This window comes from Shinella sp. WSC3-e, from assembly GCF_945994535.1.
Taxonomy (GTDB): Bacteria; Pseudomonadota; Alphaproteobacteria; order Rhizobiales; family Rhizobiaceae; genus Shinella; species Shinella yambaruensis.
Map to the genome: position 1 here is coordinate 171,207 of NZ_OZ000532.1, position 51,294 is coordinate 222,500.

A 51,294-nucleotide genomic window follows, 5' to 3' on the forward strand; every position below is an offset into this window, starting at 1 on the left:
CCTCGGCTAGGGCGGCGTGCCGACAAGCGGGCCCGTCGGGCCTCCGGAGTGCGAGCGGGTGGACCGGCACCCACATTGGGAGGATACCATGAAATCCATGTGCCTGGCGGCCGCTCTGGCCGCCTTGATGGGAAGTGCTGCCGCAGCCGAGACGATCGGCGTCTCGATGCAGAGTTTCGACAACAACTTCCAGACCCTCTTGCGCGAGGGGATCGGCGCGCGGGCCGCCGAGATCAATGGCGTCAATGTCCAGATCGAGGACGCCCAGACCGACATTTCCAAGCAGCTCAACCAGGTGAACAACTTCATCGCCGCAGGGGTGGACGCGATCATCATGACGCTGACGGACACCTCCGCCGCCCCCGGCATCAGCGAGGCCGCCGAAAAAGCCGGCATCCCGCTCGTCTATCTCAATCTCGAGCCCGACAATGTCGGCGCGCTACCGCAAAAGCAGGCCTATGTCGGATCCAAGGAGACCGATTCCGGCGAACTTGGCGCAGAGGCCGCCTGTTCCCTGCTGAAGGAAAAGGGCAAGGCGAGCGATGCGCAGGTCTACATCCTGATGGGCGACCTTGCCCACCAGGCCTCGCGCGACCGTACCTCCTCGTTCAAGGACGCGCTGGCCGCCAGCGACTGCAAGGGTGTCACCATCGCTGACGAACAGTCCGGCGCCTGGACGCGCACCAATGCCATGGACCTGACGACCAACTGGATCACCGCCGGTCGGCCCATCGATGTGGTTTTCGCCAACAATGACGAAATGGCGATCGGCGCGATCCAGGCCCTCAAGGCAGCGGGCGTCTCCATGGACGACGTGATCGTCATCGGCATCGACGCGACGCAGGACGGTCTTGCCGCCATGGCGGCGGGCGACCTCGACGCGACCGTGTTCCAGAATGCCAAGGGCCAGTCGGCAAGCGCGGTGGATACCGCGGTGGCGCTGGTGCGCGGCGAGGCGATCGAAAAGCAGGTCTGGGTGCCCTTCGAGCTCGTCACGCCGAAAAACATGGCCGACTACGCCAGCCGGAACTGATCCTCCCCGACCGGCGCCCCGCGCCGGTCCCTTTCCACGGAGACCAGCATGGACGATATCGTCATCATCGGGGCGGGCGAGGCCGGCACCCGCGCAGCCTTCGCCACCCGCGAAACCGGCTTTTCCGGCACCGTCACGCTGATCGGCACGGAGCCGCACCTGCCCTATGAGCGTCCGCCGCTCTCCAAGCCACTGGACGGAGCCGTGCAGATGAAGGCGATCTGCACGGCCGGGGCGCTGGAAGCCGCCGGCATTGCCTATCACCAGGGCCTCGCCGCCATCCGCATCGACGCCGCCCGCCGCAGCATAGCCCTCAGCGACGGCCGGATATTGTCCTATGGCAAACTCCTGCTTGCCACCGGCGCCCAGCCCCGCCGGCTGGCATGCCCCGGCGCCGAGCGCGCGCTCGACTTCCGCACCTATCGCGATGCCGAGACCCTCTTTTCCCGCGCCGAAACCGGCGGGCCTGTCGCCATCATCGGCGGCGGGCTGATCGGCATGGAGCTTGCCGCGGTACTGCGAGGCAAGGGCATTGCCGTCAGCATCATCGAGGCAGCATCCAGGCCGCTCGGACGGGCGGTTCCGCCACGCTTTACCGAAAGGCTGCATGCCCGGCACCGGGAGGAGGGCGTGCATTTTCATCTCGGTCTCGGCATTGCCGAAATCACCCCCGATGCCGTCATGCTTGCCGATGGCAGCCGCGTTCCCGCCGGCACCGTCATCTCGGCCATCGGCGTTCTGCCCGACATCTCGCTTGCCGAGAGGGCGGGGCTCGCAACGGCGAACGGCATCCTCACCGACAGCTTCCTGCGCACGAGCGACCCGCATATCTTCGCCGCCGGCGATTGTGCCGCCGTTTCCCAACCGGGCGGCGGCGCCATGCGGTTCGAGAGCTGGCGCAATGCGCGCAGCCAGGCCGAGACGGCCGCGCGGAACATGACCGGCGCCCACGAGGCCTTTGCCGCCACGCCCTGGTTCTGGTCCGATCAATACGATCTCGGCCTGCAGGTGGCAGGCCTGCCCCAACCGGGGCACCAGAGCATCCTGCGACCGGTTGCCGGGGGCGAACTGGAATTCTACCTTGCGGACGGTCGCCTCGTGGCGGCAGCCGGCCTCGGCGCCGGCAACGCGGTGGCGAGGGACATCAAGCTGGCCGAGATGCTGATTGCCGCCGGCATCCGTCCCGATCTCCCGGCGCTTGCCGATCCGGCCGTCAACCTCAAGGCGTTTCTCAAGAGCGCCCGGGCCGCCTGATGCAGATGCTGCTCGTCTTCCAGTCGCTCTGGGCCATGGAGCGCCGCCATACGGATGGCCATGAGCGCAGCCTTGCGGAAAACATCGCGATGATCGCAAGGGCAGGGTTCGACGGTGTCAGCGCGCACTATACCAACCGCGCCGATGTCACCCGCCTTAACGAAACACTAAGCGGCACCGGCCTGAAGATCGAAGGCGTCTGCTTCCCCCGCAGCGTAGACGACCTGCGCCTGCCGCTGGAGCTGGCCACCGAATTCCCGGTCAGCCATATCAACCTGCAACCCGATGTCCGCCCGCGCCGGATCGAGGATTGCCTGCCGCTTCTCGACGGATGGATGGAGCTTGCCGAAAAGGCAGGCGTTCCCGTCTATATCGAGACGCATCGCGACCGGATGACCACGGACCTCTACTTCACGCTCGATCTCCTCGACCGGCGGCCCGACCTGCCGCTTCTCGCCGACCTCTCGCATTTCCTGGTCGGCCGGGAGTTCGCCTTTCCGGTCTCGCAGGAGAACCATGCGCTGATCCGGCGCATCCTCAACAATGCCCAGGCCTTCCACGGCCGTGTCGCCTCGCGCGAGCAGGTGCAGATCGAAATCTCCTTCCCGCATCACCGCCCCTGGGTCGATCTCTTCCGCGCGTGGTGGGACTACGGCTTCCGCGACTGGCGCTCCCGCGCAGCCGAGAACGCCACGCTGGTCTTCACCTGCGAGTTGGGGCCAAAACCCTATGCGATCACCGGTCGGGACGGCAACGACACGACGGACCGGTGGGAGGAGGCGCTTCAGCTCCGCGGGATGGCGCTCGATCTCTGGGCTGCCAGTGCCGCGCCCGCTCGGGATGGTTAACGAACGCTTACCTACTGGTCCACCGAAAGGAGCAGTGCCGCAGGGGACTTGGCGAAGAGGAGGGAAAGTGGGAGATCCTGGCCGAGCGTGAAAGTATCTCCATCGAGAACGGAGCGCAGGACGCGGCCAACCAGGCGAGAGGGGAGGGCAGCGGCCATCTCGCGTAGGGCTGTATCCTGCAACAGCAGAGTGCCGGGCGTCACCTTTCCAAAGGTGAGCCGGGGAACGGCGACGATCGCGAAGGCCTGCTGCGTGCCGCGCAGGAAGGCAAGCGCGCCACCGTCGCCGCCGGAAACGGCGAGGGGCTGGTAGGGACCCGAGAAGGGGAGGGGGCTCATCCGTCTTGCCGTCAGCACGGTCGCCGTGAGCCATTGCTTGTAGAGGGGAAACGTCGCGCCGGTGGGTTCGGGCCTTTCGGGGATCGCCATTCCGGCGACATCCAGCATCGCCCGGTTGTCGGGATCGACGAGGGAGAAATCGCAGCGCTCGCTGCCCTGGTAGAGATCGGGAATCCCTGGCGCCGTCAGCTTGATCATCGCCTGGCTGAGGGCATTCATCCGGCCGGCATCGATGAAGGGAGCAAGTGTCGCGTCGAAATCCCGCAGGAAGGCATCGTGCTGCATCAAACCATCGACGAAATCACCGACCATCCGTTCGTATTCGGCATCGGGTTCTGTCCAGCTCGTGGCGCGTTTCGCCTCGCGCAGGGCCTTGGTGGCGTAGAGCCTCATCCGCTCCCCCAGCATCCCCAGTGCGGCGGGGTCGTCAGAAGCACCGGACGGCCAGATGCCGGCGAGCGACTGGTAGATGAGCCATTCCACCTCCGGTTCCGGCACGCTTCGCCCACCGGACGCATGGCGCAGGGATGCATTGAGCCCGCCCCACCGCCGTGTCGCGGCAATCCAGGCATCCGGCGCCTCGGTCAGCGTGTAGAGCCGGGCGCGGGCGTCCTCGCCCCGTTTCGTATCATGGGTCGAGCTTGCCGACAGGCCGTTCGGCATGGCCTCCGCCCGGTTCGCCATGAAGGCATCGAATGCCGGCACGCCGCCGGCTGCGGTGCCGGGGTCGCCGCCGACCTCGTTGAGGGCGATAACGGCATTTTCCCGGTAGAACAGGGTGTCCTCCACCGCCTTTGCCATGATCGGGCCGCTGAGCTGCTGGAAGCGCCGCCGGAATTCGGCGCGGGGTCCTGCTTCGGCGGGAACCGGATCGTCGATCAGAAGCGCGGCCACGAAATCGATCGCAGGACGAAGCGCGGCCTTCTGCGCGGCTTCGATAGCATTCTTGCGTACCGCATGCACCAAGGCGCGGTCGCCTTCGGGCACGACGGTCTCCGTCGTATAGGTACGGTAGACGGGGAGCGCGATGATGAAGACACGGATCGCCTCCGCCAGGATCGCGTGGTCGAAACCCAGCCCGCCCGCATCGGCGATCGTCTTCGCAAGCCTTGCGACGCCCGCCACTTCGCCCGCGAAATTCTCCGTCAGCATCTGCCGTTTGGCGCTCCGCCTCTCCTCGGAGTAGGCGTGCTGCCGGTCCGGCGGTTTCAACGCGGCGAAAGCCTGTTGCAAGCGCTTCTGCCCCCGTTCGTCGACAAGGGCATCCGCCAGCGCCCCGATGAATTCGTAGCCGGTCGTGCCCTGGACGGGCCAATCCGCCGGGAAGGGCTCGTTCCTCTCAAGAATCTTTTCGGTGGCGATATAGGGGGCGGAGCCGACGGCGGCCCGCAGAAGCCCAAGATAGCCAAGAGGATCGGCAAGCCCGTCGATATGGTCGATCCTGAGCCCGTCCACGATCCCCTCGCGCACGAGGTCGATGATCAGGCGGTGGCTGTCTTCGAAAACGCGGGCATCCTCCACGCGCAGGCCCACCAGGCCGGCGATCTCGAAGAATCGGCGATAGGTCAGGTGCCGGCCGGCGGTCTTCCAGTCGGTCAGCTGCCAGGGCTGGGCATCGTGGATTGTACGAAGCCGGGCGGGATCCCGCGATATCGCCTCCAATCCTTCGGTGATCGCCTCCCGATTGCCCGGGACAGCAAGCACGCCGGACAGACGGTGCAGGTTCTCCGCCTCATCCCCGGGATGGAGGACGGCACCGGCCGCACGCAGATCCGCAAGGGCCGGCGGCCCCGCATCGGCCAGGACCAGCGGATAGCTGCGCGGATGAAGTGGATAGAAGGTCTCGTGATAGCGAAGCGCCAGCAACCCGTCGCGCGGGTCGAGCGCGAGGCTCATCGCCCCGCTTGCCAGCTCCGCGTCAAAACCATCGCCGAGGAAGGGAAGCGTCAGGCGCTCGGACCAGTCGATATCGAAGTACCGGGCGAAGGGGCTTTCCGCGCCCCATGTCACGACATTCCGCCACCAAGGATTTTCCAGATTGGCGGCCATGTGGTTGGGCACGATGTCGAGGATGAGCCCCATGCCGCGGGCACGGAGATCGACAGACAGGCGCCGCAAGCCATCGAGCCCGCCAAGGCCGGGGTCGATTTCGTTTGCATCGGTGATGTCGTAGCCGTGGGTCGATCCACCGACCGCGGTCATGACGGGAGAGGCATAGAGATGGCTTATGCCGAGCGCCTCGAGATAGGGCACAAGCTTGCATGCCCGGGCAAAATCCATGCCGTTGCGGAACTGGAGGCGATAGGTCGAGCGGATCGGGATCAAGGCACTGCCTCGCTGGCCGGCGGCACGAAGAGGTCAAGTCCGGCGGCGCTTGAAATCCGATTGTGAAACTACCCCGGCCAGCCGGTTCTGCCGGTCGAGCACGGCGAGGCGGCGCAGATGCAGCGACTGCATGTTGGCCAGCACGCCCTCCGGCTCCTCATCCTCGAAACAATAGGTGATGTTGGTCGTCATGACGTCGCCGACCTTCGTCGTTTCCGCATTGAGCCCCGGCGCGACGGCCCGCAGGATGATGTCGCGATCGGTGAGGGTGCCGACGAGGCCGCTTGCGTCGGCCACGGGCAGGAAGGCTATATCCCATTCCGCCATCAGGCTTGCGGCGTATTGAAGGGTCTCTTCGGGCCGGACGAGATGGACATTGCGGGTCATGATGTCGCCGATGGGCATGGGGACCTCTTGCTGAGCGCTTTCGCTAGGAACCGGCGAGCGCGACTTTGGTTCCAATGGGCGCGCTCGCGGCGTGATCGACGGTGACGACAATCGCCGGGCCGGCCGCGGTTTCCGCCGCAAGTTCGAAGATCGCATCTCCCCCGGCCGCCGGCCAGGCCTTGCGTTCCCCGGTCAGGTTTGCCCGCAGGCAAAGAGTGGCGGCAGGAAAACGCCAGTCGATGGCAAGAACGCCGTCCTCGGCGGGCAGGATATGCGGGGTGGCCTCTGCCGAGAGCAGCGGCGCGACATGCGTCTGCCGAAGCCGGATCAGCGCGCGCACGAAGTCGATGCGCCGCCGGCCACCGGGCGAGGTCGCGCGGGACCAGTCGAGCTTCGAGCGCTGCAGGGTCTCCTCGGCATTCGGATCGGGAAGGTCTTCCACGGTCTGGCCCGCCGCCAGCCCGCCGAACTTCTCCGCCTCCTTCTTGCGCCCCTGCCGCACGGCCCGGGCCAGGTCGCCGGTAAAATCGGCGAAGAAGAGGAAGGGCCGATCCTCGCCATACTCCTCTCCCATGAAGAGCAGGGGCACCGGCGGAGCGAGCAGCAGCAACGCCGTCATGACGTCGAGCAGCGCCGGATCGGCAAGCCGCGCGAGCCGGTCCCCGAAGGCCCGGTTGCCGACCTGGTCATGGTTCTGCAGGAAGTTGACATTGACCTGCGGCGGCAGGCGATCCTGCGGCGCCGGCCCCACCCGGTCCCGGCTGCGATCCGCATGCACGAACCCCTTGGCCGCCGCCTCGCGCAGGAGTGCATAGGTGTCCTGCGCAAAGGGCGCGTAGTGCCCCTGCCGCTCCCCGGTCGCGACGACATGCAGGGCATGGTGGAACTCGTCGTTCCAGCCGGCCGTGTAGTGGCGCACCACGCCATCGTCGCGGTTCAGAAGGCTCTTGCGGCTCAACTGGTCCTCGACGACGAGGTGGACCTGCCGATCCGGGACGGCCTGCCGGATCGTTTCCGCCATTTCGATGAGGACGTGCCGCTCGCTTTCGTCATGGATCTCCTCGGTCGCATCGAGGCGCAGGCCATCGAACCGGTAGCCGACGATCCAGTGCAACGCGTTGTCGATGAAATAGCGGCGCACCGCCTCGCGCTCGAAGGCGAGCGCCGCGCCCCAGGGCGTATGGCGTTCGGGATGGAAGAAGGGCGGGGCTATGCGCGGCAGGACGTTCCCGACCGGACCGAAATGATTGTAGACGACATCGAGCAGGACCATGATCCCATGGCCATGCGCGGCATCGATCAGCGCCTTCAGGTCGTCGGGCGTGCCATAGGCATTGTGCGGCGCATAGTGCAGCACGCCGTCATAACCCCAGCCGCGCTGCCCGGCGAAATGCGCGACGGGCATGATCTCGATGGCGGTTATGCCGACATCGCGCAGGTGCGGAAGCCGCTCGATGGCGGCACGGAAGGTGCCTTCCGGCGTGAAGGCGCCGACATGCAATTCGTAGAGAACCGCCTCCTCCCATGGGCGCCCCTTCCAGCCGGAATGCTGCCAGGCATAGCCGGCATGGTCGATAAGAACGGAGGGGCCTTCGACATCCTTCTCCTGCGCATGCGTGGCGGGATCGGGGATCACGAGGCCATCGGAAAGCCGGAAGGAATAGCTGTCGCCCGGACGCGCAAGGTCCGTCTCGACCGCGTACCAGCCGTCGCCGGCCGGGCGCATGGCGATCTCGTTGCGTCCGACAAGCAGCGTGACCCCGTCTTCGGCGGGTGCCCAGAGGCGGAATTGCACCCGCCCGTCCTCAAGGAGGGCCGGCCCCCAGCATCTCGGCGTCAACGATGCCTGCGTCATGCGGATCCTCTTGCTGAATGCGGGGAAGGGAACCGGGCAGCGGTGAAAATGTTCCGGAACAAATCCCGTCTTTTCGCGTTGCACCATCGCTCTCCTCGCACCGGACCGGCGCTCTCCGTTCCTCCCGGCGAAACCCGTCGCGGGCCACGATGAGAACTGGCGGCGGCGGCACGGGATTTTCGGCCCGTCTGCCTGTTGCTTCAGGGGAGCACCTGCTCGACCGAAGGGGACGCATCGCATGAGCTATTCATTTTCCGAACTCGACTTCATGAAGCCGGAGCTCGGCGCCGAATTCACCGGCGAGGGCACGCATTTCGCCGTCTTTTCCGCCCATGCCGAGCAGATGGAACTCTGCCTGTTCTCCGACGACGGCAAGGAGGAGACCGACCGGCTGCCGCTGCCCAAGCGCGAGGGCGACATCTGGTCCGGCTATATCGCCGGCCTGAAGCCCGGCACCGTCTACGGCTACCGGGCGCAAGGCCCCTACGACCCGAAGAACGGCCACCGTTTCAATCCCAACAAGCTGCTCCTCGATCCCTATGCCAAGGAAATCGTCGGCGAGATCGCCTGGGACGACGCCCTCTACGGCTACAGCATCGGCGATCCGGCCGGCGACCTCTCCTTCGACGAGCGGGACAGCGCACCCTTCATGGTCAAGGGCGTGGTGCAGGATCCGGACTTCGACTGGGCGGGCGATGCCGCCATCCGCCGGCCATGGACCGAAACGATCATCTACGAGGCGCATGTGCGCGGCATGACGATGAGCCATCCCGGCGTACCGGAAGAGCTGCGCGGCACCTTCATGGGCATGGCGAGCGATCCGATCATCGAGCATCTCGTCGATCTCGGCATTTCCGCCATAGAACTCCTGCCGATCCAGTATTTTCCCGACGACCGCTATCTCGTGGAAAAGGGGCTGCGCAACTATTGGGGCTACCAGACGCTCGGTTTCTTCGCGCCGCAGCCGCGCTTCCTCTCCGGCCGTGCCATCACCGAGTTCAAGACCATGGTCAAACGCTTCCATGCCGCCGGCATCGAGGTCATCATGGACGTCGTCTACAACCATACGGCCGAAGGCTCCGAACGTGGCCCGACCCTGAGCTTCCGCGGGCTCGACAATCTCAGCTATTACCGGCTGTCGCCGGGCGACCTGCGCCATACCTATGATACGACCGGCACCGGCAACACACTCAACATCGCCCATCCCATGGTGCTGCGCATGGTGCTCGACAGCCTGCGCTACTGGGTCGGCGTCATGCATGTCGACGGCTTCCGCTTCGACCTTGCCAGCACCCTCGGGCGCACGCGGCACATCGAGTTCGACCGCGAAGGCACGTTCTTCGATGCGATCCGGCAGGACCCGATCCTTTCCGGCGTGAAGCTGATCGCCGAGCCCTGGGACGTCGGCGACGGCGGCTACCAGGTCGGCGGCTTCCCGCACCCCTTCCGCGAATGGAACGACAAGTACCGCGACGACGTGCGCCGCTTCTGGAAGGGCGATGGCGGCCTCGTTTCGGGGCTTGCGACACGGCTCACCGGCTCGGCACCGCAGTTCAACCATTCCGATCGCGGCGCCACCTCGTCGGTCAACCTGATCAGCGCCCATGACGGCTTTACGCTCATGGACACCGTCTCCTATGACGGCAAGCACAACGAGGCGAACGGCGAGGACAACCGCGACGGCCATTCCGACAACCATTCGCACAATATGGGTGTCGAAGGCCCGACGGAGGACCCGGCCATCCGCTCGGCACGCGATCGCCGCCGGCGCAACATGATCGCGACCCTGCTGCTCAGCCAGGGCGTGCCGATGCTGCTCGGCGGCGACGAACTCGGCAACAGCCAGAACGGCAACAACAATGCCTATTGCCAGGACAACGAGACGGGCTGGACCGACTGGGACGGCCTCGATGATCCGTTCCTCAACTTCTGCAAGGGCGCCATCGCCTTCCGCAAGCGCCATCCGGCGCTCCGGCAGGAACGGTTCCTGACGGGCGAGGCAGGCGAGGACGGCACCGTCGAGATCGCCTGGTACGGACCCGACGGCGCCCTCATGACCGACGCCGCCTGGAAGGACGGAAATCTGCGCACCCTCGGCCTCTTTCTCGCCAAGCCGGCCAACGGGGAAGGGGTGGACCAGCTCTTCATGGTCTTCAACGCGGGCGGGGACTGCACGGTGACGCTGCCCGCAGCGAACGGCATCACGGCATGGAAACGGGTGCTCGACACGGGATCTGACGACGATGCCTTTGCCGAACATCCCGCCGACGGCTCCGTCATGGTCTCCGGCGCGAGCATTGCCGCCTTCGAACCGGCAGGCTGACCATCGACCATGGCACCGGAAAACCTCAAGGAAACCGGCCTCGTCTATGTCAGCGACAGCGAGCCCGGCATCCGGCGCCAGCGGTCCGGCCGCGGTTTCTGCTATCGCCTGCCCGACGGGGCGCTGCTGCGCGATGCGGATATGAAGGCGCGCATTGCCGCGCTCGGCCTGCCGCCGGCCTATGAGAATGTCTGGATCTGCATGGAGGCCAACGGCCATCTGCAGGCCACCGGCTATGACGCGCGCGGGCGCAAGCAGTATCGCTACCATCCCGACTGGCAGGCACTGAAGAGCGGCGACAAGTTCGACCAGCTCATCGCCTTCGGCCGCGCGCTGCCGAAACTGCGGCGCGCGGTCCGGCGCGACCTTGAAGGCGCGCCCGGCGCGGTCGATACGATGCTGGCCGCAATCACGGTACTGCTCGACGAAGCGCAGCTTCGTGTCGGCAACCGGGCCTATGCGGTGGAGAACAAGACCTATGGCGCGACGACGCTCCTGAAACGTCATGTCTCGCTTGCGGAGGGACGCATCGCGCTACGGTTCACCGCCAAAGGCGGCAAGCGCGTGCGCCGGACGCTGAAACATCCCCGCCTCCAGCGCCTGCTCGAGGACTGTGCCGACCTGCCGGGCCGCCAGCTCTTCGTCTGGAAGGACGAGGGCGATCTGGTGCGGCCGATCGATTCCGGGCGGCTCAACACCTATCTCGCCGAGATTTCCGGCATCGCCATTTCGGCGAAGACCTTTCGCACCTGGGCCGGCAGCCTCACCGCCTTCACCCATGCCCGCCACGCGATCGAAGAGGGCGGCCGCCCGACGATCAAGGGCATGGCCGAGGCGACGGCCGAAGCCCTGCACAATACGCCGGCCATCGCCCGGTCGAGCTACATCCACCCGGATATCATCGCACTCGCCGAAACACCGGAAGCCCTCGGCCTTGCCCTGAAATGCCCCGTGCTCGACATTTCAGGATTGCGGGTGGAGGAGGAACGCCTGCTGCGCTTTCTCGAAAACCGGAAAAGGGCGCAGCAGGGTTAGGGTCGCCGCATCAATGGCTAAGGGCAAGCGCCTTGCCGTCTTTCCGCGGCGGGCGGCGGATCGCGTCGACGGCCCTGCGGGTGGCGTCGTCGATATCGTTGGAATTGCGTTTCGTCTTCAGATGCTCCGGCAGGGCGACCCGCTCCAGTTCGGCGCGCTCGCGTGCCGCCTGTTCCCAATGCTCGCGATCCTTGCCGTGCGGGCGGCCTTCCGCCTCCCATAGGCCATAGGCACGCTTGCTGATCCATTCCTGGCGTTCGTCGTTCACGATGATGTCCCTTCGGTAGTGGCAGCGGTCTATGCCGCCGTCCATGAATTCACGCGGAAACCGGCTTCCTTCGCCGCTTCGATGAAGGCGCGGCGCGCGAAGGCCGGGTCGTCGTCGTTTGTCAGCCCCTGCTCGCAGACGCTTCTGGCTATCAGCGCTGCAGGTCCGTCTTCGATCGGCCAATGGTTCTTCAGGCACAGCAGGGCGTCCCGCGTGCTCTGAACGCGAAGAACCTGCTTGTCGCCCTCCAGCACGACCGCTTCGTCCCATAGCCGGTCGGTTGCAAAGATGGTCATTGCGACCCCTCCATTGCGGGTCTTTCGGCGGGAATATCGACAAGGCTGACGATGCCGACGACCCGCCGGTCGTCATTCACCACCACGAGGCGCCGCACGCCGAGTTCGCGCATGCGGGCCGCCACCGCGGTCGTGTCGTCGCTCTCGTTACACACTTCAGGCGACACGGTCATGAATTCGGCAATTGCCATGGAGGTGGAATGCCCCCGGCCGAGGACCGACACGACGATATCGCGATCCGTGATGATGCCGACGATGGCGCCGACGCCCGGCACCTCGACCGGAAGGGCGCCGACCTCGGTTTCCAGCATCAGCCGTGCGGCCGATTGTGCGGTATCATTGGGAGAGACGGTCACGATCTGGGCGGACATCACGTCCTTCACACGCATCTTCGTCGCCCCTTCATAACCGCCCATTGATGAGGCTGCGGCCGTTCGGCGCGGCGGGGACGACCACCTCGTCGTGGTCCGGTCGGTTGAGCGGCAAATCGACCTGCTGCGGCACGATCACCTGCGGCTCCCAGGAATTGCGGCGTTTGCGGGTGTTCCGGAGGTCCGCATCGGGGGTAACGGCGGGTTTGCGGGCTAGCGGCTTCTTCTTCTGGCGCACGTCGGACTCCTGCGAACGGTTTTGTCTTTTCAACAAACGCAAGCGCCCGCGCTTGGTTCCCGAAAAACCCCGGAACCGACGTGCCTTCCGAGCATTATTGCCGAGCCGGACCGGTATCACGCGGAGAAAGTTGCCCATGCTGTTTGCAGGAAAGATCGCCCTCGTCACCGGCGCTGGGTCCGGGATCGGCAAGGCGACGGCCCTGGCATTCGCGCGCCATGGCGCCAGTGTCGGTGTCTTGAGCCGCAACCCGGACGAGGTGGAAGCGGTCGCCACCGAGATCCGCCGGCAGGGCGGCGAGGCCCTGGCGCTTGCAGCGGATGTGGCGGACGAGGCGTCGATGCGCGCTGCCGTGGAGCAGCTCTCCACGGCGTTCGGCGGCCTCCACATCGTCGTCGCCAATGCGGGGATCAACGGCGTCTGGGCGCCGATCGACGACCTGACGCCTGCCGAATGGGACGAGACGATCGCCACCAACCTACGCGGCACCTATCTCACGCTGCATCTCACCGTCCCCCTGCTCAAGCGGGCAGGGGAGGGCGCGATCGTCGTCGTCTCCTCGATCAACGGCACGCGCACCTTCTCGACGGCGGGCGCGACCGCCTATGCGGCCACCAAGGCGGCGCAGGTCGCCATGGTGCAGCAATTGGCACTGGAGCTCGGCAAGGCGCGCATCCGCATCAACGCCGTCTGCCCCGGCGCCATCGAGACGCGCATCGACGACAACACCGAGCGGCGCGGGGCGGGCGAGGCCGGCATCCCCGTTATCTGGCCGCAGGGCGATATACCGGTCTCGCAGGGCAAGCCCGGGACCGCCGACGAGGTTGCCGACGCGATCCTCTTCCTCGCCTCCTCCAAGGCGCGGCACATCACGGGTATCCCGCTGTGGATCGACGGCGGACAGGGTCTGTTGCGCTAGGGTGCGGGTGCCGGGATATGGCGCCTGCCCGTCGTTTGACGCGGCGGGGCCGCGCCCTATCTCCTCTCGCGGTTCCGCCGTCGTGAGAGGTGCGGATCGAGACGGGCAGCATGGGCAGCGGCTTTTCCCGGTGACGCCAGATAAGGCGCGTAGCCGGCCGCGGGGCATTTGAAAGAGGCAGTGAATGGGGCTGGGTGAGGGTCTGAACGACGCGGTGGACAGCCGCTATCCATTTCTAAGCGGTGGCGGCGATGCCGCCCTGTTGATTGGTGCTTTCGATTGGTCCCGAACACCGGTCGGCCCCTTGGACGGATGGCCGCAGAGCCTCAAGACGACGGTAGGCTTTCTGTTGCGCTCGCCGGTGCCGATCGTCCTGCTCTGGGGGGAAGACGGCATCATGATCTACAACGATGCCTATTCCGTCTTTGCCGGCGAGCGGCATCCGGCCCTGTTCGGCAGCAAGGTCCGCGAGGGATGGCCGGAGGTCGCCGATTTCAACGACAATGTCATGAAGGTCGGTCTAGCCGGCGGAACGCTCGCCTACAAGGACCAGGAGCTGACGCTCTACCGGCGCCGGGGCGAGCCGGAACAGGTCTGGATGAACCTCGACTACTCGCCGGTGCTCGGCGAGGATGGCCACCCGGCCGGGGTCATCGCCATCGTGGTCGAGACCACCGCCAAGGTGAAGGCCGAGGAGCGGCTGAAGACGGAGCGCGAGCGGCTTCGCCTGATGTTCGAGCAGGCACCCGGCTTCGTGGCGACGCTCTCCGGCCCGGACCATGTCTTCGAGATCGCCAACAATGCCTATCTCCAGCTCGTCGACCGCCGGGACATCCTGGGCAAGCCGATCCGGGAGGCGCTGCCCGAGGTCGTCGAGCAGGGCTTCGTCGATCTGCTCGATCGTGTCCTTTCGACCCGCCGCCCCTATTTCGGCAGGGGCGCGCGCGTCCTCCTGCGGCGCGGGCATGACGAGGCGCCGGTCGAGCGCTACCTCGATTTCATCTACCAGCCGGTTTTCGACGACAGCGGCAAGGCGACCGGCGTGCTCGTCCAGGGCCACGACGTCACCGAACAGCGGGCGGCCGAGGAGGCGCTACGGGAAAGCGAAGCCCGCTTCCGGCTCGCGGCGGACAATGCGCCCGTCATGCTCTGGATGGGCGACCAGAACGGCAGGTGCCTCTACCTGAACGCAGCGAAACGCGCCTTCTGGGGGGTGGCGCCGGAGGACGTCGCCAGCTTCGACTGGAACGACACGGTGCATCCCGACGACCGGCAGGCACTGGCCGCGACCGTCGGCGAGGCCATGCGCCGGCAGGTGCCGTTCACCGCCGAGGCACGCTATCGCCGCAAGCTCGGGTGCTACCGGCTGCTGCGCACGCAGGCGCAGCCGCGCTTCGGCGCGGGCGGCGAGTTCCTCGGCATGATCGGCGTCAATGTCGACGTCACGGAGGAGCGGGCGGAGGAGATCCGGCGCAACGCCCTGATCGAACTCACCGACCGTTTCAGCCAGCTCACCGACCCCGCCGACATCGCCTTCGCCGCGGCCGAGACGCTGGCGAAGGCGCACAATGTCAGCCGCGCGGGATATGGTACCATCGACCTCGTTGCCGAGACGATCACCATCGAGCGCGACTGGAACGCCCCGGGCGTCAAGACGATCGCCGGCGTGCTCAATTTCCGCGAATACGGCACCTATATCGACGACCTGAAGCGCGGCGAGACCGTCGTGGTGGCGGATGCCGAACAGGACCCCCGGACGAAGGCGACCGCCGAGGCGCTGAAGGCGATCAAGGCGCGGGCGTTCATCAACATGCCGGTGACGGAGGCTTCGGGCCTCGTCGCACTGCTCTACCTCAACCATGCCGAGGTGCGCGAATGGTCGGAAAGCGAGCTCGACTTCGTGCGCGACGTCGCGGCCCGCACCCGCATCGCCGTGGAGCGGCGGCGTGTCGAGCAGAAGCTGGAGCAGCTCGCCAACTCGCTCGAACGTCAGGTCAGCGAGCGCACGGCGGAGGTCAACCGTCTCTGGCGCAATGCCCGCGACCTGCTGGTGGTGACCGGCGAGGACGGCACGATCCGCTCGGTCAACCCGGCCTGGACTGCGGTGCTGGGCTTTCCGGCGCGCGAGAGCATCGGCCGGCGCCTCGGCTCCTTCGTCTGGCCGGAGGATGCGGCCACCTTCCTTGCTGCCAGCCGGCGCGCCGGCGTCCCGGACCTCGACGTGCGCTTGCGCCATCTCGACGGCTCGGTGCGCTGGATCTCCTGGCGCATCTTCGCCGAGGAGGGCCTGACCTTCGCCTACGGCCGGGACGTCACCGCCGAACGGGAACAGGCCCGCGCGCTCGCGGAGGCGGAGGACCAGCTTCGCCAGGCCCAGAAGATGGAATCGATCGGCCAGCTGACGGGCGGCGTCGCCCACGACTTCAACAACCTCCTGCAGGTCATCTCGGGCAATCTCCAGCTGCTCGGCAAGGACGTGGCCGGCAACGCCCGCGCGGAGCAGCGCGTCGCCAATGCCATTGCCGGCGTCAGCCGCGGCTCCAAGCTCGCCAACCAGCTTCTCGCCTTCGGCCGCCGCCAGGCGCTGGAACCGAAGGTCATCAACATCGGCCGCTTCGTCATGGCGCTGGAGGACCTGTTGCATCGCACGATCGGCGAAGCGATCGAGATCGAGACCATCCGCTCCGGCGGCCTGTGGAACACCTTCGTCGACCCCTCGCAGATCGAGAACGCCATCCTCAACCTCGCGATCAATGCCCGTGACGCCATGAACGGCATCGGCAAGCTGACGATCGAGGTGGGCAACGCGCATATCGACGACGCCTATGTCCGCCATCATCCGGATATCAAGACCGGCCAATATGTCGTCATCGCCGTCACCGATACCGGCGAGGGCATGTCGGCGGACGTGCTGGGGCGCGCCTTCGAGCCCTTCTTCTCCACCAAGCCCGCCGGCAGGGGCAGCGGCCTCGGCCTTTCCATGGTCTATGGGTTCGTCAAGCAGTCGGGCGGGCATGTGAAGATCTACAGCGAACCGGGGGAGGGCACGACGGTGCGCATCTATCTGCCCCGCTCGCTGGAAGAGGAGGACCGTCTCGCCGAGGTCGATTTCGGCCCGGTCACCGGCGGCACGGAGACGATCCTGGTGGCCGAGGACGACGACGAGGTGCGTGCAACGGTCGTCGAGATGCTGGGCGACCTCGGTTATTCGGTGCTGAAGGCGCGCGACGCGGCAAGCGCACTGTCGGTCATCGAAAGCGGCGTGCCCATCGACCTGCTTTTCACCGATGTCGTCATGCCAGGCCCGCTGCGCAGCCCCGACCTTGCCCGCAAGGCCCGCGAGCGCCTGCCGAACCTCGCGGTGCTCTTCACGTCCGGCTATACCGAAAATTCCATTGTTCACGAGGGCCGGCTCGACGCCGGCGTCGATCTCCTCTCCAAGCCCTACAGCCGGGAGGCGCTGGCCCGAAAGATCCGTGCCAGCCTCGCAGGCCGCCGACCGCCTTCATCGCAGGCCGACACGCCCGCGAACGGCGGGATGGTCGCGGCGCCGGAAACAAAGCGGCTGGCGATCCTGCTGGTCGAGGACGATTTCCTGATCCGGCTCAATGCGGTCGATCTCGTGCAGGAACTCGGCCATGAGGTTGTGGAGGCGGCGACGGCGGAACAGGCGTTGCCCCTGCTGAAGGAACGGCGCTTCGACGTCCTCCTGACCGATATCGGCCTGCCCGCCATGTCGGGGGCGGACCTTGCCATCCATGCCCGCGCGGAAGACGCGGAGATCGGCGTCGTCTTCGCCACCGGCCACGACCGCCTGCCCGCCATTCCCGGCGAACGGGCGGCCGTGCTGCTGCTGAAGCCCTATGACAGCCGCGAGATCGCCGCGGCGCTGGCGGCGGCGACCGCCTGAGACGTTTTCCTCGATGCGCACGCGTCGAGGGAACATTGCATGGCCTTGCGGGTTTGGCGGGGAGATTCCCAACGAGGAGGCCATTCCATGCCTGCAAAATCGAAAGCACAGCAGAAAGCTGCCGGGGCCGCGCTCGCAGCCAAGCGCGGCGACATCAAGAAGAACGAACTGAAGGGCGCATCGCGCAGCATGGAGAAATCCATGTCCGAGAGCGAGTTGAAGGAGCTGGCATCGACGAAGCGCAAGGGCAAGCCCGAGCACGCTTCGAAATCCGCCTGACGCTTTGAACCGGGAGGAGCCGATGCGTGTTCTGATCGTCGAGGATGAATTCCTGATCGCCAAACTTCTGGAAAATGTGGTGGAGGACGATGGCTACGAGGCCATCGGCCCGGTTTCGACCGTCGAGCAGGCTCTCGCCTATGCTCCGCGCGCCGACATCGCGCTGGTGGACCTCAGCCTTTCCGACGGAAACAGCGGCCAGCTTCTGGCGCGCCGGCTGATCGACCGTTTCGGTATCGACGTGATTTTCGTGACGGGTGATCCGGGCTCGGTGCAACAGGGGTTCGACGGCGCGCTTGCGGTGGTCAACAAACCGTTCCGCGACGAGGAGATCACCGGCGCGCTGGCCATGGCGCTGGACAAGCGCAGCCGGTCGATCGCCCGCCGCGCAGCCCCCTGACGGCAGCGGCCGGCCAGAGCAACTCCGGCGAAACCCGGGATTGCTCTGGAAACCAGTTTCTGCCGCACTATCCCGGCTGGGAATGCCCTAGAGAACGAAGATGTCCGCGGATGTAAGGCGCAGGCCCGGATCCAGCGTTGCGATCTGCTGGCGCGCGGCATCGCCCGAACCGTCCGCCTCATAATAGAGGGCGCCGGTCTTGTTGTCGTAGATCACCCTGTCGCTGGCATCGACGGCCGCATTGCCGATGCCGATCGTCTTGAACAGCGCCGAGCCGGCCGGCCTCGCCGAGGCCTGCAAAGATATCGTTGTCCAGGCCGATCATATCGGCCCCGCGCTTGAAATCGGTGATCACGTCACGGTTCGCCGCCGTCGGCGCATGGCGGAAGATGAAGGTGTCGTTGCCCGCGCCGCCGCCAAGACGGTCGGCCCCTCCGCCGCCGAAGAGCACGTCGCCACCGGCACCGCCGAGGAGCCGGTCCTTGCCGGCCCCGCCTTCGATGACATCATTACCGGCGCCGCCATTGATGACGTCGTTGCCGCCGAGGCCGCGCAGCGTGTTGGCGGCGCCGTTGCCGGTGATGACATTGGCCGAGCCGTTACCCGTCCCGTCAAGGGCGGCCGTGCCGGTCAGCGTCAGCTTCTCGTGATAGCGGCCGAGCGTATGGGAGATCGAGGACAGGACGAGATCGACACCGTCGTCGGAATACTCCCATTCGAATGTGTCGCCCGCGCCGAAAACATAGGTATCGTTGCCGCCGCTGGTGCAGCGGTAGATATCCGCGCCCGCGCCGCCGTCATAGAAATCATTGCCGGTGCCGCCGTTCAGCACATCGTTACCGTTGCCGCCAAAAAGCCTGTCATTGCCGGAATAGCCGAAGAGATAGTCGTTGCCATTGCCGCCGTAGAGCCTGTCCGCCTTGTCGCCGGCTTCGGTCGCGTAATAGCCGCCGCCGTCGATATAATCGTCGCCGTCGCCACCATAGATGACGTCCGCGCCGTTGCCGCCATCGACATTGTCGTCGCCGCCGGCGCAGTACAGCACGTCATTGTCGTCGCCACCGTCCATCTCGTCATTGCCGGCACTGCCGTAGAGCCTGTCATTGCCGGCATCGCCGAACAGCGCATTGCGGATGGTTTCGAAAATCGTGTCGTTCTGCAGGCCCGCCCAGAGCACGTCGTTGCCGTCGCCGCCGCGCAGGGTGTCCCCGCCGCTGCCGCCGACCAGAAGATCGTTGCCCGTGCCCCCTTCCAGCCTGTCGTTGCCGGCCTGGCCGTAGATACGGTCGTCGCCGGCATCGCTGTAGAGCACGTCGCTCGCGCCGTTCTGGCTGGTCTGCCAGTTCGGTTCGTCGGCGCCGCAATCGCCATAGATCACGTCGTTTCCGTCACCACCATAGATTGTGTCACCCTCCGTGTGGTCATCGCCGTTGTTGTAGATATCGCCGAAGATGATGTCGTCACCGCCGAAACCGCGCAGCGCTCCCTTGGTGTTGGCGGAATCGTAATCCCCGTAATTGTCGTAGGTGCCGTCGCTCAGCAGCAGGGCCGTGCCCCAGAGGATGTCGTTGCCGTCGGTGCCGTTGTTGTTGCCGTTTGGATCGCGTGCCATGTTTCCCTCGTTTGCCGTGGCGGCCCGCGCCGCCGTTTCCGGCGCTTCCGGCCGCGAACCATCGGTTTCGCGGCAGAAGACACCGACCGTCCCATCGCCGCCCGGGTCAGCCGGGCTTCGACAGGATCGCGAGCCTACACCGCTGCCGGACGCGGTGGCTTGGGGAGGGAATCAGGGGTTTGGGATACTGCTGCCCGTCAATTCGAGAGGAAATGCTGGCGGATATCGGACGGCGTCGCCTGGAAGCGGCGGCGGAAAAGCTGGTTGAACCAGGAGATGTCACCGAAGCCGGCCATCAGGGCGATGGCGGCGATCGTATGATGTTTCAGGCCGGGATCGCGCAGCAGCCCGTGCACATGATCGAGCCGCTCGGCGGTCACATGGTCTGTGAAGCTGGTGCCTTCCTCGTAGAACAGCGCGCGCACGTAAGGCACGCTGATGCCGTGGCGCTTTGCGAGCCATTCGAGGGAGAGACGCGGATCGCTAAGATGCGCGGCGATATCGGCCTTGAGCGCCTGCCGCCGCGCCGCGCGCGCACCGTTCCCGCGCGCCTGGTGGGCGGCGTCGCGCTTTGCGCCCAGCATCAGCACGGCAAGGTCGACGAGATGGGCGGCAAAGACCGTCTGGTCCTCCTCGGTGATATCGGCATCGCTGTCGAGCAGCGAGGCGGCATAGCTGTTCAAGAGATGGGCCGCCGGGTCGCGCAGCGACCGCGTCTTCAGCAGGCTGTCTGAAGACGCGATGCGATCGATGACCAGGGCGCGCGGAATGGCGATGCTGAGACAGGAGCTCTTCTCGGCGACCATGGTCACCGTCTTGCGGTCGCGCCGCATCACGTTGACGTCGCCCGGCCGGATGAAAAGGTCCTCGCCGCGGGCATCGTGCACGCCGTTGCCGCCGGCAATGCTGAGATAGAGCAGGGCGTCCTCGTCGGACGGGGTGAGCAGCGTGACGGGCGTCGTGTCGGCGGCCGCGATATGCACGCCGCCGACCCCGCGCAGCCGCATGTCGATATCGACCGGCATCTCACCGAGAAAATCGATCGTGGTGCGGACGTGGCCGTTGTAGACCGCTTCGACCAACTCCTTGCGCAGGCATTCGGCAGTCTCTCGCGTGGAAAACTGGACGACGGTCATCAGGCCCCCGGCAATCGTTGATCGTTCGACCCGAAGCGCAGACTATGTCGCTGGAGGCCACAGGATCAAGACGTGCCGATGCACGCGCCTATTCGCGCGGCAGTAGAACGGCAAACTAGTAATCGACCAGCCGCATCTCCGCCTCCGGCGTGCCGAAGCGCGGCTGGACGCCGAGAAGGGGCGCGACGCGCTGGATGATCGCCTTGATCATCGGCGCCGCGGTGGACGCCGCGGTTCGCCCGCCATTCTCTCCCGTCCGGGGTGCATCGATGATGGAAAGGACGATGTATCGCGGCTTGTCCATCGGAAACGCGGCGACGAAGGCGTTGAAATTGATATCCTTGGCGTAGCGCCCGTTGATAACCTTGTCGGCCGTCCCGGTCTTTCCGCCGACATGGAAGCCGTCGACCTGCGCGTTGCGGCCCGATCCCCTCTGCCCATTCCAGTCATAGAGGAAGCGCATGTCCGCGCTCGTCGTTGCCTTGAGGACGCGGGTCGCGAGCGCCTGCGCCTCGTCCTTGGTACGAGGAAGGAAGGTCGGCGGGATGAGGTAGCCGCCGTTCACCAGCGCGGCGGCCGCGACGGCGGTCTGCAGGGGCGTGGTGGCGACCCCGTGGCCGAAGGAGATCGTGACGGAATTGATCTTCTTCCATGTCCGCGGCTGGGTGGGCGTCGCGACGCCCGGCATTTCCGTCGCCAGTTTCGACAACAGGCCGAGCCGGGTAAGGAACTGCTGGTGGCCGTCGATGCCAACCATGTCGGCCACCGCGGCGGTGCCGATATTGGAGGAATACTGGAACACTTCCGGTATGGAGAGCGGGCGGTTCTTGCCCCTGAAATCCCGGATGGTGAAGCCGCCCATGCGGATGGGACGGGAGGCATCGACGACGGAGTTCAGCGTGATCTTGCCCGCATCGAGCCCCATCGCCAGGGTGAAGCTCTTGAAGGTCGAGCCCATCTCGAAGGTCGCGTTGCTGATGCGGTTGAACCAGCCTTTCTCATAGTCCTTGTCGACGCTTCCATCCGCCAGGGTGCGGGACGGGGCATTCGGGTCATAGTCGGGCACCGAGGCCATGGCCAGCACCTCGCCGGTCTCCACGTCGAGGATGACGGCGCCGGCCGCTTCCGCCTCGTAGTCGGTCATCGCCTTGGCGACGACATTGCGCACGATGTTCTGGACGCGAAGGTCGATCGACAGCCGGACCGGTGCAAGGCGGGCATCGTCGGTCAGCCCGGCGGCCCGGAGGTCCGCCAGCCCCTGCTGGTCGAGATAGCGCTCCATGCCCGCAAGGCCCTGGTTGTCGACATTGACATGGCCGACAATATGCGCGGCGGTGGCGCCGCCCGGATAGAACCGCCGCTTTTCCGGCCGGAAGCCGATGCCCGGAAGCCCGAGCGCCAGGATCTCGGCCTGCTGCCTGGGCGTCAGCTGCCGCCGCAGCCACTGGAAGGCGCTGGGGGAGCGCAGCTTTCTGTGCGTATCGCCCCAGTCGAGGTTGGGAATGACGAGGGCGAGCTTTTCGACCACTTCGTCTGCATCGACGATGCGGCGGGGATCGGCATAGAGCGAGACCATGTGGAGGTCCGTCGCCAGCAGCTCGCCATTGCGGTCCATGATGTTGGGGCGTGAGGCGATCGCATGGCCATTGCCGCCGATCGACGCGGAAAGGACAGGCTCGGAAAGGCCGTATTGCAGAAGGCGCCCGCCGATCAGCAGATAGACCGCCGAAAAGATCGCGATCATGATCGCCACCCGCTGCCGCGCCTGCTTCCGGCGGCGCGCATTGGTGCCGACGAATGCCTCGCCCCTGGCGTTCAGGCCCCGGTCGAGGACGAAATGCGCGCGGCTCTTCAGCCGGATGACGAACGAGATCATTCCACAGCAATCCAGGCCGTGTCGCCGCAACGAAGGGCGGATCCCCGCGCGCTGACGGGAGGGAGCCTGCATGCAGACGGCCGGGAAACCAAGGAAAGACTGGGCAGGCACCGGCACGCGATTAAATTTGCATTAATATACATTTAAAGTCGTGCCGGCCGTCTTAACGGTTCATTAGGCGGGCATCCGCCGGAGAAAATGGAAAAGCTGTGCGAATGCGCTGGAAAAAACAGCACAAACCGCACGCGCCATGTAAACTCGCCGGCATGGATTCGCGCGCACGCCCACCTGTTCCCGTCCTCCTGCCGCCCACGCATCTGCCCGGCTGGGCGCTGCCGCGCGGCCGGACGCCGGATGAGCTCGACGCCGCCTTCGCCGCCGGCATCGCCCTGAAAACCCTGGACGACCTCGTTCGCGCCGAGCCCGTCTGGGCCGGCTGCTGGCGCGCGCGCCAGGCGCTTGCCTGTGCCGTCGCCGCCGTCCGGCTGGCGGGCAGGGGAGAGGACGAGGCGGCCCTGCGCGATGCGGCCCTGCTGACGGCACCGGGCGACGATCCAGGCCCGGCCGGAAAGCTCTTCCTCGCTTTCGGCAAGCTCGCCGGCCGCAAGGGCGCCATCACCTCGAAATTTGTCGCCGAGCTTGCCGATCTCTTCGGCCTTGCCTGGGACGCCCGGCTCGGCGCGGCCGTCGATCATGCCGACGCGATCCTCCAGTCGGGTCGCCCGGCGCCCTTCGCTGCGGCCGAGCTCGTGGCCGCCATCCATGCCGAGCGGCCGGACGCCGAAGCGCTCGCCTGGGCGCTCGGCGATGCGATGATCGCGGAAAAGCTCAAATGGCAGCACGCCGTGCCGCTGCTGATGGCCGAACGCCATGGCCCGGCCTTCCGCACGCTCGGGGGCAGGGGGCGTGTGCGCCCCGGCGAGCCGGGCTTCGAGCGCGCCGTCTGCCTCGCGCTGGCCGAGGGTGCCGCGGCGGCGCTGCGCTCGGCCGGCGAGGTCGCGCGTCGTGCCGAACAGCTTCTTGCCGCCGCACCGAAGGTGCGCACCAAGGGGGCCGGCGCCGTCATCCGCAAGCTGCTCGACGAGGACGCCATCTCGGCCTCCGCACGCAGCACCAACCTCTCCCGCTGGGCCAGCACGCGGCTGTTTGAGCGGCTGGAAGGGTTCGGTGCCGTGCGTGAGCTGTCGGGCCGCACCACCTTCCGGATCTTCGGGCTGTGACGATGACCGGATCGACCGCTCCCAGGACACCGCGCGCCGGCAAGGCGAAGACGGAGAAGGAAATCCTCTTCGATCGCGAGCTGGAGGATTTGCCGCCGGACCTGCGCTGGCGGGAATGGATGCTGCGCGTCGAGGCCGTCATCTTCGCTTCCGCCGAACCGGTCACACGCGAGACGCTGTCCCGCATCGTCGGCAAGGATTGCAGCATCGACCTCCTCATCGACGATCTCAAGGAAGACCTGCACGGGCGCCCCTACGAGATCGTCGCCGTCGCCGGCGGCTGGCAGCACCGAACGCGCCCACGCTACACCGATGCGATCCGCGCGTCCTCCACGCCCACGCGCGGGGGCGGGGCGCTGCTTTCGGAATTCGAGGCGATGGTGCTGATGGCGGTGGGCTATTTCCAGCCGGTCACGCGGGGCGAACTGTCGAAGATCTTCGGCAAGGAGGTCAGCCGCGACACGATCGGCGCCCTGCGCAATATCGGCTTCATCGGTTCAGGGCCGCGCAGCCCGACGCCGGGCGCGCCCTATACCTATGTGACGACCAAACAGTTCCTCTCCGCCTTCGGCATGGAGACGCTGCGCGACCTGCCGGATATCGAGGCGCTGGAAGATGCCGGACTGCTGAGCCGCAAGGAAATGGTCGATGAAACCCTTCCGGCCCCGGCGGATGACGGGGAAGGATGACCGGGCCGGACATCACCGCCCATCCCTGAGGGCGTCCTCACGATCGCTTTTCGGTCGGCTTTATCCCGGCCGGAATGGGGCAGACATAGGGTTTGCCGTCCTTCTTCTCCAGCCATTCCCGCTTCGCTTCGGCAAGCAGGGCCGGGTTGGTCATCAACGACAGACCGGTGGCGGCCAGCGTCTTTGCGGCATGCGCCATCGCCTTGTGCGCGGCCGGGCTCTTGCCCTGCGCCACCACCTGCCAGGTGTGCGGGTTGGTGCCGATCGCCCAGGCGGGCGTCCAGCACTGCGCGGTCGGCGTCACCCAGCTGACATCGCCGACATCGGTCGAGCCGGCGCGGAAATGCGACTCCCCTTCGAAGGCGCGCAGGCCGAGATGCAGCGGGGTGGTTCCATCGACCTTCGCATTGGAAAAGACATCGTCCCTGATCCGGTAGAGCCGCAGGCTGCTGTCGACCGCCTCCTGCGTGAAGGTGTCCTGGATGGCCTTGGCGAAGGCGATATCCCCCTCGTCGAAGGCGACCGGGCCAAGCGCCACCATGGTCTCGTGCATCGCCGTCTCGAGCGCGATATTGGGCAGGAGGTTGGTCGAGGCCGTGTCGAAGACGATCTCCACCTCCGTCTCCGTCATCATCGCCGCGCCGCGTGCCACCTTCTCCACGCGCGCGGCGAGCGCCAGCGCCTGCGACATTTCCGGGGCACGGATGAGATAGAGCACCTCCGCCCGCGCCTGCACGACATTCGCGGCCTTCCCGCCGGTATCGGTGATCGCATAATGCACCCGGCAATCCTGCGGCATGTGCTCGCGCAGGAAGTTGACGCCGACATTCATCAGTTCCACCGCATCGAGCGCCGAGCGGCCGAGATGGGCGGCGTTGGAGGCATGGGCGGCAAGGCCCTTGAATCGGTAGAAATATTCGAGCACGGCAAGATTGTTGGTCGAGCGCACGCCGTTGAAGGGGGCCGGATGCCAAGTCAGCGCCGTGTCGACATCGTCGAACAGGCCGGCCCGCACCATGAAGGTCTTTCCGGAGCCGCCCTCTTCGCCAGGGCAGCCATAATAGCGGACGGTGCCCGGCAGGCCCTCTGCCTTCAGGTGACGGGCGAGCGCGACCGCCGCAAGCAGCGAACCGACGCCGAGCAGGTTGTGGCCGCAGCCATGCCCGCTTTCACCGGCGGCCATCGGAGCGGCTTCGGCAATGCCCGAAACCTGGCTCATTCCTGCCAGCGCATCGAACTCCCCGAGGAAGGCGATGACCGGGCCGCCGCTGCCGCATTCGCCGATGAAGGCCGTGTCCATCTCCGCCACGCCGCGCCGCACCGCAAAGCCGTTCTCCTCCAGCGCCTTCGCCAGGACCTCCGACGATCGCCGCTCCTCGAACTTCAGCTCGGCGAAACCCCAGATGGCGTCGCTGAGCGTGGTGAAATCCGGCGCCATCGCCTCGATCGCCGCGGCGATCGATTGTACCTCTTCATGGTTCATGGCCTGTCCTCGCAGTGTATCCGCCCGTTTCGGGCGCAGAAAAGTGTCCGGCGGGCGAGCCGCCGGATCCGGTTTCGATGGAATGGAAGTCCCGCGCCGGGGGCCGCCTCCGGCGCGGGACGGCAGGGCTCAATCGTCGACCGAGACTTCCCAGAGCCGGGCGTTCGACTGCCAGACCGGCTGTCCCTTCAGCTTCCTGGTGGCGCCCCAGACGTCGACCATGTCGTAAAGGAAGATGCCGGGCATTTCCTTCAGCATCAGTTCGTGGAACTCGTCGAAGATCGCCTGGCGCTTGGCCGGATCCGCCTCGACATGGGCCGCCTTCATCAGCTCGATCGCCTTCGGATCGTCCCACATCAGCGAGGCGTTCTTGTCCTTGTCGCCGACATAGAAGGCGTACATCAGCGCCGGATCGAGACGCGGGGCGACGGACTGCGAGATCACCTGGTAATTGCCGGAGCGGCGGCGATCGACCTGGGTCGCATAGTCCAGCACCTCGATCTGGATGTTGAGGCCGACCTGCTGCATCATGGCCTGCGCCATCACGGCCGCCGGGAAGCTCGGCACATTGCCGCGCTTGTTGGCGATGATGGTGATCGGCTCGCCATTGTAGCCGGCTTCCGCCAGTTCCTTCCTGGCGGCTTCCAGATCATAGGGCAGGCGCTTCTTCTGCGTTTCGCTGAAATAGACCGAATCCTGCGAGACCATCGAGCCGTTCGCCTCGCCCGTGCCGTTGGAGGCGGCCGCGGCAAGCTCGTCGAGATCGAGCGCCATCGCCATGGCGCGGCGCACGCCGGGCTTGCTGAGGACCGGATCGCGCGTCTGGATGTAGAAGAGGTTCTTGCCGTTGTTGCGCGAGACGATGAGCTGCGTCTTGTCGCTCTCCTTGAATTCGGGGATCAGGTCGGGCGAGATTTCCGCCGTGTCGAGCACGCCGGATTCCAGGCCCGCCTTCACGGTCGAGGCATCGGGAATGACCATGAACTTGACGCCGTCGGCAAGCGGCCGCTTGGAGCCGACCATGCCGTCCGGCTTGCCGTCGTTTGCCGGGGAGACATAGTCCGCAAAGCGGGTGAGATGGATGTATTCGCCCTTCTTCCACGCGTCCCACTGGAAGGGGCCGGTGCCGATCGGCTTGTCGAAGGCACCGTCCGCAGAAACGCTCTCCGGCGAGATCATGCCGGTATAGCCGCATTCCGGACGGGACATCAGGCCGAGGAAGACGGCGGACGGGTTTTCGAGCGTGATCTCGACCGTCTCTGCATCGAGCGCTTTGACGCCGGCCACCGGCGCCGCGCCGCCCTCCGTGAAATCCTTCACGCAGGTCCATTTCGTTTCGGGGTTCAGGTAACGCGTCCAGTTCCACACCACGTCGTCCGCCGTCAGCGGCTTGCCGTTGTGGAACGTCACGTCCGTGCGCAGCGTGAACGTATAGGTGAGCCCGTCGGCCGAGGTCTCGAAGCTCCTGGCGAGAAGCGGCTTCACCTCGCCGCTGTTGTTGTAGCCGACGAGGCCTTCGACGATGTGCAGGATCACGCCGTCCGTATTGCCGTCGCGGTTGACGCCGGGATTGTTGCTGCGCAGGTCCGAGCTCTGCGCGACGGTGATGTCGCGCGCGGCGGCGATATGGACCATGGCAAGCAGCGCCGTGCCCGAAAGGAGAAGTTTCTTCATTGTTCTACCCTCTTTGCTGTCGTTGATTTTCAAGCCTGGAAGCCGTCCCAGCAGGCGCGCGAGAGCCTGCCGATGGTCTCGAGCGCCATCGTGTATCCCGGCGTGCCGTCGGGCACGACCTGCGGCACCTCGTCGGTGAAGGCGGCGATGATGTAGAAGGGGGCGCCGTCACGGTAGACGATGCCGGCATTCATGCGGCCGCGCTTGCCCGTGCCGCCCTTGTGCGCCACGACGGTGGCAAAGGGCAGGCGCGAGGGGATGGCGTAACGCAGGATCTGGTTCTTCAGCGTCTGCAGCGCATAGGCGCAGAGTGCCGGCGAGGTGCCGAGCCGCGCGGCGGCCTCGGCCGAGGTCTGCGCGTCGAGGATCGTCTGCAGGAGGAACGCCTGGTCGCGCGCCGTCGTCGTGGTCACCGAGGTCAGCGCGTGGTCCGGGGCCAGCGCCAGCGGGGGAATGAGGAAGCGGTGATGCGTGCCCGTCAGGCCGATGGACTTGCAATAGGCATCCACCTCTTCGAGGGTCAGCCGCTCGAACACCATCTTGGTGCAGACATTGTCGCTCAGCACCATCATGCCGGTGATGGCATCGCGCAGCGAGATGACGAGGCCGGGCGTCATGTAGCGCAGCATGCCGCTCGCCACTTCCTCGGCAAAGCGCGCCTCGTAGGTGATCTGTTCGTCGAGATCGAGCCGGCCCTCGTGCACCGCCTTCAGCGCGGCCATCATGATCGAGGTCTTGCGGGTGCTGGCCGAAGGGGTCTCTTCATCCGCGCGATGCTCGATCGTCTCGCCGGTCTTCAGGTTGCGGACGAAAAAACGCGTGACGAAAGGCTGCGCATTGCAGATGTCCGCCAGCCGCGCGGCGACCGGGCCGTGATGGGAAGAGGTGTCCACGTCAATTCTCCAGGCGCCACTTGAGTGTCACGCCGCCCTTCTCGTTCTGGTCGAGGGCGGGGATGGCCGAGAGGAGCCGGCGCGTATAGGCCTCCTTCGGGCTGTCGAAGATCGTGTCGCGGTCGCCTTCCTCGATGATCCGGCCGTCCTGCATGACGACGACGCGGTCGGCGACCTGCTCGACGACGCCGAGATCGTGGCTGATGAACAGGCAGGAGAAGCCGTAGCGCTTCTGCAGGTCGGAGAAGAGGTCGAGCACCTGTGCCCTCACCGTCACGTCGAGGGCGGAGACCGGTTCGTCGGCGATGAGGAAGCGCGGGCGGCGGGCGATGGCCCGGGCGATCGCCACGCGTTGGCGCTGGCCGCCGGAAAGCTCGTGCGGGTAACGCTCGGCATAGTCCGCGCCGAGGCCGACCTCCTCCAGCGTTTCGAGCGCGCGTTTGCGCTTGGCACCCGCATCGAGGCCCGGCACCAGCCGCAGCGCTTCCTCGACCAGCCCCAGGATGGTCATGCGCGGATCGAGCGAGGAATAGGGATCCTGGAACACCATCTGGCAATTCAGGCGATAGTCGGTCCAGTCCGCTTCGCGCGAGCGGCCCTGGAACCGGATCTTGCCGCCGCTTTGCTTGACGAGGCCGGCAATGGTGCGGCCGAGCGTCGTCTTGCCCGAGCCGGAGCCGCCGACCAGCGCCACGACCTCGCCCTCGTGGATATCGACGCTGACGCCCTGCAGTGCCCGCTTCGCCTTGCCCCGGCGGAACAGCGACCTGCGACCGGCATAGTCGACCACGACATTGCGGGCCGAGACCATCGGCGCCTTGCTCATGTCGATGGCGCGGGCCTCGCCGCGAAAAGGCAAGGAGGAAAGCAGCTTCTTCGTATAGGGATGCTGCGGAGCCTCCAGCAGGTCCTCCGTCCGGCCCGCTTCGACGATGGCGCCCTTTTCCATGACGACGATGCGGTTCGTGTAACGCGCCACCATGGGAAGGTCATGGCTGATCAGCAGCACGGCGGTGCCCTCGGCCCGCGTCAGCTCCACCATCAGCTCCATCACGTCGCGCTGGATGACGGCGTCGAGCGCGGTGGTCGGCTCGTCGGCGATCAGGAGCGCCGGCTTCAGCAGCATGACGGAGGCGAGCATGATGCGCTGGCGCATGCCGCCGGAGAATTCGTGCGGATAAGCGGTAAGCGCCCCTTCCGGATCGCGGATACCGACCCGCTTCAGCATGTCGAGGATGCGCGCCCGACGCTCCTCGGGCGAAGCCTTGGTATGAAGGATCAGGCCCTCTTCCAGCTGCCGGCCGATGGTCATCGACGGGTTGAGCGAGGTCATCGGCTCCTGGAAGACGACGCCGATCTCGGCGCCGCGCAGGTCCCGGAGTTCCCGGTCCTTCATGGCGAGGACATCGCGCCCCTTGTAGCGCATCGATCCGCCCTTCACCCGGATGGCCGGCGGCAGGAGCGCGATCAGCGCACGGGTTGCCAGCGTCTTGCCGGAGCCGCTCTCGCCGACGATGCCGAAGATCTCGCCCGGAGCGATATCGAAGGCGATGGACTGGACGACCTCGCGGCCGGTCCCGGCGACCTGAAGCGAGAGGTCGCGAACGGTCAGAAGCGTATCCGTCGTCATTTCAGGCCCCTCATGCGCGGGTCTAGCTTGTCGCGAAGGGCGTCGCCCAGGAGATTGATGCCGAGCAGCGTCAGCGCGATGCAAAGGCCGGGAAACAGGCCGAGCCAGACGGCCTGCTCGACGAAGGGACGGCCGGCCGCCAGCATGTTGCCCCAGGTCGGGGCCGGCGGCGGCACGCCGAGGCCGAGGAAGGAGAGCGCGCTTTCCGACAGGATCGCCCAGCCGAACATGGAGGTTGCGAGAACCGTGATCGGCGCCAGGCAGTTCGGCAGGATGTGGCGGACCATCGTGTAGAGTTCGCCATTGCCCATCACCCGCGAGGCCTCGATGAACTCCCGTTCGCGCAGCGACAGCACCGCGCCGCGCACCACGCGGGCCATGGAAGGCGTATAGGCGATGCCGAGCGCGAAGATGATGCCGTACTGGTTGGCGCCGAAGACGGCGAGCAGGCCGAGCGCCAGCAGGATGCCGGGAAAGGCGAGCAGCGCATTGTTGACGGCCATGATGACGCCGTCGACCCAGCCCCGCGCATAACCGCTGACAAGGCCGATCAGCGTGCCGCAGATCGTGGCGAAGCCGACGGTCAGCGCGCCGATCCAGACGCTGGCGCGGGCACCGACCATCAGGCGGCTCAGGACGTCGCGGCCGAATTCATCGGTGCCGAGCAGATGGTCGGCTCCCGGCGCGGCGAGGCGGGCGGTGAAGGACAGCTTCATCGGATCGAAAGGCGTCCAGACGAGGCCGAGGGCGGCGGAGAGGAGCAGGATGGCGATCAGGATGCCGCCGATGAGCCCGTTGAAGGTGAACTTTTTCATTCGGCGACAACACGCGGATCGAAGAGGGGATAGAGCAGGTCGACGACGAGGTTGACCAGCACATAGGACAGCGAGACGAATAGAAGGCACCCCTGGATGACCGGGTAATCGCGGGCGAAGATGCTGTCGACCATCAGCCGGCCGAGGCCGGGAATGGTGAAGACCGTCTCGATGACGGCGATGCCGCCGAGCAGGTTGCCGAGGATCAGGCCGATCATCGTCCAGGTCGGGCCGAAGGCGTTCTTGAAGGCATGGCGCCAGAGCACGGCTCCCTCGGAAAGCCCCTTGGCACGGGCATGGGTGATATAGTCGAGGCGCAGCACTTCCAGCGTCGAGGCGCGCGCCATGCGGATCAGCACGCCCGCCTCGTGGATCACCAGCGTCATGATCGGCAACACGAGATAAAGCATGCCGCCGGCAAGATCGTCGCGGATCGACACGTAGCCGAGCACCGGCAGCCAGCCGAGCTTGAGGCCGAAGAACAGGAGAAGCAGCAGGCCGAGCCAGAAGGTGGGGATCGACAGCAGCACCGTGGCGGTGCCGACCAAGGCAAGGTCGGTCAGGCTGTTCTGGCGCCAGGCGGCGATGACGCCGGCCGGCACGGCGACCAGGCTGGCGAGAAGAACGGCGACGACGACGATCTCGGCGCTGACGAGGAAGCGCGACACCACCAGCGGCAGCACCGCCTCGTCGTTGACGATCGACCGGCCGAAATCACCCTGCAGCACATTGCCGGCCCAGATCAGGAACTGCTGCGGCATGGACTTGTCGAGGCCGAGCTCGGTGCGCATCTCGGCGATCTGCTCGGGCTGGGCCATGTCGCCCAGCATGAGGGCGGCAGGGTCTCCGGGAATGAAGCGGATGAGCGCGAAAACCGTCACCGACACGAGCGCGATCGTCGGCAGGGCCATCACGAGACGGCTCAGGATGAATCTCAGCATTGTTTCCCCACGATTGGGGGCCGACTTTCCTCTCGGCCGCCATCGGTTTCGTTGGATTGACTATGACGGAATGAATAAAACTACGCAATATTATGCGATTTTGTCATACTGTTATGCAGACTTGCGAGCACTGCCCATCGCCGCCATCGACGGAAGCCAAAAGCTATCAATTTGATTTCAATGGCGTTCCTGCGAAAGCAGAATCTGCCGCTTGAGCGCATCGCTCAAGGCCTGGGCCGCAATCGAGAGCGGCATCCCGGCGGCGCGCGCCAATCCGAATTCCTGCGTGGTCTGCGGCACGAACGGGCGGTGGACTACCGGAAGATGACGATAGAGATTCGCATAGAAGCTGCTGATGATCGTGATCCCCAGCCCGTGCGCCACATAGGAGCAGGCGGAGCTGTTGGTGTGCGTCTCGATCTTGACCATCTGCTTCACGCCGGCCCGTTTGAAGACCTGGTCGAGCGCCATGCGGTTCGGGCGCTGCCGGCCGATGAGGACGAGGGGCACGTTCCGCAGATCGCGGACGGTGACCTCCTCCAGTCCGGCCAGCGGATGGTCCTTCGGGATGACGCAGACGCTTTCGCCGCTGGCGACCTTCTCGACGGCGATGCCCGGCCCCACCTCGCCCTCCATGCGCAGGAAGCCGAGGTCGATCACCCGTTCCCCGACGAGCTTGTTGATCGCCGTCGTCGATTCGAAGAACGTCTCGATGCGCACGCCCGGAAAGTCCCGCACATAGTCGAGCAGCATGGCCGGCGCGAAATTCTCCCACATGCTGCTCGGCAGGCCGATGCGGACGATCTCCGGCCCCGAGGCGCCGTTGCGCAGGTCCTCCGCATGCCCCGCCATGCGATCGACGGCGAGCAGCACGTTTTCCGCGTCCCGCGCAAGGATAACGGCCTCCGGCGTCGGGATGAGCCGCCCCTTGTCGCGGGCGAACAGGGTTAGCGCCAGATCCGCCTCGAGCTGCGCCAGCAAGCGGCTGACACCCGACTGGCTGAGCCCCATGGCCTTGGCGGTCGCGATGGTCGAGCCGGTGGAAAGAAGCGTGCGCAACACGTCGAGCTGCCTGATGTTCATGATGCCGGCACCCTCAAGGCAAGATCGATCACGCCGCCGATGCGCTGAAGGACGAAGGCGGCGGCCCCTCGCAGCACATTCCGTCGCTGCCGGAAAGGCAATAAGTCACCGGCAGCGCCTGTTCAAGCGCGATGAAGCGCAGGTACCACGAACAAAGCCAGGGTCCGCCGTCGCGAGCCCGCGACGGCAACGGCGTCATGGGTCCCGACGGCTTCAGGCTCCGTCGATCTGCCGCTTCTCCTTCGCATAGCGCACCAGCGCGAGGAAGCGGTAGATGCCGTGCACGAACTTGCCATAGGGCATGGTGACGAACAGGCTGAAGACGACGCCGAGATGCAGGGCGAGCAGCAGGCCCATGGCCGGCGTGGCGCGCAGGACGAGCAGCAGGAGGCCGGTCAGGCTCGTCAGGAACAGCATCACGAGGAAGGCGACGTCCATGCCGGTGCGCGAACCGTCCTTGAGAACGGGATCGCGCCGCCATTTCGCGTGGAGCAGGCCCGCCGGCCCGACGAGGAGGCCGATGCCGCCGAGCGTGCCGAGCACGACCGGCAGATCATAGACGGGGTAGGGGGCTTCGAGGCCGAGAAGGTAGTGGTAGAGCGTCGCCGTCGAGGTCGCGGCAAAACACAGGAGGAAGCCGTAGAACGTCATGTGATGGTAGAGGCGCCGCCGGTCGGTCGGCCGGTCGTCCTCGTTCATGCAGCCGACCCCGCCGCCATCGAGATAACGCAGGCTTCCCGCATCGCGGACTGCCTGCCAGATCGAGGCGGGTTCCCCGAGCGTGCCTGCGGGCTCGCCGATATCCTTCCAGAAATTGCGGATGCCCATCGCCATCGCCACCACGGCATAGGCGAAGGCCGCGCCGAAGAGCAGCGCCATCGCATTGTGCGGCATCAGCTTGTAGAAGGCGCCGGGCCCGGTATGCACACCGAAGAGCACAGCAGGATCGTGCCAGGCGGCAAAGCCGGCAATGAAGAGCGCGACGCTCAGCGCCGCGATCAGGCTGATCGCCAGCCCGTTGCGATGGAAAAGGCCGGAAAAGGCACGCGGCCAGGCATAGGCCCGGTAGGAATCGTTGCGCACGATCGCCAGCGTCTTCGGCACGTTCACGTCGAACTCGTGCGGCGGCGAGAACTGGCAATCGTGGAAGCAGGCGCCGCAGCTGTGACAGAGGTTGGCAAGATAGTTGAGATCGCCATCCGAGAAGGCCCGCCGCATTTCCATGGCCGGAAAGACGGCACAGAGCCCCTCGCAATAGCGACAGGAATTGCAGACCGTCATCAGGCGGTCCGCCTCGGCAAGGCTTGCCGTCGCATGGACCGGCTGGAGCGGAGTATGGATGTTCATGCGGCCTCCGGGGACTGGCTTGCGGACGAAACGAGACGGGCGGCCTCCCGCCCGGCAATGCGGCCGAAGACGCTGCCGATCGTCATGCCGATGCCGGCGGCATAACCCTGGCCGAGCACGTTGCCGGCCATGATCTCGCCGGCGGCGAACATGTTGGCCGCCGGGCGTCCATCCGCCATCACCATGCGCGCCGCCCGGTCCACCTTGACGCCGAGATAGGTGAAGGTGATGCCCGGCCGGACCGGATAGGCATAGAACGGCGCCGTCTCGATGCGCCGCGCCCAGTGGGTCTTGGCCGGCTCGAGGCCCTCGGTGCGACAGTCGTCGAGGGCCGTATGGTCGAAGGTGCCGGGCCGGACCGCGGCGTTGAAACCGGCGACCGTGCGCTTCAGCGCCGCGGGCGCAAGGCCCAGCTTCTCGGCAAGCCCACCGATCGTATCGGCTTCTACCGGCGGGAAGAGAGACGGCATGAAGAGTTCGAGCGAGGGCGCATCGAAGACGATATAGGCGATCTGGTCCGGCTGGGCGGCGACGAGCCGCCCCCAGATGGCATAGCGCTTCGGCCAGACATCCTCGCCCTCGTCATAGAAACGCTCGGCATGCCTGTTGACGACGATGCCGAAGACGACGCAGTCGAGGCGCGTGATGATGCCGCCGTCGAATTTCGGCGCACGCGCGTCGATCGCGACGGCATGGCACTGGGTGGGATCGCCGATCTGCATCACGCCCCTGTCGATCAGCATCCGCAGCACCGTGCCGCGATTGTAGGGCGTGCCGCGGATCAGGAAGTTTTCGGCGATCTCGCCCCAGCCTTCCTTCAGCCAGTCGATATTCGCCTCGAAGCCGCCGCTGGCCGCGATGAAGGTCTTTGCGCGGATGGAGACGTCCCTGCCGGCATGCCGCACGGTGGCGGAGCGGAACCGTGCGCCCTCGATCGCAAGGTCCACGACTTCGGCGTCATAGACGATCTCGACGCCGAGGCTTTCGGCCGTCCGGTAGAGGGCGTTGAGCATCGCCCGCCCGCCGCCGAGGAAGAAGGAATTGGTGCGCCCGAGGCTGAGCGTGCCGCCGAGAGAGGGCTGGAAGCGCACGCCCTGCTCGACGATCCAGGTCAGCATCTCCTTGGATTCGGCGATCATCATGCGCGCCAGGGCCTCGTCCGTCCGGCCGCCGGTCACGCGCAGCAGGTCGTCGAAGAACTCCTCCTCGCTATAGGGGCCGGAAAGCGTTTCGGTCGCCGCATCGTGCGCGCAGCGCATGTTGCGGGTGTGGCGCGTGTTGCCACCCCGATAGAAACGCGGCGCACCCTCGGCAATGAGCACCCGCGCGCCGGCCCGCCGGGCGCTGATCGCCGCGCAGAGCGCGGCGTTGCCGCCGCCCGCGATGAGCACGTCGTAGTCTGTCGAACCGTCAAGCATGCTGGAGCCGTTCCGCCTTTGCTGCACTGCGCCGTTCATACTGCACACATTTGTATACAGTCAAGCACGGGTCGAAAAGACGCTTGCTTCCGCGCGGCATCGATCGGTAAATCGCAAATGAAAACAGGGCCTCGCAATTGGAGAAGCCCCCATTCGCCGAACGGCAGTATGCAAATGGATACATTGCTGTAGCGGGGCGCCCGGAAATTATCTATAACGCGGTCGCCACGCCAGCGGTCGGCGTGAATTTGATGTTCAGCGCCGAACACGGGGAGTGATTTCCGGGTACGGACAGCGGAAATGGCCGCACCCGCATCCCACAGGCGCTTTGGCGCGAGGGCGTTCGTACGTCAGTTTCTGGCGACCAGACGGAACGGGGTATAACGTGTCCAGATCCCTAGACAGTTTCCATTGTCGTTCGACCTTGACGGTGAACGGCACCGACTATGTGTATTACAGCCTGCCGAAGGCCGAGGCGAACGGGCTTGCCGGGGTCTCGAAGCTGCCCTATTCGATGAAGGTGCTGCTGGAGAACCTGTTGCGCTTCGAGGACGGCCGCTCGGTGACGAAGGAGCACATCCTGTCGGTCGCCGAATGGCTTTCCAACAAGGGCACGGTCGAGAACGAGATCGCCTACCGCCCGGCGCGCGTCCTGATGCAGGATTTTACCGGCGTTCCGGCGGTGGTGGACCTTGCGGCGATGCGCGATGCGATGGTCTCGCTCGGCGGCGATCCGGAGAAGATCAACCCGCTGGTGCCGGTCGACCTCGTCATCGACCATTCGGTCATCGTCGACGAGTTCGGCACGCCGACCGCCTTTGCCCGCAACGTGGAGCTGGAATACGAGCGCAACGGCGAGCGCTACCGCTTCCTCAAATGGGGCCAGCAGGCGTTCAAGAACTTCCGCGTCGTTCCGCCCGGCACGGGCATCTGTCATCAGGTCAATCTGGAATATCTGGGCCAGACGGTTTGGACCAAGGACGAAGACGGCGAGATCATCGCCTACCCGGATACGTGCGTGGGCACGGACAGCCACACGACGATGATCAACGGCCTCGGCGTGCTCGGCTGGGGCGTCGGCGGCATCGAGGCGGAGGCGGCCATGCTCGGCCAGCCGGTCTCCATGCTGCTGCCCGAGGTGATCGGCTTCAAGCTGACGGGCAAATTGAAGGAAGGCGTGACGGCGACCGACCTGGTGCTGATGGTCGTGCAGATGCTGCGCAAGAAGGGCGTGGTGTCGAAGTTCGTCGAGTTCTTCGGCCCCGGCCTTGACAACATGACGCTGGCCGACCGCGCGACGATCGGCAATATGGGCCCGGAATACGGCGCGACCTGCGGCTTCTTCCCGGTCGATGCCGAGACGGTCAACTACCTCACCATGTCGGGTCGCGAAGAACAGCGCATCGCGCTGGTCGAGGCCTATTCGAAGGCTCAAGGGATGTGGCGTGACGGCGACGGCTCCGACCTCGTCTTCACCGACACGCTGGAGCTGGACCTAGGCGACGTGGTTCCGGCCATGGCCGGCCCGAAGCGCCCCGAGGGCCGCATCCCGCTGGAGAACATCGCCTCGGGCTTTGCGAGCGCGATGGAGGCCGACTACAAGAAGCCGGGCCAGCTTGAGAACCGCTATCCGGTCGAGGGCACGGACTACGATCTCGGCCATGGCGACGTGGCGATCGCCGCCATCACGTCCTGCACCAACACGTCGAACCCGTCGGTGCTGATCGCCGCCGGGCTTCTCGCCCGCAACGCGGTCGCCAGGGGCCTGAAGACCAAGCCGTGGGTGAAGACGTCGCTTGCGCCGGGATCGCAGGTGGTCGGCGAATACCTTGCCAAGTCCGGCCTGCAGGCCGATCTCGACGCGCTCGGCTTCAACCTCGTCGGCTTCGGCTGCACGACCTGCATCGGCAATTCCGGCCCGCTGCCGGCGCCGATCTCCAGGACGATCAACGACAAGGGGCTGATCGCCGCGGGCGTCCTGTCGGGCAACCGCAACTTCGAGGGCCGCATCTCGCCGGACGTGCAGGCGAACTACCTCGCCTCCCCGCCGCTCGTCGTGGCTTACGCGCTGGCCGGCTCCGTGCAGAAGGACCTGACGAGCGAGCCGCTCGGCGAGGACAAGGACGGCAAGCCGGTCTACCTCAAGGACATCTGGCCCTCCTCCAAGGAGATCCAGGCCTTCATCATGAAGTATGTCACGCGCGAGCTCTACGCCACGAAATATGCCGACGTGTTCAAGGGCGACGCCAACTGGCAGGACGTGCAGGTGCCGGCGGGCCAGACCTATGCCTGGGACGACCAGTCGACCTATGTGCAGAACCCGCCCTACTTCGTCGGCATGGGCAGGACCGGCTCGGGCCTTTCCGACATCAAGGGCGCGCGGGTGCTGGGCCTGTTCGGCGACAAGATCACCACCGACCACATCTCGCCGGCCGGCTCGATCAAGGCGGCCTCGCCGGCCGGTGCCTACCTGATCGGCCATGGCGTCGGCGTCGCCGACTTCAACCAGTACGGCACGCGGCGCGGCAACCATGAGGTGATGATGCGCGGCACCTTCGCCAATATCCGCATCCGCAACCACATGCTCGGGCCGAACGGCAAGGAGGGCGGCTACACGATCCACTATCCCTCCAAGGAGGAGATGTCGATCTACGACGCGGCGATGAAGTACAAGGAGGAGGGCGTTCCGCTCGTCATCTTCGCGGGCGTCGAATACGGCAACGGCTCCTCGCGCGACTGGGCGGCCAAGGGCACCAACCTTCTCGGCGTCAAGGCCGTGATCGCCCAGTCCTTCGAGCGCATCCACCGCTCCAACCTCGTTGGCATGGGCGTCGTGCCCTTCGTCTTCGAGGACGGCACGACCTGGGCGTCCCTCGACCTCAAGGGCGACGAGACCGTCACCATCGAGGGCCTGGAAGGCGACATCAAGCCGCGCGAGAAGAAGATCGCCAGGATCACCTATGCCGACGGAACCGTCAGGGACGTCCCACTCCTCTGCCGCATCGACACCCTCGACGAGGTCACATACATGAACAACGGTGGCATCCTACAAACCGTCCTCAGAGACCTCGCTGCCTGACGAACGAAGGGCACCGGGTCGCGGCCGATCCGGTGCCCATCCATGCAAGGCGGCGGCGCTGCCGCCGAACGATGCCGCGCCGGGTCTTTCGCCCGGACAATCCCGAGTTCTCCATGACCGTTGTTCTCTTCGCCGGCATGACCGTCACGGTTTTCCTGACATCGCTGCTCTCAGGCATTTTCGGCATGGCTGGCGGGATGATCCTGCTCTGGGTCCTCCTGTTCCTCGTGCCCGTCGCGACCGCGATCGCCGTGCATGGCCTGGTTCAGATGGTGTCGAACGGATCGCGGGCCTGGTTCTCGCGCGACTATCTGGACTCCCGCATCCTCGCGACCCTCACGGCCGGCCTCTTCAGCGCCGCGATCCTGCTCATCCTCGTCGCCTATCGCCCGAGCCTCATCGTCGTCTCGATCGTCGTCGGCCTCCTGCCGATCCTCGTCTGGCTGCCGCTCGGCAAGCTGGAGCTCGACGCCTCGAAACCGCTGCACGCCTTTACCTGCGGCTTCCTGTCCGGCGGGCTGGCGATCGGCGTTGGCGTTTCCGGGCCGAGCATCGACGTCTTCTTCATCCGCACCAACATGGACCGGCGCACGGTCATCGCCACCAAATCCGCCATCCAGTTCCTCACCCATGCGACCAAGGTGGCCTTCTACTGGGATGCGGCGATGACGCTCTCGTCGGAGGGCTGGCTGGCGATCGCCGCGGCCGTGCCCATCGCCGTATTGGGAACGCGCTCCGGCAACATCATCCTGCACCGCATGACGGATGCCAATTTCCGCGCCTGGACGCGCTGGATCGTGACGGGGATCGGCGCCGTCTATTTCGTTTCGGGGATCATGCAGCTCGCCTGAGGGAAGAGCCCGGGCGGGGAGGAGGGAAGATGACACAGATTTTCATACCGGCCGTCTTCTATCGCGGCGGCAGCAGCAAGGGCCTCTTCTTCCATGCCCGGCATTGTCCGCGGGACCCGGCCGCGCTCGACCGGATGCTGCTCTCGGCGCTCGGCAGCCCCGACCCCTACGGCCGCCAGCTCGACGGCATGGGCGGCGGCACCTCGTCGCTATCGAAGGCCGTCATCATCGGCCCGCCGACGCACCCGGACGCCGATGTCGACTATACGTTCGCACAGGTCGCGGTCGACCGTCCGGTCGTCGACTGGGGCGCCAATTGCGGCAACCTCTCCTCGGCCGTCGGCCCCTTCGCGGTCGATGAAGGGCTGGTGCGCGCAGCGGACGGCGAAGCGCTGGTGCGCATCCACCAGGTCAACACGAAGAAGATCATCCATGCCCGCTTTCCCGTGCGCAATGGCAAGGCCGTGACGGCGGGCGATGCCACCGTGGATGGCGTCGCGGGAGCGGGGGCGCCCATCGCGCTCGACTTCCTCGATCCCGGCGGCACGGTGACATCCGGCCTTCTGCCGGCAGGGCAGGTCATCGAGAGGGTCGAGGTCGACGGCCGCATCTTCGAAATGTCGCTGGTCGATGCCAGCAATCCCGTCGCCTTCGTGGCGGCGGAAGACGCAGGCCTCACCGGATCGGAACATCCCGACGCCATCGAGGGCAATCGCGAGGCCATGACGCTGCTCGACCGGCTGCGCCGCGCCGCCGGCGTGCGGATGGGACTTGGCTCGACGCCGGACGGCGTCGGCCTTGCCAATCCCAAGATCGCCGTCGTCTCGGCGCCTGCCCCCTTCGTGACGCTCGACGGCCGGACCGTCGGCGGCGAGGCGCAGGACATCGCCATCCGCATGCTCTCCATGGAACGCGCGCACCGGGCGGTGACCCTGACCGGCGCCATGTGCCTTGCCGTCGCCTGCCGGATCGAAGGCTCCCTGCCGCATCGGCTCTGCTCCAGGGACGCCGGCACGCAAGCCATCCGGATCGGGCACCCCTCCGGCATCGTCGCGGCCGGCGCAACCGTTTTCCCGCGCGGCGGAGGCTGGCATGTCGAGAGCGGCCGGGTCTACCGCACCGCGCGGCGCCTGATGCAGGGCGAGGTGGCCGTGGCCCCGTTCGACGGGGAGGGGAAGCCATGAGCCTCGGCGCGGCGGAAAGGCCGCTGCGTGACCTCCTCAATGCCATCGGCTGGGACGATGCGCCGGTCGAACGCCTCACCATCGAGGAGCGGCCCAAGGTGCTCGCAACACCCTGGCCGGTCGCGCCGCTCGCCGCGGCGGTGCTCGGGGCCGTGGGGCTGGCCGCCTCGCGCATCCGCGAGCTGAGGACCGGCGAGCGCCCGCGCATTTCGCTGGACATGCGGGAGGCGGAGCTTGCCATGGCGAGTTCCAGCTACCTGCTGGTGGACGGAAAGCCGGCCAAATTCCGCGATCCCTTCACCGGCTTCTATGAGGCGGCGGGAGGGGAATGGGTCTATCTGCACGGCAACTTCCCCCATCTGCGGGACGGGCTGCTCGCCCTCCTCGGCGTTGCCAACGATACCGATGCGGTGAAGGCGGCGGTGGCCGAACGCCGGGCGGACCATATCGAGGCCGAAGCGATCCGGCGCGGCCTGTGCGCCGCCCGGGTGCGGGAACGCTCGGCGTGGCTGCGCGAACCGCAGGCCGCGGCCATCGCCGCACAGCCTCTCGTGCATCTCGAACGAAACGGGGCAGCGGTCATGCCGCTACCGCAAGGCGGCGAACGGCCGCTTTCCGGCCTGCGCATGCTGGACCTCTCCCGCGTCATCGCCGGCCCCATGGCGGGCCGAACGATGGCCGAGCACGGCGCGACGGTCATGCGCATCGCCAGCCCCCGTCTTCCCTCGATCCCCTCTCTCGTGATCGACACCGGCTTCGGCAAACACGCGGCCTTCGCCGAGCTGGACACCGCGGAAGGGCAGGCGTCCTTGCTGGCGCTTGCCGCCGATGCCGATATCGTCCTCGATGCCTACCGGCCGGCATCGCTCCGCAGTCGCGGCTTCGGCCCCGATGATCTCGGCCGTCTCAATCCGCATCTCATCCACCTCTCGCTGTCCGCTTTCTCGCTGCAAGGCCCCTGGCAGGGGCGCCGGGGCTATGACAGCCTGGTACAGGCGACGACGGGCATGGCGGCGGAGGGACGCGAGGGCAGGGGACCGGCGCTGTTGCCATGCCAGCCGCTCGACTACCTTACGGGCTACCTTGCCGCCTTCGCCGGCATGCTCGCCCTCATCCGGCGCCAAGAGCAGGGCGGGCGGTGGCAGGCGACGCTTTCGCTTGCCGCGACCGCGCACTGGATGTGGCGCATGCGCGATGCCCTGGGTGACGACGCCGCGTACCCGTCCGCCAACCCGGACGTCGCCGCCGTGGCCGATCTGCTCGACACGCACGACACCGCCTTCGGCCGCGTCACCGCCCTGCGGCCGGCGCTTCGTTTCGACGGCATGCGCACCGCCTGGAGCCGCATGCCCGTGCCGCTCGGCAGCGATCCCGCCCACTGGCCGCAATCATGACGGCGGCGCGGGCGGCGGCGCACCGAAGCGCTTCAGGTCTCGCTTTTCGTGATGATGAGGCGGGCTTCCAGCGCGGCCTTGATGTGCGCGGCGGCCGCCTTTTCCGCCCCGTCCGCATCGTGCCGGCGGATCGCGTCTATGATCGCGACATGTTCGTCGGTCGCCGTCGTCGTGCGGCCCGGCTGGATGAAGGTCGTGTCCGGCAGCAGCGCGATCGTCTCCTGCAGGTCTTCCACCGCCTGGCGGAGGTAGCGGTTGCGGGCGGCGTCGTAGAGGCGCGCATGGAACTGCCGGTTCCACTGGGCGGCGACCTTGGGGTCCTCCGAGGCGGCGAATCGGGTATTGAGCCGTTCCAGATTGGCGATCTCGGCCTCTGTCGCATGGCGCGCGGCAAAGCGGGCGACGATACCCTCCAACTCCTCGCGCATCGCATAGAGCTCGAAGATCTGCTGCATGGAAAGGATCGAGACGGCGACACCCCGGCCGGGCGCCGCCTCCAGAAGGCCCTTTTCCTGCAGGCGGCCAAGCGCCTCGCGCACCGGCGTGCGGCTGACGCCGAGGCGGGTCGCCACCTCCTCCTCGCGCAGCGGATCGCCCGGCCGGTAGATACCGTCGCGAATGGCCGTCAGAATGGCCTGGTAGGTGCTCTGGCCGCGCGTCTTGGAAAGCAGGTCCTTGGATGCGGTCATGACTGGCTCTCCCGTCCGTGTGGACTTTCCGGCTACAGAAGGAAAAAGGCGTTGTCCACGGGGTTGTTTAATTGCATGCCATTGGATGCAAAGCAAAAGCGAAATGGTACGACCTGTGTCGAAGCATGAAATCCCACCCCTGAAGACGGCCGGGCACGGCAAGACCGTCCCGCTGCTTCATACCCTGCGCACGCTCGCCATCGGCACGGTCGGCGGCTGGTGCGGCTATATGCTCGGCCTGCCGCTCGGCTGGCTGCTCGGCGCAATGGCGCTGACCATGGCGCTGGCGGTTGCCGGCGTGCGCGTGAGCGCCTCGCCGAAGCCGCGCGCGGCAATGATCGCGGTGGTGGGGCTGATGGTCGGCAGCGCCTTCAAGCCGGAGGTGCTGCGCCAGGCGGCCGAATGGCCGGTGAGCCTTGCCGCGGTCGCCGTCTATACGGTCATCGTCGCGGCGTTCGGCATCGTCGTGTGCCGCCGCCTCGGCCGGCTCGACCCGGCAACGGCGGCCCTGAGCGGCATGCCCGGCGGCCTCAGCGAGCTGATCTCCATGGCGCCCTCCTTCAAGGCGGATGTGCGCAGCGTGAGCATGGTGCATGCGACGCGCCTCGTTCTCCTGATCACCATCGTGCCGCTGTCGCTCACCCTTTCGGGCGCGCTTGCCGCGCTCACCGGACGCACGGTCGACCGGACGATGCACTGGGCGCTGACGCTCTCGGCCCTCGACGCCATCGTGCTCGCCGGCTGTGCCATGCTCGGCATCTTCCTTGGCCGCCGCCTCCGCCTGCCGGCGGCGAACCTTACCGGCCCGCTGGTGCTGAGCGCCGCCGCCCACATCACGGGCCTCACGGACGCGGCGGTGCCCGACCTCGTCATCGCCGTCGCACAGGTGGTGATCGGCGCGACGATCGGCCAGCACTTTGCCGGCGTCGCGCGGCGCACCATGCTGACCGGCGTGGTGCTCGGGCTGGTGCTCACCTGTTTCAGCCTCACCATGGCCGCGCTCTTCGCCATCGCCTTCGACCGCTATCTCGACATCCCCTTCGCGCTCGGCCTGCTCGCGCTGGTGCCGGGCGGGCTGCCGGAGATGAGCCTGATCGCCATCTCGCTCAATGCCGATCCGGCCTTCGTGAGCCTGCATCACCTCTGCCGCGTGGTCATCGTCGTCCTGGCGGCGCCGTCCATCCTGCCGCTCTGGTTGCGGTTGTCGGGCGGGGAGGGTAAGGGCTGAAGGCGAAAGGCGGGTGTTGCCGAGGCGCGATGCCCTCCTCGCCAACCGTCGCTACCCGCAAGCAACAGGAACCGATAGGCCATGGATATCGAGCAACCCCCAATCGGTGGAACGTGCCATGATCCTGGTCATCCTTTCCAACATCGCCTCGGCCATCGAGCGCTATCTCGCCTTCGTCCGGCGCTGCGCGGACTATTCGCTGCATCGTTTCGACGCGCGCCTCATGGCGCGGGTGTACCGCGACTTCGGCTTGGCCGACCCATCCCCGCCGCCGGCGGCATCGGAGGTGCGCCATGCAGCCCTTCGATCCGGTAACGGCGCGCCTCGTCGTCGCGGTCTCCCGGTACGGGTCCATCGGGCGGGCGGCGGAGCATGAGAACATCGCGCCGTCCGCCGTCAGCCGGCGCATCAGCGAGCTGGAGGCCCGACTCGGCGTCGCGCTGTTCGACCGCTCCCTGCAGGGCGCGCGCCTGACGCCGGCGGGCGAGGTCTATGTCGCCGGCTGCCGCGAGATCCTGCGGCAGGTCGCCGACCTCAACACGCAGATGGTCGATTTCTCGGCGGGCACGCGCGGCTCGCTGCGGCTCGCCTGCACCAGCTCCTCGCTGTCGGGCCGGCTGCCGGAGCTTCTGGCGGCCTATGCGCAGAGCCATCCCGGCATCGGCCTCGACATCCAGGAAATGTCGGCGGCCCTCTCACTCGCCGCGATGGACGACGGGCAGGCGGACATCGCCTTCGTCGCCGACAACAACGATGTCGCGCGGTTCGAGACAGAGGTCTTCGAGGACGACAACGTGCTCGTCCTGTGCTCGCCGGATCATCCGCTGGCCGCGCGCCTGCAATCGGGAAAGCCGATCAGCTTCGATGCGGTGGCCGAACACGAGGTGGTGGGCATCCACCAGAGCGGCGCGCTCGACCGGCTGCTGAACGAAGCCGCCGCCCGCAGCGGCCGGGCACTCGGCGAGCGGGTGCGCGTCGAAACCTTCCCGTCGCTTGTGCGGATGGTGGAGGCAGGTTTCGGCATCGGCTTCCTGCGCTCGACGAGCCTGCATCTGCTTGCGGGAACGGATGTCATCAGCGTGCGCCTGTCGGACGCATGGGCAAGCCGAAAGCTGCTTTCCGTGCGGCGCGGGTCGAGTCCGCTCTCCCGGCCCATCCGCGAGTTCCTGGCGCTGGCCCGCAAGCGCTAAGGATCGAAGCAGGGAGGCGGAATTTCATCCGAAATTTCTGGATACAATAGTATACATTGGCATCCATGGCTGATAGTCCATGATGTCGTGAGCCGCGGGGTTTCTGGAGGAGGATGGTCGTATGCAGGCGAAGGATGGAACGATCGTGCATGCGGATGCCGCTCGGCTGGAGGCCGCGGTGGCGGGAATCTTCGCCGACCTCGACGTCCCCGCGCAGGACGCGGCCACCGTCGCACATTACCTGGTCCTCGCCGATCTCCGTGGCGTCGGCACCCACGGCATTTCGCGCATTCCTGTCTACGCGGACCGCCTGCGCCGCGGCCTGGTGCGCGCCCGGCCCGATATCCGCGTCTCGCATCCCATGCCCGCCGCCGCGCATGTCGACGGCGATGACGGCCTCGGCTTCGTCGTCGCCCGCCGGGCCATGCAGGAGGCGATCGCCGCGGCGGAACGATGCGGCATCGGCATGGCGAGCGTCCGCAACAGCGCCCATTTCGGCATGGCCGCGGCCTATCTCCTGGAGGCGATCGATGCCGGTCATGCCGCCTTCGTCTTCACCAATGCCTCGCCCAGCATGCCGATCTGGGGCGGGCGCACGCCCTTCCTCGGCACCAGCCCCTTCGCCTTCGGTGCACCGGGCGGCGAGGGCTCGCCGCCGATCGTGCTCGACATGGCGACCTCGGTCGTCGCGCGCGGAAAGATCCGCCGGGCGATGCAGGCGGGTGAACCGATCCCGGCCGGCTGGGCGCTCGACATCGACGGCCGGGAAACGACGGATGCCCGCCGGGCCTATGAGGGCATCGTGCTGCCGCTCGGCGGCCCGAAGGGATCGGGACTGTCGCTGATGATGGAAGTCCTTGCGGGCGTGATGAGCGGCGCGGCCTATGGCGGCAAGGTGGGCGACCAGTATCGCGATCTCGACCGGCCGCAGAATGTCGGCCACAGCTTCATCGCCTTCCGCCCTTCGCTCTTCCTCGGCGAAGATGCTTATCGAACGCGCATGGACGATCTCGTCAGCCGCGCCCGCGCCTGTCCGCGGGTGGATGACGGTCAGCCGATCCTGATGCCGGGCGAGCCGGAGGCGAACCGGATGAAAACACGGCTGGCCGAGGGAATCCCGCTCACCGCGGCCGACCTTGCCATGCTGCGCGAGCAGGCGGATCTTGCCGGCCTCTCGATCGACCTCGACACGCTTGGAAAGGCCTGAGCCATGCTGCGGATCGCGATCCTCGACGACTATCAGGATGTGGCGCTCACCCTTGCCGACTGGGCCTTGCTCGGCGACGACTGCGAGATCGTCCGCTTCGGCCGCAACCTTGCGAGCGAGGACGAGGCCGCGGGCGCACTCGCCGGCTTCGACGTGCTGTGCCTCATGCGCGAGCGCATGCCGCTGTCCGCCGCGCTGATCGAGCGGCTGCCGGCGCTGAGGCTGATCGTGGTCACCGGCGCGCGCGTGCGCACCATCGACATGGAGGCCGCCGTCGCCCGCGGCATCACCGTCTGCCACACCCATGCCGGCGAATCCGCCCATGCGACGCCGGAAATCGCCTGGGGGCTTATCCTCTCGCTCGCCCGGTCGATCCCGGAAGAGGACGCCCGCATCCGCGCCGGCGGCTGGCAGCACACGGTGGGAACCGTGCTCGGCGGCAAGACGCTGGGGCTGGTCGGGCTCGGCAAGCTCGGTGGCCGCATGGTGCCGATCGCCAAAGCCTTCGGCATGGAGGTGATCGCCTGGAGCCAGAACCTGACGGACGCGCGTGCCGCGGAGGCCGGCGCCCGCCGCGTCGACAAGGAGACCCTGTTTCGCGAGGCCGACGTGGTCTCGCTGCACCTCATTCTCGGCGAGCGCAGCCGGCACACCGTCTCCGCCGCCGAACTCGGCCAGATGAAACAGGGGGCATGGCTGATCAACACCGCGCGCGGCCCGCTGGTCGACGAGGCGGCGCTCATCGAGGCGCTGCGGCAGGGCCGCATCAAGGCCGGGCTCGACGTCTTCGACATTGAGCCGCTGCCGGCCGATCATCCGCTGCGCACCATGCCGAACACCGTGCTGACGCCGCATCTCGGCTATGTCACCGAAGGCGCCTATGCCGCCTTCTACCGCGACACGGTGGACAATATCAGGGCCTGGCGCGACGGTGCGCCCGTGCGGGTGCTCGCCGCACCGAAGACGGAGGAAAGAACGTGACGGACATCATCAAGACGGCGGATCTGGTCGACAGCAACGATGCCGAGGTGCGCTTCTGCGAGATGCAGTGGAAATCCTACGGCCGGCGCAAGGGCTTCCATGGCGAGATCGTCACGCTGAAGACCTTCGAGGACAACCGACTGCTGCGCGCGACGCTGGAGGAAAGCGGCACGGGCAAGGTGCTCGTCGTCGATGGCGCCGGCTCGCTGCGCTGCGCGCTGGTGGGCGACCAGATCGCCGCCCTCGGCCAGGCGAACGGCTGGCAGGGCCTCCTGATCAACGGCGCGATCCGCGACAGCGCCGATATCGACGCCATGGATTTCTGCGTGATGGCGCTCGGCCAGGCGCCCAAGAAGAGCGGCAAGACCGGCCATGGCGCCCGCGACGTGCCGCTCGTCTTCGGCAATGTCGAATTTCGCACGGGGGCCTATCTCTATGCGGATGCCGATGGCGTGCTGGTGGCGGACGGACCGGTGCATCCGGTCGACTGACCAAGACCACGCGAGGAGGCGAAATTGCTGCGGCACCGGGGCAGGCGCCCCGGTGCCGTTTTCCTTGCCGGCCTAGCCGAGGGCCGCAACGACCGTTTCGGTGAACTGCGCCGTGCCGAGCGGTCCGCCAAGGTCCCGGGTGCGGGTGGTGGCATCGGCAAGAACCCGGTCGATGGTCTCCTCGATGAGGGCTGCGGCTTCGATGTAACGCGCGTCGCCGGCGCGTTCGCCGTGCCAGCGCAGCAGCATCGCGGCCGACAGGATCATCGATGTCGGGTTCGCCTTGTCCTGCCCGGCGATATCGGGTGCCGAGCCGTGCTGGGCCTGCGCGGCGGCATGATCGGCACCGGCATTCAGCGAGCCGGCGAGGCCAAGGCTGCCGGAGAGCTCGGAGGCGATATCGGAGAGCGTGTCGCCGTAGAAATTGGTGGTGCAGATGACGTCGTAGCGGCTCGCATCGCGCACGAGCAGCGCCGCCATCGCGTCGATCAGCACCTCTTCGAGCTCCACGTCGGGATAATCGGCGGCGACCTTGCGCACCTCCTTCAGGAAGAGCCCGTCGGTCAGCACGAAGGCATTGGCCTTGTGCACCGCCGTCACCTTGCGGCGGCGCGCCCGCGCCAGCGCGAAGGAGGCCCTGGCGATGCGTTCGATCGCCCTTGCCGTCACCTTACGCATCGAGATCGCCACGTCCTCCGTCGGCATGTATTCGCCGGTACCGGCAAACATGTTCCGATCGGGATACATGCCCTCCGTCGCCTCGCGCATGATGACGAGGTCCATCTCCGTGCCGCGATGGAAGACGCCCCTGCGGGTGCGGGCCGGGCGGATGTTGGCGAAGAGGTCGAGCTGGGTGCGGAAGGCGGCCGAGACGTTGATGCCGCCCTTGTCGCGCGGCGGATAGTCGAGATGGGAGATCGGGCCGAGCAGGGTTCCGTCCATGCCGCGGGCCTCGTCGAGCAGATCCGCGGGCAGCGTCGTGCCGGTCTTATCCAGCGAGACGAAGCCGATGTCGCGCGTCGTGTAGCGGAAGCCGAAGGCGAAGCGGCGGTCGACGGCATCCAGCACCGCGACGGTGGCGCCGACGATTTCCGGGCCGATCCCATCACCTGGAAGAACAAGCAGTTTCATGATTCCATAAACTCCAGAAACAGAGGTACCGGTGACTCAGGCCGCAGGGGATGCCGGCAGCAGGGTCGCCGCCGGCACGAAGATGTTGCCCTGCATCAGCTTGCGCGCGGTGCGCACCACCCCGCCGCTGATGATCTCGACGGCATTGCCATGCGGCTTGCTCGTCATGGCGACATCGATGAGACCCGTCGGATGCTCGATGACCACGGTACAATCGTCCCCCTGCGGCCGTTCTGCAAGGCCATCCGCCACGGTGCCGGGCACCAGCACGCAGGAGGAGACGCAGAGGCCGCCCGTCACCGCGAAGGCCGCATGGGTCTTGTGCGGCACGAAATAGCGGGCGGCGACGTTCCCGCCCTCCCGCGGCGCGGCCAGCATGGCCATTTTCGGCACCACCTTGCCGGTGACGTCGCCGAGACCCATGCGGCGGCCGGCCTCCATGCGCATCGCTTCCATGCGTGCGAAGAAGGCCCCGTCGGCATCGAGCTCGGCGGCGCTCTCGTAGCCCGTCTTGCCGACATCGGCGGCGCGCACGATCATCATCGGCACCGCGACGTCGATGAGCGTCACATCGATCCCCTCGATCTTCTCCATCGGCTTGCCGGTGGGCAGCAGCGCGCCGGTCTTCGAGCCGACGATATCCATGAAATTGAGCCGGATCTCCGCCGCCGTGCCCGGCACGCCGTCGATGCGGGCGTTGCCCTCGTAATTGACGGCGCCGTCCGGCGTCTCGACGATCGCCTCGATGCGGCTCTGGGTGTTGATGTCGTAGATGACGACGCTGGTCTTCTCCCCGCCGACCGGCACCATGCCCGTCTCGATGGCGAAGGGGCCGACGCCGGACAGCATGTTGCCGCAGGAGGGCGAGGTGTCGACGATCGCCTTGTCGACGGAGACCTGGGCGAAGAGATAATCGACATCGACCCCCTCGCGGCTCGACGGGCCGACCATCGCGACCTTGCTCGTCAGCGTGTCCGCACCGCCGAGGCCGTCGATCTGGCGGATATCGGGCGAGCCCATCGCCGCCAGCAGGACGCGCGCGCGGATATCGGGATCCTGCGGAATATCCTGCATCTTGAAGTAAGGCCCTTTCGACGTTCCACCACGCATGAGGATGCAGGGGATGGGATGTTGTGCTGGCATGATGCCCTCGCTGATTGATGTAGACAATTGGATGCAATTGCACACCATGAAAACCGGCGTGCGAGCCCCGGCATCGCCGCCGGGGCCGAAGGTCAGCGCAGAGGCCAGACCAGCTGGTCGTAGAACTGGTTCTGCAAGAGGCCACCCGGCAGGTTCATGTGCAGGATCGACGTCAGCAGCAGCACCAGGCCGACGGCGGCGGCGGTCAGCACCAGCGTCTGCAGCCAGCTCGACCTGGCGACGATCTTGAGGAAGGCGACGAAGAAGCCGATCAGTGCAAGCGTGAAGCCGACGAGGCCGATGGCTGCGACGAAGCCGACCAGCCAGCCGACGAAGCGCCAGAGGCTGCCGCTGGTCGTGCCGTCATCGAGATCGAAGTTCATGTTGCCGGCCGTGCCGCGCCCCGTGGCTCCCCGGACCTGCCAGAACAGCACGGTGGCGGCCGTCAGCAGGCCCACCATGCCGACGGCGATCGGGAAGACGGCATCGAGGAACGAGTTCTCCGCACCTTCGACGATGGTGAAGACAAAGAAGGCGACGGCGATGGCGGTGAAGACGACCTGCGGCCAGAGGTTCTTCGCGGCAGCCGTCTCGTCCTCCTCGCGCTCGAACTCGATGTCGGTGGTGATGCCGCCCGGCACGGCCTCCTCCTTCTGGCGCATACGCGAGCGGCTGGTGAACCAGAGCGAGGCGACCGTGACGAGCGCGATGACGATGGCGATCGGGCGCAGCGGGAAGCCGTAGCCGTAAAACTGCACCGCCTGGTAGAAGTAGGTCTCGACCTGGCCGGCAAGCACGAAGCCGATGAGGAAGGCGGGGCGCGGCCAGCC

The 51,294-nt window shown here is 66.6% G+C and carries 46 protein-coding genes (2 of these 46 running past the window's edge); 22 read left to right on the plus strand and 24 right to left on the minus strand.

Features of this window, described 5'->3' with window-relative positions:
* The 4 genes from AABF56_RS27530 to AABF56_RS27545 form a co-directional block, all read left to right on the plus strand.
* Window positions 1–10 carry the 3' end of a MocE family 2Fe-2S type ferredoxin gene (locus AABF56_RS27530; RefSeq protein ID WP_064333906.1) on the plus strand. It extends 302 nt beyond the left edge of the window, so only the last 10 of its 312 coding nucleotides appear in the window; its start codon lies beyond the left edge, outside the window; the stop codon is at window positions 8–10.
* A 78-nt stretch (window positions 11–88) separates the two neighbouring features.
* Complete coding sequence (locus AABF56_RS27535) at window positions 89–1,033, plus strand: substrate-binding domain-containing protein (RefSeq protein WP_272808269.1); 945 nt, start codon at window positions 89–91, stop codon at window positions 1,031–1,033.
* 48 nt (window positions 1,034–1,081) lie between these two features.
* A complete protein-coding gene (locus AABF56_RS27540) occupies window positions 1,082–2,287 on the plus strand; it encodes an NAD(P)/FAD-dependent oxidoreductase (RefSeq protein WP_272808270.1) in 1,206 nt (401 codons plus the stop codon).
* A complete protein-coding gene (locus tag AABF56_RS27545) occupies window positions 2,287–3,135 on the plus strand; it encodes a sugar phosphate isomerase/epimerase family protein (RefSeq protein WP_272808271.1) in 849 nt (282 codons plus the stop codon). Before AABF56_RS27540 ends, AABF56_RS27545 begins: the two co-directional genes overlap by 1 nt.
* 11 nt (window positions 3,136–3,146) lie before the next feature.
* On the opposite strand, the gene treY is transcribed toward AABF56_RS27545, so the two are convergent.
* Genes treY through treZ form a run of 3 tightly spaced genes read right to left on the minus strand, consistent with a single transcriptional unit; the run spans window position 3,147 to window position 8,040 of the window.
* The gene (gene treY / locus AABF56_RS27550) at window positions 3,147–5,798 is read right to left on the minus strand and encodes a malto-oligosyltrehalose synthase (protein ID WP_272808272.1); all 2,652 of its coding nucleotides are present in this window, start codon (window positions 5,796–5,798) and stop codon (window positions 3,147–3,149) included.
* A gap of 33 nt (window positions 5,799–5,831) precedes the next feature.
* Entirely contained in the window at window positions 5,832–6,203 is a 372-nt protein-coding gene (locus AABF56_RS27555) for a CBS domain-containing protein (protein WP_244770681.1), read from the minus strand.
* 25 nt (window positions 6,204–6,228) lie between these two features.
* Entirely contained in the window at window positions 6,229–8,040 is a 1,812-nt protein-coding gene (gene treZ / locus AABF56_RS27560; RefSeq protein WP_272808273.1) for a malto-oligosyltrehalose trehalohydrolase, read from the minus strand.
* Between the two features lie 238 nt (window positions 8,041–8,278).
* Here treZ and glgX point away from each other — a divergent pair, with 238 nt between their 5' ends.
* The gene (glgX, locus tag AABF56_RS27565) at window positions 8,279–10,363 is read left to right on the plus strand and encodes a glycogen debranching protein GlgX (protein ID WP_272808274.1); all 2,085 of its coding nucleotides are present in this window, start codon (window positions 8,279–8,281) and stop codon (window positions 10,361–10,363) included.
* Window positions 10,364–10,372: 9 nt separating this feature from the next.
* The gene (locus tag AABF56_RS27570) at window positions 10,373–11,398 is read left to right on the plus strand and encodes a DNA topoisomerase IB (protein ID WP_272808275.1); all 1,026 of its coding nucleotides are present in this window, start codon (window positions 10,373–10,375) and stop codon (window positions 11,396–11,398) included.
* Between the two features lie 10 nt (window positions 11,399–11,408).
* Here AABF56_RS27570 and AABF56_RS27575 read toward each other — a convergent pair whose 3' ends face one another.
* From AABF56_RS27575 to AABF56_RS27590, 4 genes are read right to left on the minus strand one after another with little or no spacing between them, the layout of a single operon-like run.
* The gene (locus AABF56_RS27575) at window positions 11,409–11,666 is read right to left on the minus strand and encodes a DUF2934 domain-containing protein (protein ID WP_272808276.1); all 258 of its coding nucleotides are present in this window, start codon (window positions 11,664–11,666) and stop codon (window positions 11,409–11,411) included.
* 29 nt (window positions 11,667–11,695) lie between these two features.
* Complete coding sequence (locus AABF56_RS27580) at window positions 11,696–11,956, minus strand: DUF982 domain-containing protein (protein WP_272808450.1); 261 nt, start codon at window positions 11,954–11,956, stop codon at window positions 11,696–11,698.
* Window positions 11,957–11,958: 2 nt separating this feature from the next.
* A complete protein-coding gene (locus AABF56_RS27585; RefSeq protein ID WP_272808277.1) occupies window positions 11,959–12,351 on the minus strand; it encodes a CBS domain-containing protein in 393 nt (130 codons plus the stop codon).
* A 13-nt stretch (window positions 12,352–12,364) separates the two neighbouring features.
* The gene (locus AABF56_RS27590) at window positions 12,365–12,571 is read right to left on the minus strand and encodes a hypothetical protein (protein ID WP_272808278.1); all 207 of its coding nucleotides are present in this window, start codon (window positions 12,569–12,571) and stop codon (window positions 12,365–12,367) included.
* 136 nt (window positions 12,572–12,707) lie between these two features.
* Here AABF56_RS27590 and AABF56_RS27595 point away from each other — a divergent pair, with 136 nt between their 5' ends.
* From AABF56_RS27595 to AABF56_RS27610, 4 genes are all read left to right on the plus strand, one after another.
* Entirely contained in the window at window positions 12,708–13,490 is a 783-nt protein-coding gene (locus AABF56_RS27595; protein WP_272808279.1) for an SDR family oxidoreductase, read from the plus strand.
* A 397-nt stretch (window positions 13,491–13,887) separates the two neighbouring features.
* Window positions 13,888–17,400 carry a PAS domain-containing protein gene (locus AABF56_RS27600; RefSeq protein WP_445190519.1) on the plus strand — a complete coding sequence of 1,171 codons (3,513 nt, stop codon included), beginning with the start codon at window positions 13,888–13,890 and terminating at the stop codon, window positions 17,398–17,400.
* An 87-nt stretch (window positions 17,401–17,487) separates the two neighbouring features.
* Window positions 17,488–17,679, plus strand: a complete 192-nt coding sequence (locus AABF56_RS27605; RefSeq protein ID WP_244770690.1) for a DUF3008 family protein — start codon at window positions 17,488–17,490, stop codon at window positions 17,677–17,679.
* Window positions 17,680–17,701: 22 nt separating this feature from the next.
* On the plus strand, window positions 17,702–18,079 hold the full coding sequence (locus AABF56_RS27610) for a response regulator (RefSeq protein ID WP_244770691.1): 378 nt from the start codon (window positions 17,702–17,704) through the stop codon (window positions 18,077–18,079).
* Between the two features lie 87 nt (window positions 18,080–18,166).
* Here the strand turns inward: AABF56_RS27610 and AABF56_RS27615 are convergent, their stop codons facing one another.
* The 4 genes from AABF56_RS27615 to AABF56_RS27630 form a co-directional block, all read right to left on the minus strand.
* Window positions 18,167–18,295: a hypothetical protein gene (locus AABF56_RS27615; RefSeq protein WP_272808280.1), complete on the minus strand. Its 129-nt coding sequence runs from the start codon at window positions 18,293–18,295 to the stop codon at window positions 18,167–18,169.
* Window positions 18,258–19,691: a calcium-binding protein gene (locus AABF56_RS27620; protein ID WP_272808281.1), complete on the minus strand. Its 1,434-nt coding sequence runs from the start codon at window positions 19,689–19,691 to the stop codon at window positions 18,258–18,260. The genes AABF56_RS27615 and AABF56_RS27620 overlap by 38 nt, the downstream gene beginning before the upstream one ends.
* Window positions 19,692–19,888: 197 nt before the next feature.
* Window positions 19,889–20,827, minus strand: coding sequence for a helix-turn-helix transcriptional regulator (locus AABF56_RS27625; protein WP_272808282.1), 939 nt, complete (start codon window positions 20,825–20,827; stop codon window positions 19,889–19,891).
* 115 nt (window positions 20,828–20,942) lie between these two features.
* Window positions 20,943–22,703, minus strand: a complete 1,761-nt coding sequence (locus tag AABF56_RS27630; RefSeq protein ID WP_272808283.1) for a peptidoglycan D,D-transpeptidase FtsI family protein — start codon at window positions 22,701–22,703, stop codon at window positions 20,943–20,945.
* A gap of 266 nt (window positions 22,704–22,969) precedes the next feature.
* Here AABF56_RS27630 and AABF56_RS27635 point away from each other — a divergent pair, with 266 nt between their 5' ends.
* Together AABF56_RS27635 and scpB are read left to right on the plus strand one after the other, a co-directional pair.
* Window positions 22,970–23,923, plus strand: a complete 954-nt coding sequence (locus AABF56_RS27635; protein ID WP_244770696.1) for a DUF1403 family protein — start codon at window positions 22,970–22,972, stop codon at window positions 23,921–23,923.
* A 2-nt stretch (window positions 23,924–23,925) separates the two neighbouring features.
* On the plus strand, window positions 23,926–24,612 hold the full coding sequence (scpB, locus tag AABF56_RS27640) for an SMC-Scp complex subunit ScpB (RefSeq protein ID WP_244770697.1): 687 nt from the start codon (window positions 23,926–23,928) through the stop codon (window positions 24,610–24,612).
* 37 nt (window positions 24,613–24,649) lie between these two features.
* On the opposite strand, the gene AABF56_RS27645 is transcribed toward scpB, so the two are convergent.
* The 9 genes from AABF56_RS27645 to tcuA all read right to left on the minus strand — a co-directional run bounded on the left by AABF56_RS27645 (window position 24,650) and on the right by tcuA (window position 35,896).
* Window positions 24,650–26,095 carry a M20 family metallopeptidase gene (locus tag AABF56_RS27645; RefSeq protein ID WP_272808284.1) on the minus strand — a complete coding sequence of 482 codons (1,446 nt, stop codon included), beginning with the start codon at window positions 26,093–26,095 and terminating at the stop codon, window positions 24,650–24,652.
* A 129-nt stretch (window positions 26,096–26,224) separates the two neighbouring features.
* Window positions 26,225–27,769: an ABC transporter substrate-binding protein gene (locus AABF56_RS27650; RefSeq protein ID WP_272808285.1), complete on the minus strand. Its 1,545-nt coding sequence runs from the start codon at window positions 27,767–27,769 to the stop codon at window positions 26,225–26,227.
* A gap of 29 nt (window positions 27,770–27,798) precedes the next feature.
* Window positions 27,799–28,662, minus strand: a complete 864-nt coding sequence (locus AABF56_RS27655; RefSeq protein WP_272808286.1) for a serine hydrolase — start codon at window positions 28,660–28,662, stop codon at window positions 27,799–27,801.
* Window position 28,663: 1 nt separating this feature from the next.
* On the minus strand, window positions 28,664–30,292 hold the full coding sequence (locus AABF56_RS27660) for an ABC transporter ATP-binding protein (protein ID WP_272808287.1): 1,629 nt from the start codon (window positions 30,290–30,292) through the stop codon (window positions 28,664–28,666).
* Complete coding sequence (locus AABF56_RS27665; RefSeq protein ID WP_244770702.1) at window positions 30,289–31,107, minus strand: ABC transporter permease; 819 nt, start codon at window positions 31,105–31,107, stop codon at window positions 30,289–30,291. Before AABF56_RS27665 ends, AABF56_RS27660 begins: the two co-directional genes overlap by 4 nt.
* Window positions 31,104–32,048 carry an ABC transporter permease gene (locus AABF56_RS27670; protein WP_244770703.1) on the minus strand — a complete coding sequence of 315 codons (945 nt, stop codon included), beginning with the start codon at window positions 32,046–32,048 and terminating at the stop codon, window positions 31,104–31,106. Before AABF56_RS27670 ends, AABF56_RS27665 begins: the two co-directional genes overlap by 4 nt.
* A gap of 177 nt (window positions 32,049–32,225) precedes the next feature.
* Entirely contained in the window at window positions 32,226–33,131 is a 906-nt protein-coding gene (locus tag AABF56_RS27675; RefSeq protein WP_244770704.1) for a LysR family transcriptional regulator, read from the minus strand.
* Window positions 33,132–33,344: 213 nt separating this feature from the next.
* Window positions 33,345–34,478, minus strand: a complete 1,134-nt coding sequence (tcuB, locus tag AABF56_RS27680) for a tricarballylate utilization 4Fe-4S protein TcuB (RefSeq protein ID WP_272808288.1) — start codon at window positions 34,476–34,478, stop codon at window positions 33,345–33,347.
* The gene (gene tcuA, locus AABF56_RS27685; protein ID WP_272808289.1) at window positions 34,475–35,896 is read right to left on the minus strand and encodes an FAD-dependent tricarballylate dehydrogenase TcuA; all 1,422 of its coding nucleotides are present in this window, start codon (window positions 35,894–35,896) and stop codon (window positions 34,475–34,477) included. Before tcuA ends, tcuB begins: the two co-directional genes overlap by 4 nt.
* Window positions 35,897–36,281: 385 nt before the next feature.
* On the opposite strand from tcuA, the gene acnA reads away from it, so the two are divergent.
* The 4 genes from acnA to AABF56_RS27705 all read left to right on the plus strand — a co-directional run bounded on the left by acnA (window position 36,282) and on the right by AABF56_RS27705 (window position 42,404).
* The gene (gene acnA / locus AABF56_RS27690) at window positions 36,282–38,975 is read left to right on the plus strand and encodes an aconitate hydratase AcnA (protein WP_272807076.1); all 2,694 of its coding nucleotides are present in this window, start codon (window positions 36,282–36,284) and stop codon (window positions 38,973–38,975) included.
* A 113-nt stretch (window positions 38,976–39,088) separates the two neighbouring features.
* Window positions 39,089–39,826: a sulfite exporter TauE/SafE family protein gene (locus AABF56_RS27695; RefSeq protein ID WP_272808290.1), complete on the plus strand. Its 738-nt coding sequence runs from the start codon at window positions 39,089–39,091 to the stop codon at window positions 39,824–39,826.
* 29 nt (window positions 39,827–39,855) lie between these two features.
* Complete coding sequence (locus AABF56_RS27700) at window positions 39,856–41,010, plus strand: 2-methylaconitate cis-trans isomerase PrpF family protein (protein ID WP_272808291.1); 1,155 nt, start codon at window positions 39,856–39,858, stop codon at window positions 41,008–41,010.
* The gene (locus tag AABF56_RS27705) at window positions 41,007–42,404 is read left to right on the plus strand and encodes a CoA transferase (RefSeq protein ID WP_272808292.1); all 1,398 of its coding nucleotides are present in this window, start codon (window positions 41,007–41,009) and stop codon (window positions 42,402–42,404) included. Before AABF56_RS27700 ends, AABF56_RS27705 begins: the two co-directional genes overlap by 4 nt.
* A gap of 32 nt (window positions 42,405–42,436) precedes the next feature.
* Here the strand turns inward: AABF56_RS27705 and AABF56_RS27710 are convergent, their stop codons facing one another.
* The gene (locus AABF56_RS27710; RefSeq protein ID WP_244770276.1) at window positions 42,437–43,093 is read right to left on the minus strand and encodes a GntR family transcriptional regulator; all 657 of its coding nucleotides are present in this window, start codon (window positions 43,091–43,093) and stop codon (window positions 42,437–42,439) included.
* Window positions 43,094–43,196: 103 nt separating this feature from the next.
* Here AABF56_RS27710 and AABF56_RS27715 point away from each other — a divergent pair, with 103 nt between their 5' ends.
* The 6 genes from AABF56_RS27715 to rraA all read left to right on the plus strand — a co-directional run bounded on the left by AABF56_RS27715 (window position 43,197) and on the right by rraA (window position 48,190).
* Window positions 43,197–44,321, plus strand: coding sequence for an AbrB family transcriptional regulator (locus tag AABF56_RS27715; protein WP_272808293.1), 1,125 nt, complete (start codon window positions 43,197–43,199; stop codon window positions 44,319–44,321).
* Window positions 44,322–44,439: 118 nt separating this feature from the next.
* Entirely contained in the window at window positions 44,440–44,697 is a 258-nt protein-coding gene (locus AABF56_RS27720; protein ID WP_272808294.1) for a hypothetical protein, read from the plus strand.
* On the plus strand, window positions 44,615–45,511 hold the full coding sequence (locus AABF56_RS27725) for a LysR family transcriptional regulator (RefSeq protein ID WP_272808295.1): 897 nt from the start codon (window positions 44,615–44,617) through the stop codon (window positions 45,509–45,511). The genes AABF56_RS27720 and AABF56_RS27725 overlap by 83 nt, the downstream gene beginning before the upstream one ends.
* A 121-nt stretch (window positions 45,512–45,632) precedes the next feature.
* A complete protein-coding gene (locus AABF56_RS27730) occupies window positions 45,633–46,718 on the plus strand; it encodes an Ldh family oxidoreductase (RefSeq protein WP_272808296.1) in 1,086 nt (361 codons plus the stop codon).
* Between the two features lie 3 nt (window positions 46,719–46,721).
* Window positions 46,722–47,699, plus strand: a complete 978-nt coding sequence (locus AABF56_RS27735) for a D-2-hydroxyacid dehydrogenase family protein (RefSeq protein ID WP_272808297.1) — start codon at window positions 46,722–46,724, stop codon at window positions 47,697–47,699.
* Window positions 47,696–48,190: a ribonuclease E activity regulator RraA gene (gene rraA, locus AABF56_RS27740; RefSeq protein ID WP_272808298.1), complete on the plus strand. Its 495-nt coding sequence runs from the start codon at window positions 47,696–47,698 to the stop codon at window positions 48,188–48,190. Before AABF56_RS27735 ends, rraA begins: the two co-directional genes overlap by 4 nt.
* A 72-nt stretch (window positions 48,191–48,262) precedes the next feature.
* On the opposite strand, the gene AABF56_RS27745 is transcribed toward rraA, so the two are convergent.
* The 3 genes from AABF56_RS27745 to AABF56_RS27755 all read right to left on the minus strand — a co-directional run.
* Window positions 48,263–49,321: an isocitrate/isopropylmalate dehydrogenase family protein gene (locus AABF56_RS27745; protein WP_272808299.1), complete on the minus strand. Its 1,059-nt coding sequence runs from the start codon at window positions 49,319–49,321 to the stop codon at window positions 48,263–48,265.
* 36 nt (window positions 49,322–49,357) lie between these two features.
* Window positions 49,358–50,464 (minus strand): 4-oxalomesaconate tautomerase, encoded by a 1,107-nt coding sequence (locus tag AABF56_RS27750; RefSeq protein ID WP_272808300.1) that lies wholly within the window; start codon window positions 50,462–50,464, stop codon window positions 49,358–49,360.
* Between the two features lie 92 nt (window positions 50,465–50,556).
* Window positions 50,557–51,294, minus strand: the 3' portion of a protein-coding gene (locus tag AABF56_RS27755; RefSeq protein WP_272808301.1) for a tripartite tricarboxylate transporter permease. 1,287 nt of this gene lie beyond the right edge of the window; 738 of the gene's 2,025 nt are visible here — the last part of the coding sequence; its start codon lies beyond the right edge, outside the window; it ends in the stop codon at window positions 50,557–50,559.

Coding starts and splice junctions, on each gene's coding strand:
- AABF56_RS27605 (WP_244770690.1), top strand. CDS start 17,488: ATGCCTGCAAAATCGAAAGCACAGCAGAAAGCTGCCGGGGCCGCGCTC.
- scpB (WP_244770697.1), top strand. CDS start 23,926: ATGACCGGATCGACCGCTCCCAGGACACCGCGCGCCGGCAAGGCGAAG.
- AABF56_RS27745 (WP_272808299.1), bottom strand. CDS start 49,321: ATGAAACTGCTTGTTCTTCCAGGTGATGGGATCGGCCCGGAAATCGTC.
- AABF56_RS27735 (WP_272808297.1), top strand. CDS start 46,722: ATGCTGCGGATCGCGATCCTCGACGACTATCAGGATGTGGCGCTCACC.
- AABF56_RS27725 (WP_272808295.1), top strand. CDS start 44,615: ATGCAGCCCTTCGATCCGGTAACGGCGCGCCTCGTCGTCGCGGTCTCC.
- glgX (WP_272808274.1), top strand. CDS start 8,279: ATGAGCTATTCATTTTCCGAACTCGACTTCATGAAGCCGGAGCTCGGC.
- AABF56_RS27715 (WP_272808293.1), top strand. CDS start 43,197: ATGGTACGACCTGTGTCGAAGCATGAAATCCCACCCCTGAAGACGGCC.
- AABF56_RS27540 (WP_272808270.1), top strand. CDS start 1,082: ATGGACGATATCGTCATCATCGGGGCGGGCGAGGCCGGCACCCGCGCA.
- tcuB (WP_272808288.1), bottom strand. CDS start 34,478: ATGAACATCCATACTCCGCTCCAGCCGGTCCATGCGACGGCAAGCCTT.
- AABF56_RS27670 (WP_244770703.1), bottom strand. CDS start 32,048: ATGCTGAGATTCATCCTGAGCCGTCTCGTGATGGCCCTGCCGACGATC.
- AABF56_RS27585 (WP_272808277.1), bottom strand. CDS start 12,351: ATGCGTGTGAAGGACGTGATGTCCGCCCAGATCGTGACCGTCTCTCCC.
- AABF56_RS27635 (WP_244770696.1), top strand. CDS start 22,970: ATGGATTCGCGCGCACGCCCACCTGTTCCCGTCCTCCTGCCGCCCACG.
- AABF56_RS27645 (WP_272808284.1), bottom strand. CDS start 26,095: ATGAACCATGAAGAGGTACAATCGATCGCCGCGGCGATCGAGGCGATG.
- AABF56_RS27700 (WP_272808291.1), top strand. CDS start 39,856: ATGACACAGATTTTCATACCGGCCGTCTTCTATCGCGGCGGCAGCAGC.
- AABF56_RS27600 (WP_445190519.1), top strand. CDS start 13,888: ATGATCTACAACGATGCCTATTCCGTCTTTGCCGGCGAGCGGCATCCG.
- AABF56_RS27660 (WP_272808287.1), bottom strand. CDS start 30,292: ATGACGACGGATACGCTTCTGACCGTTCGCGACCTCTCGCTTCAGGTC.
- AABF56_RS27730 (WP_272808296.1), top strand. CDS start 45,633: ATGCAGGCGAAGGATGGAACGATCGTGCATGCGGATGCCGCTCGGCTG.
- AABF56_RS27595 (WP_272808279.1), top strand. CDS start 12,708: ATGCTGTTTGCAGGAAAGATCGCCCTCGTCACCGGCGCTGGGTCCGGG.
- AABF56_RS27675 (WP_244770704.1), bottom strand. CDS start 33,131: ATGAACATCAGGCAGCTCGACGTGTTGCGCACGCTTCTTTCCACCGGC.
- AABF56_RS27625 (WP_272808282.1), bottom strand. CDS start 20,827: ATGACCGTCGTCCAGTTTTCCACGCGAGAGACTGCCGAATGCCTGCGC.
- AABF56_RS27650 (WP_272808285.1), bottom strand. CDS start 27,769: ATGAAGAAACTTCTCCTTTCGGGCACGGCGCTGCTTGCCATGGTCCAT.
- AABF56_RS27545 (WP_272808271.1), top strand. CDS start 2,287: ATGCAGATGCTGCTCGTCTTCCAGTCGCTCTGGGCCATGGAGCGCCGC.
- AABF56_RS27570 (WP_272808275.1), top strand. CDS start 10,373: ATGGCACCGGAAAACCTCAAGGAAACCGGCCTCGTCTATGTCAGCGAC.
- AABF56_RS27720 (WP_272808294.1), top strand. CDS start 44,440: ATGATCCTGGTCATCCTTTCCAACATCGCCTCGGCCATCGAGCGCTAT.
- AABF56_RS27610 (WP_244770691.1), top strand. CDS start 17,702: ATGCGTGTTCTGATCGTCGAGGATGAATTCCTGATCGCCAAACTTCTG.
- AABF56_RS27665 (WP_244770702.1), bottom strand. CDS start 31,107: ATGAAAAAGTTCACCTTCAACGGGCTCATCGGCGGCATCCTGATCGCC.
- AABF56_RS27630 (WP_272808283.1), bottom strand. CDS start 22,703: ATGATCTCGTTCGTCATCCGGCTGAAGAGCCGCGCGCATTTCGTCCTC.
- AABF56_RS27750 (WP_272808300.1), bottom strand. CDS start 50,464: ATGCCAGCACAACATCCCATCCCCTGCATCCTCATGCGTGGTGGAACG.
- AABF56_RS27535 (WP_272808269.1), top strand. CDS start 89: ATGAAATCCATGTGCCTGGCGGCCGCTCTGGCCGCCTTGATGGGAAGT.
- AABF56_RS27705 (WP_272808292.1), top strand. CDS start 41,007: ATGAGCCTCGGCGCGGCGGAAAGGCCGCTGCGTGACCTCCTCAATGCC.
- AABF56_RS27620 (WP_272808281.1), bottom strand. CDS start 19,691: ATGGCACGCGATCCAAACGGCAACAACAACGGCACCGACGGCAACGAC.
- treZ (WP_272808273.1), bottom strand. CDS start 8,040: ATGACGCAGGCATCGTTGACGCCGAGATGCTGGGGGCCGGCCCTCCTT.
- AABF56_RS27710 (WP_244770276.1), bottom strand. CDS start 43,093: ATGACCGCATCCAAGGACCTGCTTTCCAAGACGCGCGGCCAGAGCACC.
- tcuA (WP_272808289.1), bottom strand. CDS start 35,896: ATGCTTGACGGTTCGACAGACTACGACGTGCTCATCGCGGGCGGCGGC.
- AABF56_RS27695 (WP_272808290.1), top strand. CDS start 39,089: ATGACCGTTGTTCTCTTCGCCGGCATGACCGTCACGGTTTTCCTGACA.
- AABF56_RS27555 (WP_244770681.1), bottom strand. CDS start 6,203: ATGCCCATCGGCGACATCATGACCCGCAATGTCCATCTCGTCCGGCCC.